The sequence below is a fragment of the Lichenibacterium dinghuense genome (genome assembly GCF_021730615.1).
Classification (GTDB): domain Bacteria; phylum Pseudomonadota; class Alphaproteobacteria; order Rhizobiales; family Beijerinckiaceae; genus Lichenihabitans; species Lichenihabitans dinghuensis.
Genome location: NZ_JAJLMN010000001.1, coordinates 3273263 through 3328672, shown reverse-complemented (window position 1 = coordinate 3328672; position 55410 = coordinate 3273263). Strand labels below are relative to the sequence as shown.

58 protein-coding genes, 2 tRNA genes, 2 pseudogenes and 1 other annotated feature (2 of these 63 only partly in view) are annotated in these 55410 nt (G+C 69.4%); of the genes and pseudogenes, 36 read left to right on the top strand and 26 right to left on the bottom strand.

Going from position 1 to position 55410, the window contains the following annotated elements:
• The 3 genes in view from L7N97_RS15900 to rbsK are tightly spaced (at most 28 nt apart) and all read left to right on the top strand, a layout consistent with a single transcriptional unit that may run on beyond the window.
• Positions 1–906, top strand: the 3' portion of a protein-coding gene (locus L7N97_RS15900; protein WP_237479290.1) for an ABC transporter permease. It extends 123 nt beyond the left edge of the window; 906 of the gene's 1029 nt are visible here — the last part of the coding sequence; its start codon lies off the left edge, out of view; the stop codon is at positions 904–906.
• On the top strand, positions 903–2018 hold the full coding sequence (locus tag L7N97_RS15895) for a DUF4432 family protein (protein ID WP_237479289.1): 1116 nt from the start codon (positions 903–905) through the stop codon (positions 2016–2018). Before L7N97_RS15900 ends, L7N97_RS15895 begins: the two co-directional genes overlap by 4 nt.
• A 28-nt stretch (positions 2019–2046) precedes the next feature.
• A complete protein-coding gene (gene rbsK, locus L7N97_RS15890) occupies positions 2047–2976 on the top strand; it encodes a ribokinase (RefSeq protein ID WP_237479288.1) in 930 nt (309 codons plus the stop codon).
• A 75-nt stretch (positions 2977–3051) separates the two neighbouring features.
• Here rbsK and L7N97_RS15885 read toward each other — a convergent pair whose 3' ends face one another.
• Both L7N97_RS15885 and L7N97_RS15880 read right to left on the bottom strand, forming a co-directional pair.
• Positions 3052–4173 (bottom strand): nickel/cobalt transporter, encoded by a 1122-nt coding sequence (locus L7N97_RS15885; RefSeq protein WP_237479287.1) that lies wholly within the window; start codon positions 4171–4173, stop codon positions 3052–3054.
• On the bottom strand, positions 4170–4844 hold the full coding sequence (locus L7N97_RS15880; RefSeq protein ID WP_237479286.1) for a DUF1007 family protein: 675 nt from the start codon (positions 4842–4844) through the stop codon (positions 4170–4172). Before L7N97_RS15880 ends, L7N97_RS15885 begins: the two co-directional genes overlap by 4 nt.
• A 299-nt stretch (positions 4845–5143) precedes the next feature.
• Between L7N97_RS15880 and L7N97_RS15875 the strand changes: the two genes are divergently transcribed.
• The 3 genes from L7N97_RS15875 to L7N97_RS15865 are packed head-to-tail and all read left to right on the top strand — an operon-like array spanning position 5144 to position 6623.
• Complete coding sequence (locus L7N97_RS15875; protein ID WP_237479285.1) at positions 5144–5728, top strand: RNA polymerase sigma factor; 585 nt, start codon at positions 5144–5146, stop codon at positions 5726–5728.
• A 5-nt stretch (positions 5729–5733) separates the two neighbouring features.
• Positions 5734–6399 (top strand): NrsF family protein, encoded by a 666-nt coding sequence (locus L7N97_RS15870; RefSeq protein WP_237479284.1) that lies wholly within the window; start codon positions 5734–5736, stop codon positions 6397–6399.
• A 32-nt stretch (positions 6400–6431) separates the two neighbouring features.
• Positions 6432–6623, top strand: a complete 192-nt coding sequence (locus tag L7N97_RS15865) for an alpha/beta fold hydrolase (protein ID WP_237479283.1) — start codon at positions 6432–6434, stop codon at positions 6621–6623.
• Positions 6624–6864: 241 nt separating this feature from the next.
• Here L7N97_RS15865 and L7N97_RS15860 read toward each other — a convergent pair whose 3' ends face one another.
• On the bottom strand, positions 6865–8058 hold the full coding sequence (locus tag L7N97_RS15860; RefSeq protein WP_237479282.1) for a pyridoxal phosphate-dependent aminotransferase: 1194 nt from the start codon (positions 8056–8058) through the stop codon (positions 6865–6867).
• Positions 8059–8197: 139 nt separating this feature from the next.
• Here L7N97_RS15860 and L7N97_RS15855 point away from each other — a divergent pair, with 139 nt between their 5' ends.
• The 12 genes from L7N97_RS15855 to L7N97_RS15800 all read left to right on the top strand — a co-directional run bounded on the left by L7N97_RS15855 (position 8198) and on the right by L7N97_RS15800 (position 22916).
• Positions 8198–8641, top strand: coding sequence for a DMT family transporter (locus L7N97_RS15855; RefSeq protein ID WP_237479281.1), 444 nt, complete (start codon positions 8198–8200; stop codon positions 8639–8641).
• Between the two features lie 115 nt (positions 8642–8756).
• Complete coding sequence (locus L7N97_RS15850; protein WP_237479280.1) at positions 8757–9791, top strand: NADP-dependent oxidoreductase; 1035 nt, start codon at positions 8757–8759, stop codon at positions 9789–9791.
• A gap of 139 nt (positions 9792–9930) precedes the next feature.
• Positions 9931–13281 carry an alpha-1,4-glucan--maltose-1-phosphate maltosyltransferase gene (locus L7N97_RS15845; RefSeq protein ID WP_237479279.1) on the top strand — a complete coding sequence of 1117 codons (3351 nt, stop codon included), beginning with the start codon at positions 9931–9933 and terminating at the stop codon, positions 13279–13281.
• A gap of 2 nt (positions 13282–13283) precedes the next feature.
• Complete coding sequence (gene treS, locus L7N97_RS15840; RefSeq protein ID WP_237479278.1) at positions 13284–16607, top strand: maltose alpha-D-glucosyltransferase; 3324 nt, start codon at positions 13284–13286, stop codon at positions 16605–16607.
• A 29-nt stretch (positions 16608–16636) separates the two neighbouring features.
• Positions 16637–18823: a 1,4-alpha-glucan branching protein GlgB gene (gene glgB / locus L7N97_RS15835; protein ID WP_237479277.1), complete on the top strand. Its 2187-nt coding sequence runs from the start codon at positions 16637–16639 to the stop codon at positions 18821–18823.
• 13 nt (positions 18824–18836) lie between these two features.
• Positions 18837–19049, top strand: coding sequence for a hypothetical protein (locus L7N97_RS15830; RefSeq protein WP_237479276.1), 213 nt, complete (start codon positions 18837–18839; stop codon positions 19047–19049).
• A 111-nt stretch (positions 19050–19160) separates the two neighbouring features.
• Positions 19161–20459, top strand: coding sequence for a histidinol dehydrogenase (gene hisD / locus L7N97_RS15825; protein ID WP_237479275.1), 1299 nt, complete (start codon positions 19161–19163; stop codon positions 20457–20459).
• A 5-nt stretch (positions 20460–20464) separates the two neighbouring features.
• Positions 20465–20941 (top strand): UPF0262 family protein, encoded by a 477-nt coding sequence (locus L7N97_RS15820; protein ID WP_237479274.1) that lies wholly within the window; start codon positions 20465–20467, stop codon positions 20939–20941.
• A complete protein-coding gene (locus tag L7N97_RS15815) occupies positions 20938–21420 on the top strand; it encodes an arsenate-mycothiol transferase ArsC (RefSeq protein ID WP_237479273.1) in 483 nt (160 codons plus the stop codon). Before L7N97_RS15820 ends, L7N97_RS15815 begins: the two co-directional genes overlap by 4 nt.
• 70 nt (positions 21421–21490) lie before the next feature.
• Positions 21491–22201, top strand: a complete 711-nt coding sequence (locus L7N97_RS15810; RefSeq protein WP_237479272.1) for an MgtC/SapB family protein — start codon at positions 21491–21493, stop codon at positions 22199–22201.
• Between the two features lie 67 nt (positions 22202–22268).
• Positions 22269–22345 (top strand) — tRNA-Arg (locus L7N97_RS15805).
• A 322-nt stretch (positions 22346–22667) separates the two neighbouring features.
• A complete protein-coding gene (locus L7N97_RS15800) occupies positions 22668–22916 on the top strand; it encodes a hypothetical protein (protein WP_237479271.1) in 249 nt (82 codons plus the stop codon).
• 35 nt (positions 22917–22951) lie between these two features.
• Here the strand turns inward: L7N97_RS15800 and L7N97_RS29800 are convergent, their stop codons facing one another.
• The 5 genes from L7N97_RS29800 to L7N97_RS15785 form a co-directional block, all read right to left on the bottom strand.
• Entirely contained in the window at positions 22952–23083 is a 132-nt protein-coding gene (locus L7N97_RS29800) for a hypothetical protein (RefSeq protein ID WP_255721678.1), read from the bottom strand.
• Positions 23080–23334 carry a hypothetical protein gene (locus tag L7N97_RS15795; protein ID WP_237479270.1) on the bottom strand — a complete coding sequence of 85 codons (255 nt, stop codon included), beginning with the start codon at positions 23332–23334 and terminating at the stop codon, positions 23080–23082. The genes L7N97_RS29800 and L7N97_RS15795 overlap by 4 nt, the downstream gene beginning before the upstream one ends.
• A complete protein-coding gene (locus L7N97_RS15790) occupies positions 23322–24329 on the bottom strand; it encodes a hypothetical protein (RefSeq protein WP_237479269.1) in 1008 nt (335 codons plus the stop codon). Before L7N97_RS15790 ends, L7N97_RS15795 begins: the two co-directional genes overlap by 13 nt.
• Positions 24326–24460: a hypothetical protein gene (locus tag L7N97_RS29795; protein ID WP_255721677.1), complete on the bottom strand. Its 135-nt coding sequence runs from the start codon at positions 24458–24460 to the stop codon at positions 24326–24328. The genes L7N97_RS15790 and L7N97_RS29795 overlap by 4 nt, the downstream gene beginning before the upstream one ends.
• Before the next feature lie 340 nt (positions 24461–24800).
• Positions 24801–25283 (bottom strand): hypothetical protein, encoded by a 483-nt coding sequence (locus L7N97_RS15785; protein WP_237479268.1) that lies wholly within the window; start codon positions 25281–25283, stop codon positions 24801–24803.
• A 237-nt stretch (positions 25284–25520) separates the two neighbouring features.
• On the opposite strand from L7N97_RS15785, the gene L7N97_RS15780 reads away from it, so the two are divergent.
• Complete coding sequence (locus L7N97_RS15780; RefSeq protein ID WP_237479267.1) at positions 25521–26081, top strand: hypothetical protein; 561 nt, start codon at positions 25521–25523, stop codon at positions 26079–26081.
• Between the two features lie 417 nt (positions 26082–26498).
• Entirely contained in the window at positions 26499–26750 is a 252-nt protein-coding gene (locus tag L7N97_RS15775; protein WP_237479266.1) for a hypothetical protein, read from the top strand.
• A 9-nt stretch (positions 26751–26759) separates the two neighbouring features.
• Here the strand turns inward: L7N97_RS15775 and L7N97_RS15770 are convergent, their stop codons facing one another.
• The 17 genes and pseudogenes from L7N97_RS15770 to L7N97_RS15690 form a co-directional block, all read right to left on the bottom strand.
• On the bottom strand, positions 26760–29483 hold the full coding sequence (locus tag L7N97_RS15770) for a hypothetical protein (RefSeq protein WP_237479265.1): 2724 nt from the start codon (positions 29481–29483) through the stop codon (positions 26760–26762).
• Between the two features lie 205 nt (positions 29484–29688).
• The gene (locus L7N97_RS15765) at positions 29689–30357 is read right to left on the bottom strand and encodes a DUF3102 domain-containing protein (protein ID WP_237479264.1); all 669 of its coding nucleotides are present in this window, start codon (positions 30355–30357) and stop codon (positions 29689–29691) included.
• A complete protein-coding gene (locus L7N97_RS15760) occupies positions 30354–30677 on the bottom strand; it encodes a hypothetical protein (RefSeq protein WP_237479263.1) in 324 nt (107 codons plus the stop codon). Before L7N97_RS15760 ends, L7N97_RS15765 begins: the two co-directional genes overlap by 4 nt.
• A gap of 59 nt (positions 30678–30736) precedes the next feature.
• Complete coding sequence (locus tag L7N97_RS15755) at positions 30737–32755, bottom strand: DUF927 domain-containing protein (RefSeq protein ID WP_237479262.1); 2019 nt, start codon at positions 32753–32755, stop codon at positions 30737–30739.
• Positions 32752–33015 carry a hypothetical protein gene (locus L7N97_RS15750; RefSeq protein WP_237479261.1) on the bottom strand — a complete coding sequence of 88 codons (264 nt, stop codon included), beginning with the start codon at positions 33013–33015 and terminating at the stop codon, positions 32752–32754. The genes L7N97_RS15755 and L7N97_RS15750 overlap by 4 nt, the downstream gene beginning before the upstream one ends.
• Before the next feature lie 216 nt (positions 33016–33231).
• Positions 33232–33426 carry a MerR family transcriptional regulator gene (locus L7N97_RS15745; RefSeq protein ID WP_237479260.1) on the bottom strand — a complete coding sequence of 65 codons (195 nt, stop codon included), beginning with the start codon at positions 33424–33426 and terminating at the stop codon, positions 33232–33234.
• A gap of 131 nt (positions 33427–33557) precedes the next feature.
• On the bottom strand, positions 33558–34079 hold the full coding sequence (locus L7N97_RS15740) for a hypothetical protein (RefSeq protein ID WP_237479259.1): 522 nt from the start codon (positions 34077–34079) through the stop codon (positions 33558–33560).
• 56 nt (positions 34080–34135) lie between these two features.
• A protein-coding gene (locus L7N97_RS15735) for an IS5 family transposase (protein WP_428980972.1) occupies positions 34136–34947 on the bottom strand; the annotation gives its coding sequence in 2 pieces (ribosomal slippage) (positions 34136–34515 and positions 34515–34947; 813 coding nt in all).
• A gap of 146 nt (positions 34948–35093) precedes the next feature.
• Positions 35094–35627, bottom strand: coding sequence for a tyrosine-type recombinase/integrase (locus tag L7N97_RS15730; RefSeq protein WP_428980998.1), 534 nt, complete (start codon positions 35625–35627; stop codon positions 35094–35096).
• A gap of 63 nt (positions 35628–35690) precedes the next feature.
• A pseudogene (locus L7N97_RS15725) lies at positions 35691–36912 on the bottom strand (IS3 family transposase).
• Positions 36515–36631, bottom strand: a sequence feature (AL1L pseudoknot). (Overlaps the previous pseudogene by 117 nt.)
• Positions 36913–36959: 47 nt before the next feature.
• Positions 36960–37589: an Arm DNA-binding domain-containing protein gene (locus L7N97_RS15720; protein WP_237479257.1), complete on the bottom strand. Its 630-nt coding sequence runs from the start codon at positions 37587–37589 to the stop codon at positions 36960–36962.
• A 293-nt stretch (positions 37590–37882) separates the two neighbouring features.
• Positions 37883–38914, bottom strand: coding sequence for a tyrosine-type recombinase/integrase (locus tag L7N97_RS15715; RefSeq protein WP_237479256.1), 1032 nt, complete (start codon positions 38912–38914; stop codon positions 37883–37885).
• Between the two features lie 11 nt (positions 38915–38925).
• Positions 38926–39210 (bottom strand): helix-turn-helix transcriptional regulator, encoded by a 285-nt coding sequence (locus L7N97_RS15710; protein WP_237479255.1) that lies wholly within the window; start codon positions 39208–39210, stop codon positions 38926–38928.
• Complete coding sequence (locus L7N97_RS15705; RefSeq protein WP_237479254.1) at positions 39203–39403, bottom strand: hypothetical protein; 201 nt, start codon at positions 39401–39403, stop codon at positions 39203–39205. The genes L7N97_RS15710 and L7N97_RS15705 overlap by 8 nt, the downstream gene beginning before the upstream one ends.
• A 535-nt stretch (positions 39404–39938) precedes the next feature.
• A pseudogene (locus L7N97_RS30435) lies at positions 39939–42362 on the bottom strand (DUF927 domain-containing protein).
• Between the two features lie 129 nt (positions 42363–42491).
• On the bottom strand, positions 42492–42734 hold the full coding sequence (locus L7N97_RS15695; RefSeq protein ID WP_237479253.1) for a helix-turn-helix transcriptional regulator: 243 nt from the start codon (positions 42732–42734) through the stop codon (positions 42492–42494).
• Positions 42735–43081: 347 nt separating this feature from the next.
• The gene (locus L7N97_RS15690) at positions 43082–43324 is read right to left on the bottom strand and encodes a helix-turn-helix domain-containing protein (protein ID WP_237479252.1); all 243 of its coding nucleotides are present in this window, start codon (positions 43322–43324) and stop codon (positions 43082–43084) included.
• A 108-nt stretch (positions 43325–43432) separates the two neighbouring features.
• Between L7N97_RS15690 and L7N97_RS15685 the strand changes: the two genes are divergently transcribed.
• The 11 genes from L7N97_RS15685 (at position 43433) to L7N97_RS30300 (ending at position 50890) form a co-directional block, all read left to right on the top strand.
• Entirely contained in the window at positions 43433–44020 is a 588-nt protein-coding gene (locus tag L7N97_RS15685) for a hypothetical protein (RefSeq protein WP_237479251.1), read from the top strand.
• On the top strand, positions 44013–44375 hold the full coding sequence (locus tag L7N97_RS15680; protein ID WP_237479250.1) for a hypothetical protein: 363 nt from the start codon (positions 44013–44015) through the stop codon (positions 44373–44375). Before L7N97_RS15685 ends, L7N97_RS15680 begins: the two co-directional genes overlap by 8 nt.
• On the top strand, positions 44368–44745 hold the full coding sequence (locus L7N97_RS15675) for a hypothetical protein (protein ID WP_237479249.1): 378 nt from the start codon (positions 44368–44370) through the stop codon (positions 44743–44745). The genes L7N97_RS15680 and L7N97_RS15675 overlap by 8 nt, the downstream gene beginning before the upstream one ends.
• Positions 44738–45067 carry a hypothetical protein gene (locus L7N97_RS15670; RefSeq protein ID WP_237479248.1) on the top strand — a complete coding sequence of 110 codons (330 nt, stop codon included), beginning with the start codon at positions 44738–44740 and terminating at the stop codon, positions 45065–45067. Before L7N97_RS15675 ends, L7N97_RS15670 begins: the two co-directional genes overlap by 8 nt.
• Positions 45068–45172: 105 nt before the next feature.
• Positions 45173–45616, top strand: coding sequence for a helix-turn-helix domain-containing protein (locus tag L7N97_RS15665; RefSeq protein WP_255721676.1), 444 nt, complete (start codon positions 45173–45175; stop codon positions 45614–45616).
• A 23-nt stretch (positions 45617–45639) separates the two neighbouring features.
• Positions 45640–46233 carry an IS630 family transposase gene (locus L7N97_RS15660; protein WP_237479247.1) on the top strand — a complete coding sequence of 198 codons (594 nt, stop codon included), beginning with the start codon at positions 45640–45642 and terminating at the stop codon, positions 46231–46233.
• A gap of 352 nt (positions 46234–46585) precedes the next feature.
• Positions 46586–46750 (top strand): hypothetical protein, encoded by a 165-nt coding sequence (locus L7N97_RS15655; RefSeq protein ID WP_237479246.1) that lies wholly within the window; start codon positions 46586–46588, stop codon positions 46748–46750.
• Positions 46751–46835: 85 nt separating this feature from the next.
• On the top strand, positions 46836–47846 hold the full coding sequence (locus L7N97_RS15650; protein ID WP_237479245.1) for a hypothetical protein: 1011 nt from the start codon (positions 46836–46838) through the stop codon (positions 47844–47846).
• An 80-nt stretch (positions 47847–47926) separates the two neighbouring features.
• Entirely contained in the window at positions 47927–49045 is a 1119-nt protein-coding gene (locus L7N97_RS15645; protein ID WP_237479244.1) for an ISAs1 family transposase, read from the top strand.
• Positions 49046–49137: 92 nt separating this feature from the next.
• A tRNA-Thr gene (locus tag L7N97_RS15640) sits at positions 49138–49212 on the top strand.
• 160 nt (positions 49213–49372) lie between these two features.
• Positions 49373–50890 (top strand): tyrosine-type recombinase/integrase, encoded by a 1518-nt coding sequence (locus tag L7N97_RS30300; RefSeq protein ID WP_237479243.1) that lies wholly within the window; start codon positions 49373–49375, stop codon positions 50888–50890.
• Positions 50891–50896: 6 nt separating this feature from the next.
• Here the strand turns inward: L7N97_RS30300 and L7N97_RS15630 are convergent, their stop codons facing one another.
• Positions 50897–51463 carry a hypothetical protein gene (locus L7N97_RS15630; RefSeq protein ID WP_237479242.1) on the bottom strand — a complete coding sequence of 189 codons (567 nt, stop codon included), beginning with the start codon at positions 51461–51463 and terminating at the stop codon, positions 50897–50899.
• A gap of 506 nt (positions 51464–51969) precedes the next feature.
• Between L7N97_RS15630 and L7N97_RS15625 the strand changes: the two genes are divergently transcribed.
• From L7N97_RS15625 to L7N97_RS15605, 5 genes are all read left to right on the top strand, one after another.
• Positions 51970–52707 carry a recombinase family protein gene (locus tag L7N97_RS15625; protein ID WP_237479241.1) on the top strand — a complete coding sequence of 246 codons (738 nt, stop codon included), beginning with the start codon at positions 51970–51972 and terminating at the stop codon, positions 52705–52707.
• Between the two features lie 327 nt (positions 52708–53034).
• The gene (locus L7N97_RS15620) at positions 53035–53469 is read left to right on the top strand and encodes a hypothetical protein (protein ID WP_237479240.1); all 435 of its coding nucleotides are present in this window, start codon (positions 53035–53037) and stop codon (positions 53467–53469) included.
• Between the two features lie 359 nt (positions 53470–53828).
• The gene (locus L7N97_RS15615) at positions 53829–54278 is read left to right on the top strand and encodes a hypothetical protein (protein ID WP_237479239.1); all 450 of its coding nucleotides are present in this window, start codon (positions 53829–53831) and stop codon (positions 54276–54278) included.
• Complete coding sequence (locus L7N97_RS15610) at positions 54275–55093, top strand: ParB/RepB/Spo0J family partition protein (protein ID WP_237479238.1); 819 nt, start codon at positions 54275–54277, stop codon at positions 55091–55093. The genes L7N97_RS15615 and L7N97_RS15610 overlap by 4 nt, the downstream gene beginning before the upstream one ends.
• A gap of 281 nt (positions 55094–55374) precedes the next feature.
• Positions 55375–55410 carry the 5' end (the start) of a hypothetical protein gene (locus L7N97_RS15605; RefSeq protein ID WP_237479237.1) on the top strand. 342 nt of this gene lie beyond the right edge of the window, so the window shows 36 of its 378 coding nt (coding positions 1–36); its start codon is at positions 55375–55377; its stop codon lies beyond the right edge, outside the window.

Here is a 55410-nt window from a genome sequence, read left to right as displayed (position 1 = left end):
GTGATGTCGGCGCTGAGCCCGGAGAAGTTCCTCCGCTACTACAACTTCGAATCGATCTCCTTCACCCTGCCCGAGCTCGGCCTGCTGTCGGTCGCGATCATGGTTGCGATGCTGACCGGGGGCATCGACCTGTCGGTCGTGGGGATCGCGAACCTCGCCGCCGTGCTGGCCGGCACGCTGTTCCACTGGCTCGCGCCCGGCGCCTCCTCCTCGCTCGGCCTCGGCTCCGTCGCGCTCGGCATCCTGCTCGCGATCGCGGTCGGCCTCGCCGCGGGGGCGCTGAACGGCGCCCTCATCGCCAAGCTGCGCATCACCCCGATCCTGGCGACGCTGGGCACGAGCCAGGTCTTCACCGGGCTCGCCCTGGTGCTGACCGGCGGCCCCGCCATCGTGGGCTTCCCCGCCGCCTGGGACTTCATCGGCAACGGCAAGGTGCTGGGGGTCGCCTTCCCGTTCGTGCTCTTCGTCGTGCTGGCCTCGGCGGTCGGCTTCGTCCTGTCGCGCACCGCCTTCGGCACGCGCCTGCTGCTGATCGGCACCAACCCCAGGGCGGCCGTCTTCGCGGGCCTCGACACCGAGCGCATCGTGTTCCGCAGCTACGTGCTCACCGGCCTCCTCGCCAGCATCGCGGGGCTGATCCTGTCGGGGCGCACCAACGCGGCGAAGTCGGACTACGGCACCTCCTACCTGCTCGAGGCCGTGCTGGTGGCGGTGCTGGGCGGCACCAACCCGGCCGGCGGGCGCGGCAGCGTGCTCGGCGTGTCCATCGCGGTGCTGGCGCTGATGCTGCTGTCGTCCGGCTTCCAGATGCTCCGGTTCAGCAACTTCCTCATCGACTTCATCTGGGGGGCGTTCCTGCTCCTCGTCATCGCCATCAACGTGACGCGCAACCGGAGGCGCCTGTGAGCGAGGCATCGGACCCGTCCGTCACGGTCGCGCTCCGGCGCGAGGACTTCACGGCCGAGGAGCGCACGGTGCTGCGCGCCGGCGCCCTGTCGGCGAGCCTGTTCCGCTACCCGACCGGCGTCGAGGCGCTCCGCCTCGCCAACCCGCGCGGCTCCGTGACGGTGCTGCCGTATCTCGGGCAGATGGTGTGGCGGGCCGCCTTCGACGGCGTGGAGCTGGCCATGCGCGGCATGTTCGACGCGCCGCGGCCGGGCCCGACCATCCTCGACACTTACGGCCCCCTCGCCTACCACGCGGGGCTCCTGCGCAACGGCACGCCCGGCCCGGGAGACGACCACCCGCTCCACGGCGAGATGCCCTGCCTGCCGATGGACGCGGCGGGGCTGGAGGTGGGCGGGGACGAGGGCGGCCCCTGGCTCGCCGTCACGGGCGCGCGCGACTACGCGCGGGGCTTCGGCGCCCGCTACCGCGCGGCGCCGCGCGTCACGCTCCGCGCCGCCGCGACGGACTTCGCGATGGAGATCGAGGTCGAGAACCGGGCCTCGGCGCCGATGGACCTCATGTACATCTGCCACGCCAACTTCGGCCTTCCGGAAGGGGCGCGCATCGTGCAGCCCGTGCCCTTCGACCCCGAGCACGTCGTCACCCGCACGGCGGTGCCGGGCCACGTCGTGCCGAGCGAGCGCTACCGCGCCCTGCTGCGGAGCCTCGCCGCCGACCCCTCGGGCGCCGAGGTGCTGGACGACCCGTCCCGCTTCTCGCCCGAGCAGGTGTTCTACGTGAAGGGACTGACGCCCGGGGCGGACGGCCTCGCCCGCTTCATGCTGCGGCGGCGCGAGGGCGACGGCTTCACGGTGGCCTACGACCCGGTGGCGATGCCGCACACGGTGCGCTGGCTCCTGGCGGACGGCGACCACGGCGTCGCGGCCTTCGCCATGCCGGGCACCTGCGAGCCGGAAGGCTACACCGCCGAGCGGCGCAAAGGCCACGTGCGGAGCCTCGCCCCCGGCGCGCGGGCCCGTTTCATCACCCGCCTCGGCTACGCCGACCGGGCCGCCGCGGAGACGCTCGCCCGCGTCATCGCGGACCATGCCAGCGGTCGAATGGTTTGACCGCTGAGGTTGGAGGGAGACTGACACCATGGCAGGGCGCATCGCCGTCATCGGCAGCAACATGGTCGACCTCGTCACCTACGTGACGCGGATGCCGGACCAGGGCGAGACCGTCGAGGCGCCCTCCTTCGAGATGGGCCACGGCGGCAAGGGCGCCAACCAGGCGGTCGCGGCCGCGAAGCTCGGCGCCGACGTCCTGATGGTGACCAAGGTCGGCGACGACATGTTCGGGGACGGCACGGTCGCGAACCTCCGGCGCTTCGGCATCGACACGCGGCACGTCGGGGCGGTCGCGGGCCGGTCCAGCGGCGTCGCCCCCATCATGGTGGAGCCGTCGGGCGAGAACTCGATCCTCATCGTCAAGGGCGCCAACGCCGACCTTTCGCCCGACGACGTCGAGCGCGCCGGCGACGACCTCAGGGACTGCGACCTCATCCTGCTGCAGCTCGAGGTGCCGGTCGAGACCGTCTACGCCGCGCTCGACTTCGGGCGGCGCCACGGCATCGCGACGCTGCTGAACCCCGCGCCGGCGCTGGCCACGCTCGACGTCGCGCGGATCGCCTCCGCGACCTTCCTGGTGCCGAACGAGACCGAGCTGCGCATCCTGTCCGGCCTGCCGGTGGACAGCCTGGAGGAGGTCGAGGCGGCGGCGCGCAGCCTCATGGCGCGCGGGATCGGCACCGTGATCGTGACGCTCGGCGGCCGGGGCGCGCTGCTGGTCGAGGCCGGCGGCAGCACGCCCATCCCGCCCTACCCCGTCGTGCCGGTCGACACGACGGGGGCAGGCGACGCCTTCATCGGCAGCTTCGCGCGCTACTACGTGGCGGAGCGCGACGTGGTCGGCGCCCTGCGCCGGGCGGTGCGCTACGCCGCCGATTCCATCACGCGCCGCGGCACGCAGAAGGCCTACGCCACCGAGGAGGAGTTCAGCGCCCTCGAGGCCGCCGGCGGGCCGTGACGGGTCGGCGGCCCTCGCCGTCCGCGGCGATCCCGTCCGGGCCCGGCGCGCGGTGGGGCGGGCCGGGGAGAGCCGTCACGCCAGCCCCTGGAGCGGTCCCACCCCGAGCAGCAGCGACAGGCCCACGGCCAACACCAGCAGCGCCGCGGCGAACTCCAGGCTTCGCGCCACCAGCGCGCCGCGGCCCGCGCCGGAGCCGGCGAGGCGCAGCGCCACGCCCTTGGCCAGCACGGCCGTCGCGGCCAGGGCCGCCGTGGTGATGGCCGTGCCGAGCGCCATGACCAGCGTCGACACGATGCCGGCCGCGAACACGCCCTGCGCCAGGGCGAAGACGAGCACCAGGATGGCGCCCGAGCAGGGGCGCGCACCGGCGGCCACCACGGTCGAGACCGCGTCGCGCCAGGAGAAGCCGTCGCCGAGCGTCGCGGGGTCGGGCGCGTGGAAGTGGCCGCAGTTTGGCCCGTGCAGGTGCGGGGCGGCGCCGGCCTCGGCCGTGCAGGCGAAGGCGGAGCGGCCGGCCGGCGCCTCGTGGGCCGCGCAGGACGGGGCGCCGAGCCGGTAGGCGCGCGCCGCGGGCGGGCTTTCCGCCCCCGCGAAGGCCAGCGTGGGGGACGCGGGCGCGAAGAGGTCCGGCGCGGCGCGGGGGCGCTCGCGCCAGGCGAGGGCGAGGGCCGCGCCCTTGCGCCAGGTGAGCCACAGGCCGAGCCCCGCCACGCCGACGTAGCTCACGGTCTCGATCAGGGCGGCGCCGTCGCGCATGCCGGTCGCGGTGGCGTGGAACAGCAGCGACAGCACGCCCACCAGCGCCACCGCCACGGCGGCCTGGAGCAGCGCCGCCAGGAACGACAGGGCGATACCGCGGCGCAGCGCCCGGCGGTTCGCCACCATGTAGGAGGCCAGCACGGCCTTGCCGTGGCCCGGCCCGGCCGCGTGGAGCACGCCGTAGACGAAGCTGAGGCCCGCGAGCCAGGGCAGCGCGGAAGCGTCCGTCCGCGTGGCCCGCACGGCGGACGACAGCGCGCGTTCGAACCAGCCCTGCTGGGCTAGGATCCAGCCCATGGCGCCGGTGGCGGGGCCGCCGCCCTCCGAGATGCCGACGCTGAACGGGTTCCTGGCCTGGGCGAGGGCCGGCTCGGCGAGCATCATGGCCGCCGCGGCGGCGAGGACCGCGGGGACGGCGAGGCGGCGCAGCGTCACGGGCAGGCCACCATCACCTTGGAGGCGAGCTTGATGCCGAAGTCGGTGCCCGGCGACATGTTGGCGAAGAAGGCCTCGGTCAGCTTCTGGTTGTCGGAAGCGTCGAGCGGCCGGGGCTTGATCACGCTGAACGAGCAGCCGGCGGGCGCCGACACCAGCGCCACCGGGTCTCGCTCGGCCATCTTGAAGTCCACGAAGTAGGTCGGGTCGTAGACCTGCACGTTGACGGCCGGCACGGCGCTGACGGGCACCTTCAGGGGCAGGGTATAGTGCAGCGTCACCAGCTTGTCGGGGCTCTCGTCGATCCAGTAGTCGACCGGCTCGCCGAAGGCGAGGGTCTGGCTACCCAGCTTCACGCGGGTGAAGTAGCCCCATTCCGCGAGGTTCTCGACGTTGGTCTTGGCGAGGGGAGCCAGTTCCTCCCGGGTCAGGAGCTGGCCGGGCGTGCCGAGCCCCTGGGTGACGAAGGACGAATACATGTCGTCGAAGGTCCAGTCGGCGCGCACGCCCGTGACCTTGCCGTCGGGGCCGAACAGGACCTGCTCCTTGGCCGTGACGAAGACGTGGGGGTGGGCCGCGGCGCCCCCCGCGGCCAGCGTGCAGGCCAGGGCGGCGAGCAGCCCCACCGAAGCCGGGCGACGGCCCCGGCGCGAGGGCGACGGTCGGTGCATGCAGATCCTCGTCGCCGTCCCGGCGACGGCAGGCCGGTGAGTGAGGGGGGAGTTCGGCGGATTCAGGGCGCGGCCGGGCGGGGCGCAGGGCCGGCGCAAGGCCCGGCGAAGCCGCGCGGAGCCGGAATCCGCGTGCCGCGGGAACCGAAGGCCCCGATCGACGTAACGCGCGGGTCCGCGGGGGCGAAGGCCCGACGAGGACGGCGCGGGCTGCGCCGCGACGGGGACGGACGGCTTTGACGGCAGGGACCGCAGGACTATACAGGACAGGGGCCCTCGGCGCGCCCGTCCGGATCGCCATGGAACGCGTCACCCCCGCCCGCAGCACATCGGCCGACGCTGCCTGGTCCGCCCTGATGGCGGCGGCGCAGAACGGCGACAGGGCCGCCTACGAGCGCCTGCTCGGCGACTGCATCCCCCACGTCAAGCGCGTCGTGCGCCGCACCGGCGTGCGGCCCGAGAGCGTCGACGACGTGGTGCAGGACGTGCTCGTCACCGTGCACCGCGCGCGCGCCACCTACGACCCGACGCGCTCCTTCGCCAACTGGCTCAGCGCCATCGCGCAGCGGCGCGCCATCGACCACCTGCGCCACCGCGGCCGGCAGGACCGGCGGGAGGTCTTCGACGAGCTGTCCTACGAGAGCTACCCCGACGCGGGCGCGACGCCCGAGGCGGCGCTCGACGGCGAGGACCGCGGGCGCGACATCCGCCTGGCCGTGGCGGCGCTGTCGCCCGGCCAGCGCGAGGCCGTGGAGCTCCTGGCCATCCGGCAGCGCTCCCTCGGGGAAGCCGCGGCCGAGACCGGCAAGACCAAGGTCGCCCTCAAGGTCAACCTGCACCGCGCGCTGAAGACGCTGCGTGCGCGCTTCGAGGGGTCGGAGTGAAGCGGATGGCGAACGAAGGCACCCTCGACGCCATGGTGGCCCGCCTGTCGGCCGACCTCCGCCCCGTGCGGCGCCTGCCGTCCCCGCCGCTGCGCGCCGCCGCCTGGATCGGCGCAGCCCTCGCCATGGCGGTGGGCCTGTGCTTTTTCTGCGACCTGCCCGCCCTGCGGGAGCGTCTCGCCGCGGCGCCCGACATGTGGATCGCCGTGGCGGGCTCGACCGCGACCGCCGTGCTGGCGGCGCTGGCGGCCTTCGAGCTCAGCGTGCCGGGCCGCAGCGCGCGCTGGGCCCTGCTGCCGATGCCGACGCTGCTGATGTGGATCTCCGCCAGCGGCCTCGGTTGCCTGCGCACCTGGGGGATGCCGAGCCCGTCGCCCATGGGGCCCGTCGGCGAGGCCGGCCACTGCCTCACCCACATCGTGATGCTGTCGCTGCCCCTGATGGCGCTGATGATGGTGATGGTGCGGCGCGCCTGCCCGCTCCGCCCCAACCTCACCGCGCTCGTGTCGGGGCTCGCCATCGCGGCGGCCTCCGCGACGCTGTTGAACTTCGACCACCCCTTCGACGCCTCGGCGACGGACCTGCTGGCCCACCTCGTCGCCGTGCTGCTGGTGATCGGCGCCAACCAGGTCATCGCCCGCCGCGCCATCGCGGACCCGCTGCGCCGCTGAACGCGAGGGCGGCCGCCGCGGCCCGCACCGCGATGGCACGCAGCGTCGGCGGGCCGACGATACCGGTGCTGCTGGTGTGGGACGCCGAGGGCGCGCCGGTGCTGCCCGCGGTCGGGGAACTGCTGCCGGACGGGCGCTTGCACGCCCTCCCCGGCTACGGCCACCTGCCGGCCCTGGAGAAGCCAGCGGAATGCGCAGCGCCCTTCGCGCCGCCGCTCCGCTGAAAATGCAATGCAGGCATGACCCAGGAGGGAAGCCCGGATCGAGAAAGCGCTTGCGTCTTTGTGCAGCGCACAATAAACCAGTGATGCAGCGTTCGCGCTGCATGCCCTTCTTGGGCGTTTCCTCCCTAGACTTGGGCCGTCCTTCGGGGCGGCCTTTTTTTCTGAGCGACAGCCTAAACCATGGAACCCGCGCCCGCACAAGCGGCATGTGACGGGTTTTTGTCGGCAGACTGACGATTTATCAACCGTTCCGATCGCCGGGCGCCCGCCCTGAGAGGAAACGGCTCATGCGGGCCAGCGCCCGCTCGATGTTCTCGACCGAATTGGCGTAGCTCAGGCGGATGTAGCCCTCGCCGTGCACCCCGAAGTCCGGGCCGCCGATCGTCGCGACGCCGGCCTCCTCCAGCAGGGCCGAGGCGAGCGGCTTGGCGCGCCAGCCCGTGCCGGCGATGTTGGGGAAGGCGTAGAAGGCGCCCTTCGGCGTCGCGGCGCGCACGCCCGGCAGCGCGTTGAGCCCCTCGACCACGACGCGGCGGCGGCGGTCGAACTCGGCCACCATGGCGTGGACGGCGTCCTGCGGGCCCGTCAGCGCTTCGAGCCCCGCCCATTGCGCCGGGGCGTTGACGCAGGACCAGCAGTTGACGGCGAGCTTGCGGACCTTGTCGACCAGCGCGTCGGGCCACACGGCGTAGCCCATGCGCCAGCCCGTCATGGCGTAGGTCTTGGACCAGCCGTCGAGCATGATCAGCCGGTCGCGGATCGACGGGTAGGACAGCAGGCTCGTGTGGGCGAGCCCGTCGTAGGTCATCTGGCCGTAGATCTCGTCGGACAGCACGGCGACGTCGGGGAAGCGCTCCAGCCCCGCCACGAAGGCGTCGATCTCGCCTTTCGGCGTCACGCCGCCCGTGGGGTTGGCGGGCGAGTTGAGGATGACGAGGCGCGTGCGCGCGTTCAGCAGCGACAAGGCCTCCTCGGCCGAGAAGGCGAAGCCGTTCCCCTCGCGCACCGGCAGCGGCACCGGGCGCGCGCCGGTGAACTCGATCATCGAGCGGTAGATGGGGAAGCCGGGGTCCGGGTAGACGATCTCGGCGCCGGGCTCGCCGAACATCAGGATGGCGGCGAACATCGTCACCTTGCCGCCCGGCACCACAACGACGTTGCCCGGCGACACGTCCACGCCGAAGCGGCGGTGGAGGTCGGCCGCCACGCCCTCGCGCAGCGGCAGGATGCCGGTCGCGGGCGTGTAGCCGTGGTGGCCGTCGCGCAGCGCCTTCACGGCGGCCTCGACGACGTTCGCGGGCGTCGCGAAGTCGGGCTGGCCGATGCCGAGGTTGATGACGTCGCGCCCGGCCCGCGCGAGGTCGGTGGCGCGGGCCAGCACCGCGAAGGCGTTCTCCTCGCCGATGCGGTCGAAGGCCGCGATGGTGCTCAGCATGGCGATGTCCCGTGTGTCCGTGGCGGCGCAATCTGGCGGGCGCGGCGCGGCGGCGCAAGGCGGTGGGGCTTTGTGCCGGTCTCGCGCGTATGGGACCGTGTGACGGAAACGGCGTCACGCTCCGCCGCGGGACGTGCCGATGATCTTCCTCTACGCCTTCGCGCTCGTGGCGGGCGTCGCCAACGCTTTCCAGGCCGGCACCAACTCCACCCTGTCCAAGGCGCTGGGGCAGCCGTTCCTGGCGGCGCTGCTGGTCGTCGGCGTCAGCGCCCTCGCGCTCGCCGCGGCGGGCCTCGCGTCCGGCCGCCTCGCCTGGCCGGCCGCCGGGAGCTTCGCCGCGGTCCCGTGGTGGGGGTGGGTCGGCGGGCTCCTGTCGGCGCTGCTGCTGCTGAGCCAGCTCTTCGTCGCCGACAGCATCGGGGCCGGCCCCTTTCTCGGCATCATCGTCGTGGCCGGCACCGTCACGTCGTTGATCATCGACAACTACGGCCTCGTCGGCTTCAAGGTGCACGAGTTGAACGCTTGGCGCGTCGCCGGCGGCGCGCTGATGAGTCTCGGCGTGCTGCTGGTGGCGCTGTTCTGATGCGAAACCCGGCTGGAAGAGCAGGATCCCGCACCTGCAGCCCGGGCGGCGCCCGAACGAAACCCATATCCGCATCGCGCAGCGACCGGACGGATGTCACATGACGGAGACCCGCATGGCCCCGCTCCCCTCCACCGCCGTCCTGCTCCGCCGCCGCCCCGAGGGCGAGCCGCGCCCCGGCGACTTCGAGGTCGTCCGCCGCCCCTGCCCCGAGCCGGAGCAGGGCCAACTGCGCCTGGAGGTGCTGTGGCTTTCGCTCGATCCCTACATGCGCGGGCGGATGAGCGCCGCGCGCTCCTACGCGGCGCCGGTGGAGCTCGGCGGGGTGATGACCGGGCAGGCCGTGGCCCGCGTGGAATCCTCGCGCCACCCCGGCTTCGCGCCGGGCGACCTCGTGCTGGCCGACGCGGGCTGGTGCACGGCGGCGCTGTCGGACGGGGCGGGCCTCGTCCGGCTCGTCCCCGCGCCGAAGCCCGTCACGGCGGCGCTGGGCGTGCTCGGCATGCCGGGGCTGACCGCCTACGCGGGCCTCGCCGAGATCGGCCGGCCGAAGGCGGGCGAGACCGTCGCGGTGGCGGCCGCCACCGGGCCGGTCGGCTCCGCCGTGGGGCAGATCGCGAAGAAGCGCGGCTGCCGCGCCGTCGGCATCGCGGGCGGGGCGGAGAAGTGCCGGCTGCTCGTTGAGCATTTCGGCTTCGACGCCGCCGTCGACCACCGCGCGCCCGATTTCCCCGCGCGGCTCGCGGCGGCCTGCCCGGACGGCATCGACGTGTATTTCGAGAACGTCGGCGGCGCCGTGTGGGAGGCGGTGCTGCCGCTGCTCAACGGCTTCGCGCGCGTGCCGGTCTGCGGGCTGGTGTCCCACTACAACGCCACCGCCCTGCCCGAGGGGCCGAACCGGGTGCCGGAGGTGATGCGCGCCGTGCTGAGCCGCCGCATCGAGATCCGCGGCTTCATCGTGTGGGACTTCCCCCACCGCGCGCCGGAGTTCCGCCGCGAGGTGGGCGGCTGGCTCGCCGACGGGTCCATGCGGGCGCTGGAGCACCGGGTCGAGGGGCTCGAGAACGCGCCCGCGGCGCTGGTCGACATGCTGGCCGGCCGCAACACCGGCAAGGTGGTGGTGCGGGTGGCGCCGGACGCGCCCGATTGAGAAGGCCCGCGCGCAAGCGCTTCGCCGGGCGGCTTCCCGGACCCCTCCTCCGCGGGAACAAACCCATCCGGGGGTGGTTCAGTCACGGCGCGGACGGAACGGGCCGCGGCCTTCGAGGAATCGCGTGAGGACGTCATCGATGATGCAAGCGACGCCGCCGGGACAGTTCGCGTCCCCCACGCCCGTCGAGCGCGACGACCCTCCCTCCGGTGCCGCCCGCCCCGCCCCGCCCCGCATCTACCACGTCCCCCTGTCCATGGTGTCCGGCCCCGCCGAATGGGCCACGCTGCTCGACGGCTGCGCCGGCATGGGCTTCGACACCGTGATGATCTCGCCGCCCGGCGCCCCCGGCCCGACCGGCGACGCCCTCCTGCCCGCCGACTGGTCCCGCCCGCATCCGGCGCTGCCGGAGGCCGACGCGATCGCGGAGGCCGTGGCGGCGCTGGCGAAGCTGTGCCGCGCCCGCGGCCTCGCGCTCGGCGTCGACCTCGCGGCCGACCGGGTCGCCGCCGGCTCGCCCCTGGCGCGTGAGCTCGGGCTCGACCTGCCGCCCGCCGACCCGCTCGACCCCCGCGTGGCGCCCGAGGACCGCGGGGCCGCCCCCGTGCCGTTCGGCGACGAGGCCGTCCGGTCCCGCTTCGCCGATCTCCTGACGGACTACGCCGCGGCCCTGGCCGGCGCCGGAGCGACGCTGTTCCGCTGCCTCGCGCCCGAGCGCGTTCCCGCCGCCCTGTGGGCCGCGGTCGGCGCCGCGGTGCGCCGCGCCGCGCCCGGCGCGCGCCTGCTCGCCTGGACGCCGGGCCTGCCGGCCGAGGCCGTGGCGGCCCTGGGCCCGGCCGGCTTCGACGGCAGCTTCTCGTCGCTGCGCTGGTGGGACTGCCGCGCGTCCTGGCCGGTCGACGAGCATCAGCGCCTGTCCGCCCTCGGCCCCGTCATCGCCTTCCCCGAGGCGCCCTTCGGCGAGCGCCTGTCCCGCGCCCTGATCACCGACGAGATCGCGACCCGCACGGTCGGGCGCGCCCTGTCGGTCGCGGCGACGCTGGGCGACGGCATCCTGGTGCCCATGGGCGTCGAGTTCGGCGCCCGCGAGCGCGTGGCCTCCACGGGCGGCGTGCGCGAAACCTACGCGGCCCTGCGCGCCGCGCCGCGCCTGCTGCTCGCGGAAACGGTGCGGGCCGCCAACGCCTTCTTGCGCCGCGAGGGCGGCCGCTTCGCCGGCGGCGCGCTGCGGCTCGTGCCCTCGGCGCCCGGCGCCCCCACGGGCGTGCTGCGCATGGACGCCGGCGACCTCCGGGCCGCCACGGCGGCCCGGCTCGTGCTCGTCAACCCGTCGCTCGACCGCGTGTCGACGCTGGCGGGCGGGGCGCTGTCGCCCGAGGTCGGGCGCTTCCTGCCGTTCCGCGACGCCGTGGGCTCGGGGCCGAACCTCGACGCCGACTCGGCCGTCGGCCTCGCCCCCGCGGCCGTGCGGGTGCTCGACGGGCGCGCGGGCCGCGCCGTCGTGGCGCCGCCGGAGTCGCTGCGCTTCACCGTCGAGACCGCCATGGAGGCGCCTCGCCTCGCCATCGAGGCGATCACGCCCTCGGTCGACGGCGGCCGCTACGCCGTCAAGCGCACGGTGGGCGAGGTGGTGCGCGTCGAGGCGGACGCCTTCGGCGAGGGCCACGACCGCATCGCGGTGGCGCTGCGCTGGCGCGCCGCCGACGAGGACGCGTGGCGCGAGCGCCGCATGGCGCCGCTCGGCAACGACCGCTGGGCCGCCGACATGCCGCTGGAGCGGCTCGGCCGCCACACCTTCGTGGTCGAAACTTGGCGCGACGACTTCGCCATGTTCCACCACGAGATCGAGGCCAAGCACGAGGCCGGCCTCGCCGTGCCTCTGGAGCTGGAGGAAGGCCGCCGCCTCGTCGCGCGCACGCTGAAGTCCGCCAAGGGCGAGGCCGCGGCGCGGCTGAAGCCCATCGCCGAGCGCCTGGAGGGGGCCGACGACGCCGCGCGGCTCGCGATCCTGCTCGCGCCCGAGACCGAGGCCGCGATGATGGCCGCCGACCCGCGGCCCTTCAGGCTGACGAGCGCCGAGATCCCGGTCGACGCCGAGCGCACGGGCGCCGGATTCGCGAGCTGGTACTCGATCTTCCCGCGCTCGCAGAGCGGCGACGTCCACCGCCACGGCACCTTCGACGACGTGATCGCGGCGCTGCCGCGCGTGCGCGCCATGGGCTTCGACGTGCTGTATTTCACGCCGATCCACCCCATCGGCCGCACCAACCGCAAGGGCCGCAACAACACGCTGACCGCCGGCCCGGACGACCCCGGCAGCCCCTACGCGATCGGCGCCGCCGAGGGCGGCCACTCGGCCATCCACCCCGAGCTCGGCGACTTCGCGAGCTTCCGCCGCCTCGTCGCGGCCGCGGCCGACCACGGGCTGGAGCTGGCGCTCGACATCGCCATCCAGGCCTCGCCCGACCATCCCTGGCTCAAGGACCACCCGGACTGGTTCAACTGGCGGCCGGACGGCACCATCCGCTACGCCGAGAACCCGCCGAAGAAATACGAGGACATCGTCAACGTCGACTTCTTCGCGCCCGGCGCCATGCCGTCGCTGTGGGTCGAACTGCGCGACATGATGATGCTGTGGGTCGAGCAGGGCGTGAAGCTGTTCCGCGTCGACAACCCGCACACCAAGCCCTTCCCCTTCTGGGAATGGGCCATCGCCGACATCCGCCGCACCCACCCGGACGTGGTCTTCCTGTCGGAAGCCTTCACCAAGCCCAAGGTGATGTACAAGCTCGCGAAGATCGGCTTCTCGCAGAGCTACACCTACTTCACCTGGCGCAACACGAAGTACGAGCTGACGGAATATCTCTCGGAGCTGGCCAACACGGCGCCGCGCGACTTCTTCCGGCCGCACTTCTTCGTCAACACGCACGACATCAACCCGGACTTCCTGCAGAACGCGCCGCGCTCCGCCTTCCTGATCCGCGCCGCGCTGGCGGCGACGCTGTCGGGCCTGTGGGGCGTCTACAACGGCTTCGAGCTCTGCGAGGGGCGGCCCGACGCCAAGCGGAAAGAATATGCCGACAGCGAGAAGTATCAGCTCACGGCCTGGGACTACGACCGGCCCGGCAACATCGTGGCCGAGATCGCGGCCCTGAACCGCATCCGCCGCGACAACCCGGCGCTGCACACCCACCTCGGGATCACCTTCCGGGGCGCTTACAACGACAACGTGCTCCTGTTCCAGAAGACCACGCCGTCGCGCGACAACTGCCTGCTCATCGCCGTCAGCCTCGATCCCTACAACGTGCAGGAGGCCGACATCGAGGTGCCGCTGTGGGAGTGGGGGCTCCCCGACGGCGGCACGCTGGCCGTGGAAGACCTGTTCCGGAAGGTGAGCTTCACCTGGACCGGCAAGATCCAGCGCATCCGCCTCGACCCCAACGAACTCCCCTTCTCCATCTGGCGGCTCAGCGCCGCGAGGGACCTCTGAACATGGCGCTTCAGCTCCAGTCCACGCCGCCCGACCTCACGCAATCCGAATCCGCGGCGCCCACGTCCACGCTGTCGAACGACCCGCTCTGGTACAAGGACGCGGTCATCTACCAGCTTCACGTGAAGTCCTTCTTCGACGCCAACAACGACGGCATCGGGGACTTCGCGGGGCTGAACGCCAAGCTCGACTACGTCGCGGACCTCGGCGTCACCTGCATCTGGCTGCTGCCCTTCTACCCCAGCCCCCGGCGCGACGACGGCTACGACATCTCGGGCTACGAGGACGTGTCCCCCGACTACGGCTCGCTCGACGAGTTCCGGCAGTTCGTGGCCGCGGCCCATGCGCGCGGCATCCGCGTCATCACCGAGCTCGTCATCAACCACACCTCGGACCAGCACCCCTGGTTCCAGGCGGCCCGCCACGCCCCCAAGGGCTCGCCGGAGCGCGACATGTACGTGTGGTCCGACACGGACGACAAGTTCACCGAGACGCGCATCATCTTCCTCGACACCGAGACGTCGAACTGGACCTGGGACCCGGTGGCGGGCCAGTACTTCTGGCACCGCTTCTATTCGCACCAGCCTGACCTCAACTTCGACAACCCGAAGGTGCTGGAGGAGGTGCTGCGCGTCATGCACTTCTGGCTCGACATGGGGGTCGACGGGCTCAGGCTCGACGCCATCCCCTACCTGATCGAGCGCGACGGCACCTCCAACGAGAACCTGCCCGAGACCCACGAGATCCTGAAGAAGATCCGCGCGGACCTCGACCGCTCCTACCCGGACCGCATGCTGCTCGCCGAGGCCAACATGTGGCCCGAGGACACGCAGATGTATTTCGGCGACGGCGACGAATGCCACATGGCGTTCCACTTCCCGCTGATGCCGCGCATGTACATGGCGATCGCGAAGGAGGACCGCTTCCCGATCACCGACATCATGCGCCAGACGCCGGAGATCCCGCCGAACGCGCAATGGGCGATCTTCCTGCGCAACCACGACGAGCTGACGCTCGAGATGGTGACGGACGAGGAGCGCGACTACCTGTGGAACACCTACGCGGCCGACAAGCGGGCGCGCATCAACCTCGGCATCCGCCGCCGCCTCGCCCCGCTGCTGCAGCGTGACCGGCGCCGCATCGAGCTGATGAACGGGCTGCTCCTGTCCATGCCCGGCACGCCCGTGATCTATTACGGCGACGAGATCGGGATGGGCGACAACATCCACCTCGGCGACCGCGACGGCGTCCGCACGCCGATGCAGTGGACCGAGGACCGCAACGGCGGCTTCTCGCGGGCCGACCCCGCCAGCGTCGTGCTGCCGCCCATCATGGACCCGCTCTACGGCTTCAACGCCGTCAACGTCGAGGCCCAGGCGCGCGACCCCCACTCGCTGCTGAACTGGATGCGGCGCATGCTGGCGCTGCGCGGCAAGCACCAGGCCTTCGGCCGCGGGGCCTTGCGCTTCATCTACCCCGGCAACCGCCACGTGCTCGCCTACCTGCGCGAGTTCGACGGCGACACGATCCTGTGCGTCGCCAACCTGTCGCGCACGCCGCAGGCGGTGGAGCTCGGCCTCGCCGAGTTCGAGGGCCGGGTGCCGGTGGAGCTTTCCGGCCCGACGCCCTTCCCCCCCGTCGGCAAGCTGAACTACCTCCTCACGCTGCCGCCCTACGGCTTCTACTGGCTGAGCCTCAGCGAGACCGAGAAGGCCCCGTCCTGGCACCACGCGGGCGGCGAGCAGCTGCCCGAGTTCAACACCTTCGTGGTGCGCGAAAGCCTGCGCGAGCTTTTGAGCGAGCGCTACACCGGCAAGATCCTGAACGAGCTGCTGCCGCAGTACCTGCCGCTCCGCCGCTGGTTCGCCTCCAAGGACCAGCGCATCACCGGCGCGCGCCTCGTCTACGCGGCGCCGCTGCCCGCCGATCAGGAGATCCTGCTGATCGAGGTCGAGGTGCAGACCGGGGGGCGCACCGACCGCTATCAGATGCCCGCCGGCATCGCCTGGGAGGGGCCGGCGCTGACCTCCTTCGCCCAGCAGACCGCCCTGGCGCGGGTGCGGCGCGGGCGGCGCGTCGGCTACATCACCGACGCCTTCTCGCTCGACGGCCTGCCGCGCGGCGTGCTGCGCGGCATCAAGAACCGCAGCACGATCCCGCTGCCGGACGGCCGCGAGATCCGCTGCCTCGGCTCCGAGGCCGCCGACGCCCTCGAGGGCATCGACGACGCCAAGGTGCGCCTGCTCACGGCCGAGCAGTCGAACTCCTCGGCCGTGGTCGGCAACCTCGGCATCGTCAAGCTGATCCGCCGCCTCGCGCCGGGCATCCACCCCGAGGCCGAGATGACCCGCCGCCTCACCGAGGTCGGCTTCGAGAACACGGCCGCGCTGATCGGCGAGATCGTGCGCTACGCCGCGGACGGCACGCCCTACACGCTGGCCATCGCGCAGGGCGTCATCGCCAACCAGGGCGACGCCTGGACCTGGGTGCTCGACAACCTGCGCCGCGCCGTCGAGGACGCGGCCCTGACGGACGGCGAGGCCGGCCCCGACTACCAGGTGATCGACGCCTTCGTGGGCACGATCGGCCGGCGCCTCGGCGAGCTCCACCGCGCCCTGGCGCTGCCGACCGACGATCCGGCCTTCCGCCCCGAGACCGCGGACCGCGCGGCCGTCGAGGCCTGGCGGCGCGACGTCGGCGGCGAGGTCGCCCACGCGCTCGACGCGCTGGAGGCCAAGCGCGACGCGCTGGACGACGGCGCCCGCGCCCTGGCCGAATCGGTGCTCGGGCGGCGCCAGGCGGTGCTGGAAACCGTCGACCGCCTGGCCGAGGCGGGCGCCGGCACGGCGCTGACCCGCGTGCACGGCGACTTCCACCTCGGGCAGGTGCTGGTCAGCCAGGACGACGCCTACATCATCGACTTCGAGGGCGAGCCGGCGAAGACGCTGGAGCAGCGGCGCGCCAAGGCGAGCCCGCTGCGCGACGTGGCAGGGCTGCTGCGATCGCTCGACTACGCCGCGGCCAGCGTGGCGGGCGTCGAGGAGGAGGCCGGGCCGCTGCCGGTGCGCGAGCGCCGCGCGGCGCTGCTCGCCACCTTCCGGCGCGAAAGCCGGGACAGCTTCCTGGCCGCCTACCGGGACGCGCTGGGCCAGGGGGCGGACGGAGGCGCGGAGCTGTGCGAACCCCTGCTCGACCTGATGCTGCTGGAGAAGGCCGCCTACGAGATCGGCTACGAGGTGGCCAACCGGCCGCGGTGGCTGCCGATCCCGCTCGGCGGGTTCAAGGCGATCGTGGATCGCCTGACGGGTGTGGAGGAGCGCGCGTGACGGTTTCGAGGGACGCCAGGAGGGATCCCATGGCGGGGATCGGCCCCGACGCCGTGTGGGCGCTGGTGGAGGGGCGGCACGGCGACCCCTTCGCGGTGCTGGGCGACCATCGGGTCGACGGCGAGCGCGTGATCCGCGCCTTCATGCCGGGCGCGCGCGGCGTCGACGTGCTGGCGCGCGAGGACGACAGCCGCATCGGCACGCTGGAGCAGGTCCACGGCGCCGGCCTCTTCGCCGGCCCCGTGCAGTCCTCGGGGCCCTACAGGCTCCGGGTGCGCTGGCCCGACGCCGTGCAGGAGGTCGACGACCCCTACAGCTTCGGCCCGCTGCTCGGCGACCTCGACCTCCACCTCATCGGCCAGGGCACCCACTACGAGCTGAGCCGCGCGCTCGGCGCCCAGGCGATGAGCTTCGAGGGCGTGGCCGGCGTGCGCTTCGCCGTGTGGGCGCCGAACGCCCGCCGCGTGTCCGTGGTGGGCGACTTCGACTCGTGGGACGGCCGCCGCCACCCGATGCGCCGGCGCGGCTCCTCCGGCGTGTGGGAGCTGTTCGTGCCCGGCATCGGCCCCGGCGCCCGCTACAAATACGAGATCGTGGCGCCGGACGGCGCCGTGCTGCCGCAGAAGGCCGACCCGGTGGCCCGCGCCTCCGAGGCCGCGCCCGCGACCGCCTCGATCGTGGCCCGCTCCGAGCCCTTCCCCTGGACGGACGGCGACTGGAAGGCCGAGCGCGCCAAGCGGCAGGCCCTCGACGCGCCCATCTCGGTCTACGAGGTCCACCCCGGCTCCTGGATCAAGAACGCCGAGGAAGGGCGCAGCCTCAACTGGCGCGAGATGGCGGACCGGCTCGTGCCCTATGTCGCGGGGCTCGGGTTCACCCACGTCGAGTTCATGCCCATCATGGAGCACCCGTTCGGCGGCTCCTGGGGCTACCAGACGCTGGGCCTCTTCGCGCCGACGGGCCGCTACGGCTCGCCGGAGGACTTCGCCTATTTCGTCGACCGCTGCCACGCGGCCGGCGTCGGCGTCATCCTCGACTGGGTGCCGGCCCACTTCCCCACCGACGTGTGGGGGCTCGCGCGCTTCGACGGCACGCCGCTCTACGAGCACGCCGACCCGCGCGAGGGCTTCCACCAGGACTGGAACACGCTGATCTTCAACCTCGGCCGCAACGAGGTGAAGGGCTTCGTCATCGCCAGCGCCATCGAGTGGCTGGAGCGCTACCACGTCGACGCGCTGCGCGTGGACGCGGTGGCCTCCATGCTCTACCGCGACTACAGCCGCAAGCACGGCGAATGGGTGCCCAACAAGTACGGCGGGCGCGAGAACCTCGAATCCGTCGAGTTCTTCCGCCACCTCAACAGCATCGTGCACGAGCGCGAGCCCGGCGCCCTCGTGATCGCCGAGGAATCGACGGCCTGGCCGGGCGTCACCGCGCCGGTCGAGCAGGGCGGGCTCGGCTTCGACATGAAGTGGAACATGGGGTGGATGCACGACACCCTGAAGTACATGGAGAAGGAGCCGGTCTACCGGCGCTACGACCACCACCTCATGACCTTCGGCATGGTCTACGCCTACACAGAGCACTTCATGCTGCCGCTCAGCCACGACGAGGTGGTGCACGGCAAGGGCTCGATGATCCGCAAGATGCCGGGCGACGACTGGCAGAAGTTCGCCAACCTGCGCGCCTATTACGGGTTCATGTGGACGCATCCGGGCAAGAAGCTGCTCTTCATGGGCGGCGAGATCGCCCAGTGGAGCGAGTGGAACCACGACACCTCGCTGCACTGGGATCTGCTCGACTTCCCGACCCACAAGGGCGTGCAGCTGCTGATCGCGGAGCTGAACCGGCTCTACAAGGCCGAGCCGGCGCTCCACGCCACCGACAGCGTGCCCGAGGGCTTCCGCTGGGCGGTGGGCGACGACGACGACCGCTCGGTCTACGGCTTCGTCCGCCAGACCGCGGACGGCGCCGACAGACTGCTGGTGCTGTCCAACATGACGCCGGTGCCGCGCGAGGGCTACCGGATCGGCGTGCCGGCGGCGGGCTACTGGCACGAGCTGCTGAACACGGACGCGGCCGTGTTCGGCGGCAGCAACCTCGGCAACGGCGGTGGGGCCTCGACGGAAGAGGTGGAGGCGCACGGGCAGGCGCACTCGCTGGTGCTGACGCTGCCGCCGCTCGCCACGCTGGTGCTGAAGGCGCCGGGACACTGACGGGAGACGCGCAATGGCGACGTGGACGGTGACGGTGCGGTCCGCCGACGGCTCGGCGGACCACGAAATCAGGGTCGATGCCGCCGACGCGGCCCACGCCTGCGACCTCGCGGCGCTCGACCTGCGCGGCTCCGGCGTGGGCGGCCCGACGCCCCACACGCCCGGCGGCGGCACCTTCGCGGCCGAGCGCGAGGAGCAGTTGAAGGACGAGCAGCCGTCATCCTGAGGGCGTGCTCCCCTTCTCCCGCAAGGCGACGAGGAGGCGCCCGCCGCCGCGCCCACCGCGCGTGGCCCTCGCCCGCTTGAGCGGCGCGCGGCGACGTTCTAAGCAGAGGTCATGCAGACCCATACTCGCCTCGACGCCCGATCGAGCGACTTCGAACAGCGATTCCGCGCCCTCCTGGCCGCCAAGCGCGAGGTGTCGCAGGACGTCGACGACGCGGCCGCGGCCATCATCGCCGACGTGCGCGCGCGCGGCGACGCGGCGCTGTTCGACCTCACCGAGCGCTTCGACCGCGTCGACCTGCGCGCCCGCGGGCTGCGCGTGGCGCCGGACGAGGTCGCGGCCGCCCGCGCCGCGGTGCCGGCCCGCACCGCCGACGCGCTGAAGCTCGCGCGCGACCGCATCCTCGCCTTCCACGAGCGGCAGAAGCCGGCCGACCAGTTCTGGACCGACGAAGCTGGCGTCGAGCTCGGCTGGCGCTGGACGGCGATCCGCGCGGTCGGCCTCTACGTGCCGGGCGGCACCGCCGCCTACCCCTCCTCCGTGCTGATGAACGCGGTGCCGGCCAAGGTGGCGGGCTGCGAGCGCGTCGTGGTGGTGGTGCCGACGCCGGACGGCCAGCTCAACCCGCTGGTGCTGCTCGCGGCCGAGCTCGCCGGCGTCGACGAGATCTACCGCGTCGGCGGCGCCCAGGCGGTCGCGGCCCTGGCCTACGGCACGGGCAGCATCGCGCCCGTGTTCAAGATCGTCGGCCCCGGCAACGCCTTCGTCGCCGCCGCCAAGCGCCGCGTCTTCGGCCAGGTCGGCATCGACATGATCGCCGGCCCCTCCGAGGTCGTCGTGGTGGCGGACAGCTCCGCCGACCCCGAGCACGTCGCCGCCGACCTGCTGGCCCAGGCCGAGCACGACGCCGTGGCCCAGTCGATCCTGGTCACCGACAGCGAGGACCTCGCGGATGCGACGGCGGCCGCGGTCGAGCGGCAGCTCGCCGCCCTGCCCCGCCGCGCCATCGCGGAGCCGTCCTGGCGCGACTACGGCGCGATCGTCCTCGTGCCGGACCTCGACGCCGCCGTGCCGCTGGTCGACCGCCTCGCGCCCGAGCACCTGGAGATCATGGCCCGGAACGGCGACGACCTCGCGCGACGCATCCGCGACGCCGGCGCGATCTTCCTCGGCCCCCACACGCCGGAAGCCATCGGCGACTACGTCGGCGGCTCCAACCACGTGCTGCCCACCGCGCGCTCGGCGCGCTTCGCGTCCGGCCTCGGCGTGCTCGACTTCATGAAGCGCACGTCGGTGCTGAAATGCGACGCGGCCGGGCTCGCCGCGCTCGGGCCGGCCGCGGTGGCGCTCGGCGAGGCGGAAGGGCTCGACGCCCACGCCCGCTCGGTCGCGATGCGCCTGAAAGGCTGAACCGCATGGCCGGGGACCGCGACCGCCTCATCGCCGTCACCCTCGACGAGGGCTCGATCGGCCGCGGCAACCCCGACCAGGAACACGAGCGGCGGATCGCCATCTACGACCTCGTCGAGGAGAACTCCTTCGGCCTGTCGGGGCACGACAACGGGCCCTACCGGCTCGCCATCGGCCTCCAGGAGGGCAAGCTGGTGCTCGCCGTGTCGGACGCGGCGGGCGCGCCGCTCATGTCGCACCTCCTGTCGCTGCAGCCCTTCCGCTCCGTGCTGCGCGACTATCTGATGCTCTGCGACACCTACTACCGCGCGATCCGAACCGCATCGCCGAGCCAGATCGAGGCGATCGACATGGGGCGGCGGGGGCTCCACAACGAGGGCGCGGCGCTGCTCGGCGAGCGGCTGCGCGGCAAGCTGGACGCCGACGCCGACACGCTGCGCCGGCTGTTCACCCTGATGACCGCGCTCCACTACAAGGGATGACGCTGCCGCCGGCCCCCGACAAGCCCCCCGGCAGCTCGCGCGCCAAGCCGCAATCGATCCTGTTCGCCTGTTCGGAGAACGCCGTGCGCTCCGTGATGGCGGAGAACATGGCCAAGCGCCTCGTCGGCCGCTCCGTCTACATCCAGTCCGCCGGCGTGCGGCCGGGCGAGCACGACCCCTTCGTCGACGCCATCATGGACGAGCTCGGCCTCGACACGACCCGCCACCGGCCCCGCCGCTTCGAGGACCTGGAGGACGACAGCTTCGACCTGATCGTGACGCTGTCGCCCGAGGCCCACCACCGCGCGCTCGACCTCACCCGGACCATGGCGGTGGACGTGGCCTACTGGCCGACGATCGACCCCACCGGCGTCGACGGCTCGCGCGACCAGCGCCTCGACGCCTACCGGGCGACGCGCGACGGCCTGCAGCGGCGCCTGAAAGACCTGCTGTCCTGGCGGCCGATCGGCACGGTGTAGCGCCGTCACGGTTCTGCAACACGCCTTCGGCTAAGGACGTCCTCAGGCGCGGCTCGGGGATGACACGCGGATGACGGACGGCCTGGACCTCGCCGACACGCTGCAGACCGCCTTCGTGCTGATCGTCGCCTTCGCGCTCGGCACGCTGATCGGCGCCGAGCGGCAGTACCGCCAGCGCAACGCGGGGCTCCGCACCAACGTGCTGGTGGCGCTCGGCGCGGCCTCCTTCGTCCACCTCGGCGTGGAGCTCAACGGCCATGCGGGCGCCACCACGGTGGTGGCCTACGTGGTGTCGGGCGTGGGCTTCCTCGGCGCGGGCGTGATCATGCGCGAGGGCGGCGAGGTGCGCGGGCTCAACACGGCGGCGACGCTGTGGGGCTCGGCCGCCGTGGGGGCGGCCTGCGGCGCGCATTACATCGGCCAGGCCCTTGTGGTGACGCTGCTGGTGCTGGCCGGCAACACCCTGCTCCGCCCCCTCGTCAACGCCATCAACCGCGCGCCCCTCGACGAGAGCACCACGGAAGCCAGCTACGAGGTGCGGGCCGTGGTGGACAACGGCGACGTGATGGAGGCGCGCGACCTCCTCGTCGAGACGCTGGAAGCCGCCCACTACCCCGTCCGCGACGTGTCCGTGGAGGAGCGCGGCCCCGACGAGTCCGAGCTCGTCGCCGAGCTCGTGCCCAACACGATCGACGCGAAGGAGATCGAGGCGGCGATCCGCACCCTCGAAGCCTCCGCGCTCATCAGCCAGGCCTCCTGGACCTCGGCGACCTCGGACTGACCGCGGCGAACGTCCCCACAAAAAAGGCGAGCGCCGCGCCGCGATCCGTGCCATCCTGGGCCCGTGGGCGTCCCTAGCTCAGCTGGATAGAGTATCGGGCTTCGAACCCGAGGGTCGCAGGTTCGAATCCTGCGGGGCGCGCCACCTCACTCTGATAAATCATTGTGTTTGCTCGCGTTTCAGCGTCCTGCAAAATTGAATTCCTAGTCTGATCCCTAGTTTCTGCGGCGAACGAGGGCGAACAAACCTCTGTTGTCCCATGACCTCGGGCGGCTACTTTTCTCCCGAGTCGTGCGTGCAAACGCTATGGCTCGGGGTGGCCGCGGCGCGTCACGGTGGAACACGCGATTCGCCGCGGCCGCTGCTTTCATGGAGCGCAAGCTTCGCGCATGGTTTAACGACGCGTTAACCATGTCGTCTCTACCCTTCGTCGTGCAGTTCGCGACATCGAAGGGATGACGCCCCCATGTCTTGGCAGACTGATGAGATCCGCTTTGATCTCAGAATGCGACCGGCTGTGGATGGCAGGTACGAGGTTCTGCTTCGCCTCTACCGCGACGGCCGGCTCGCCTCTGAAACATCCATCGCCACCATCAAGGAGGGCAAGGCGAGGTTGATCCTCCGAATGGCCGACCAGCAGCTCGCTCGCCTGGGCTATCGTGAGTTCCTGTCAGAACTCCCAGCCGCCCTGCAGTTCGACGCCAAGGCTGCCTGACAGCCCGCCCGCACGATCGCGGACGGGCCGTGGCGTCACGGGATGCGGTGCTCTCGGTCGAGCGCGTGGAGCACGCGCCGGGCCTCGGCGTGTCGGCCGCGCGCCAGTAGCCGCCGGGCGCGCCGGAGGCGGTAGGCGTAGGCCAGGAGGACGAGGGCGCGGGTCATCGGGACGCCCTCGCTGCGCGGAACATGCCGCCTGCGCGGTCGATCGCGTTGCGCGCCTCTCTAGCCGCGTCCACCATCATGCCGGCCACCGTCCGCACGGCTTCCTGGCCGTTGATGGTCAAGGCGCCAGCCTCGGTGGACAGGGCCAAGGCCACCACGAGCGCGACGTCGTGCGCGACCGTAGCGGCCTCGAGCGCACGATCTGCCGCGGCGCCAGCGTCCGTGAAGTCGGGCGCTGTCACGTCGCGCACCTCACGGGCATCTCGACCGGCACGACGTTGCAGATGCCTCGCGGCATCGGCCCGCGCCACGCCACCATGCCGGGTCCGATCGGCGTGACGGCGTCGGGGTCGCGCCGCATACCCTGTTCGCCGCGCATCGCCCGCGCTCGGCTCGCCAGTGCCCTCATCTCCGGCCGGCGGTCGCGGGCGGCTCGGTACTGCTCCGCCGTCAGGTACAGGCCGGACCCGTCGCACGGATCGGCCTCCCGGTCGTTCTCGTGGCCCTGCGCCCAATGCCGCTGATCGCCGTCTCCGGCCGGCGCGCCGAGGGAGTGTTCCTGCTCTTCCGGCTCGCACCCGTCGTGCTCGGAGCCGCACTTCTCGTCGTCGCCCTCGGGGAGGTCGTATCCCGGTTCCGGCTCGCCCTCGCCGTCGAGGTTGGCGCCGGCCGCCCACGCCGTCTGATTCCACACGCGGCCGACGAAGCACCGTTGCAGCCGCCGGCCGTTCGCGGGCTTGTAGAAGCTCGCGCCCATCGGCGGCGCGTAGGGGCTTCGCTCCGGCGCGCCGAGGGTGTGCTCGCCGTCGTCGCTGCCGTGCCCGAGGTCGAGTTGCCGGACGGCCTCGCGCCACCCGAGCGACAGCTCATCATCCCCGCCCGCTTCGTCGTCGGGCTCTTCTTCGAGGTCTGGGTCGGCGTCGAGGGCATCGAGCGCCGCGATCGCCGCGTCCAGGGCGTCGAGGGCCGCCACGGGATTAACGGGCACGAACCCCGGCCCCACGAGCCTCGGCAGGCCGAGCGCGGGCAGCATCGCCGCGGCGTGCTCCGCGGCCTCCTCCAGCGCGCGGCGCGTGAACAGCTCGCGGGACTTGCGGCACAAGGCCTCGACGGCGTCGGCGCCGAGCGTCGGGTCCGGCTCGGCCTCGACCCGAGCGACCCGCCCGAGCATGTCGTCGAGGTCGGCCCGGATCGCGTCGAGCGAGTCGGGCGCGGTTCTGTAGGGGAGGCGGAAGGGCGCGCTCATGCATCGACCCCGGCGTAGGTGCCGAAGACGACCCGGCGCTGCGACAGTGCCGCCGTGAGCGACGGCAGGGGCGCCGGGAGGAGTAATAAGGGCGGGGGTGCCCCGACGTGGTCGGGGTAGCTCGGCACCAAGTCGGATTTCCCGACCTGGTCGACAGACCGGATCTGATCGGGTCTGTGGGAGGCGCTGGCGGCAGCGACCGATTCCGATGCTAACGCGCTGGCATCGCTGGCCCGGGAGGCGCTGGCGGCGGCCTGTAATAACCCCAGGGCGGCCGCCCATGCGTGACGCATGCCGGCGGCGGCGTGGTCGAGGGCGGGGAGCGGTAATAAGGGACGAGCGGGCGCGGTTGTGCTAGCGCTGGCGACAGCCATCGTGATCTCCTGAGGATCGTGGTGGTCAGGGCCGGACGAGGGCTCCACCCCTTGTCCGGCTCGACGGTTTCTGACATTATATACCTCTGAGAGGTTGTCAATGGCAGAAACCGAAAAGAAACGCGGCGGACGTCCCAGGGTGGACGCCACTCCGATCACAGTTCGGCTGCATCCCGACCCGCTCGCGGCGCTCGACGCCTGGATCGCCGATCTTGGCGACCCCGCACCATCCCGCCCCGAAGCCGTCCGCCGCGCCCTCGCGGACCACCTTCGCGCCAAAGGGTATTTGCCTGTCGCGAGCGAGAATGCGAGTTGATCCGGTATGCTGTGGAAGAGATCCTCTCGCGTCAGAGGTTTCCGCGATCAGCGGCGTGACGCACAAACCGATCTGCAACGGTCCGAGGCGATTCTTGCAGCAGTAGCGGAAGCCATATCGAGCATCGATGCTGAGTTGGCGGGGCTGGGACGCCGCGTTGACGATCTGCGCTTCTGGGTCGGCGGGCTTATCGGCCCAGAAGACAGGTCCGATGGCGCTCGCGACAAGCGCATCGAGGCTGAGCTGGTCGATGCGGAACGTCAACTGATTCAGGGCGTGAAACGTCTAAGCGATCTTGCTGCGATCCGAAGCAGCTATTGCGTCTTTCAGGACAGCGTCGCGGCTGAGCGCGCGCGAGCATTACAGGCGAGTCGAGAAGATGGATCAGGTGAGGCAGTCTCGACCAACTCTTAGCTGATCACAGATCCCAGATAGCAATGCTGCCTACTCTGGACTCTGTCCGCACCCCGTGATAATCTTTTATCAGATTTGGAAGTCGACTTGCACAACCACGATTCGTCAGACATTCACTTGCGGCCGATGCTGGCCATGCTGCTGGCGGCTTCTCTTTTGAGCGGCTGTGCCGAAATGCACCGCGGTTTTCAGGCTATCGCTCGGGTGGGTTCGTCACCGTCTGCCTCGGTCGAAGAAGCGGAATTGGCACCCGAACCCCATCCCGACATCAAAACGGTTCGGCCACGCGACGTTCCGCGAGCGCCGGTTTCCGAGGTGAGTGCAGCGGACCCGGTCGAAAAATCGAGCATTGTAGCCTCAGCCGTGCCAGCGCCGCGGCAAATCTTCGATTTTCATCCGGCGGGCAGCGCACCGGGGAGCTTTCGCCAGCCTTTCATCATCGACCCGAACGACGGACCTTTAACGGCCGATGTGCGTAGGACGGCGGCCGAACTGAAGGCGTTCACTGCTGCGATGAAATCCGGCACGGCCGTTGCGGGCGGCGACCGGTGCGGCGAGATGGATGTCGCTGACGAAAAGCCGGGCTGCGCCCGGCCGAAGTCGAAGGTGGCATCGACACTCTCGCGCAATCCTTTGTCGCTCCATTGATGCTCAATATCCGGGCGGAGCGAGTGACTTTCGAAAATGGAGGGACATGGTACGTCTTTCACCACCTCGCGACGAATAATGCTTACGGCATCATGGAAACGGCGGAGCGCTATCTACGTCTCCTCGATCGAAACCGTGCATTAGACTGTTTCACGATGTCGGAGACTGACCACCATCCGTCGGTTCATTGGCGCCGAGGACGTGGAGCGTGACGAACGCGAGTGCCAATCTTAAGAGCAAGGCGGCGAGATCGCTCCTCCGCTTGCGTTAGCCCATGATGCTCTGCCGTTGCATCGCTACGTTCAGCCTCGCTTGGTAAGGTGAATCTTGCAACGGGGTATCGCTGCAACGCGTCCTGATGTGCAATCGAATGTACCGAGGCCTACGTGGGGCCGCGTTCGGGGCACGAGTTCACGAATGATTTACGAGCACACCACACAGAAAAAGCATTTCGTCATCGAGTGGGCGCGCCCGGATCTATGGGGCGAAAATCACCGGACCAAGTGGGTAGCGAGCTGCAACGGGGCGTTCCTCGCTCATGGTGCAGACCCTCAAGCAGTGCTCGACGCTTTGACCCTGGGGCTGTGCCTGCCGACGCTCGATGGCAGTAATCCAGCACTGATCGGTTTGCCAGCCCACCTCGACGGGTGGCGGACAAGCCGAGAGTGATTCTGCCGCTCACGTGGGCCGCATCGTCGGGAAGCTGCGGATGTTGAGCTTCACACCCTTCCCGGCCCGCGCCGTGACGATCGGGTGGCCGGTGTGCGGGTGGTGGCGGATGTTCACCTCCAACGGATCCATGGCCTGCGCCGGGGCTGCTCTATCGGCCACCACCTCGCGCTGAAGCCTCAGCACGTTCGGCATGCGGCGCCGCAGCTCTAGATCGTGCTGCGCGGGGTTCTCGAACTTGTCGATGCCCTCCTTCAGGGCAGCGCCGGTTGACCGCGCCGCGGCCATCCTGCGCCACGCGAAGTTCATGTCGCCGAGCGCCTCGCGCTTGCAGTTGGCGGCCTGGATCCAGGGATCACGCCAATCGGCATGCTGCATCATGCCAAGTCGCATCAGGTCGGACAAACGTCGGAGCGGATGTGCGGAGCGGCCGGTGGTGACGTCGTGGAGCTGGTCCACGCCGCCGCTCGGGCCGTTCACGTCCCACCCGTAGAGCTTTGAGTTTAGGCCACGCCCGCTCTCGCCCTGCATCATGGCCAGGGCCGCGATGGTGGTCCGCCAGCTCGCCCCCATGCCGCCGTCCGCTCGCGGCTTCCGCATGAAGTCGCGCCAGAACCGGCGATTGGCATGGCCCTCGGCGTCGGAGATGCCGGACTGCTCTTTCGGACCCGGGTAGAAGGCCTTGGCCACGCCAAACCCCACGGGCCCGCCCTCGGCGAAGCGCGCGAGCTGTCCCGAGTTGATCGCGTGCAGCAGTGGCAGCCAGGCGCCGGCCGCCTTCGCCTGCACCACATACTCGCCGTTCGACAGCATGGCGGGAATGGAGTCGGACGTGCCGGTGCCGCGGCCACGGAGCCAACCTCCCGCGCGATGGTGCTCCGGCTTCGCCTGCTGGGCTTTGTAGCGTTCGACGAGGGCGCGGTCGGCCGGGTCGTGCGAGCCGTTGATGAGGCGCTGCTGCGCCTTGAACCGCTCGGCGTCGGAGACAGCCGCGGCCGAGGGAGCCGGGGTGCCAGCGCCTGGGGTGGCCGGCGCGGGTGCATGAGCCGAGGGATAGGGCGCGTATGGGCCGTTCTTCGTCCAAGGCTCGTAGTCGAAGCGGTTACCACCCACGACCCGACCCGTCGCCGCGTGCTGCTGATACCACTTCCCGTGATACCAAGCCGCCCTGTAGGCATTTGACCCGTTCGTGTTGTCCGGCACGCCGCCTGAGGCGATGGCCCGGATGCGCGCCCTGATGCGCTCGGCGACTTGGGCGCTCGCGGGGCGATGGCCGGCGTACTGCCCCGGCGCACTGGCGACGTCCCGCAGGTTCGCGCTCGGCCCCCAACCCTTCGACCCGACGCGGTTCATCATGTTGTTGATGACGGCGTCGATGCTCTCCGCGCTGCTCGTCGCCTCGCCGTTGACGGTGTTGACGACATAGTCGCTGAGGTCGGCGTCCGAGAGCTTGTACTCGGGGCGATAGGTGCCGGGCTTCTCGGGCTGACGTGGGTTGAAGGCACCCTCGGGGCCGCCGCCGTCGACACCAGGGCCGCGCCGGTATCCACCACCAGCCTTCGGACGGCCGTACCGCAGGTTTGGCATGCCGGCGCTGCCGCCTCGGCCGGACGGCGTACCGCCGAAGCTATTCCCGCCCGGACCGCCGCCTAGCTCCTGCTGCTGCGCGAGTTCGCGCAAGCCCTGGACGATGCCAGCCTTGGCGCCTTCCTGGACGTCTTTCTTAAGGTCACCGCCACGCGCTCGGGCTTCGACGTCATAGCGCGACGGCGTCGCCCACCTGTCGGACGCGGACGGTAGGGACTCGCCCTTGAACCAGCCGCGCACCGTGTCACCCAGCTTGGCGGCGAACTCCATCTCGGGCGAGGCCGGGTCCTTGTCGGGGTTCTCCTGCAGCTTCCGCAGCTCATCCGGCGCGCCGCGGGCGAGATCGAATAGCTGGAGACCGGCCAGGGTGGCGGCGGGGAGCAGGTTGGCGAACCCCGGGGACGATCCGCCGGGGCCGGCGCCGCCGCTTGGGCCGCCCCTGCCGCCCTCCAGCGCCGCAGCGGCCTGCTTAAGCGCGCCGGCGGCGCCTGTCAGCTCGCCGGCCGCGCGGTCGAGCCCAGAAGCGCCGAAGGTGCTGCTGTTCCGCATCAGGCGGTGGCGCGCGTAGAGCGTTCCCGCCGCGACCGCGCCGACCCCGACGACGGCCGCCGCGTCCCCGGGATTCGCCGCCGCGAACTTCAGCGTCGCGTCTAGCTTGTCGATCATCTTCGACAGGGGATCGATGAACGACGGCCCCACGTCGTTCTTCAGGTTGGTCCACGACTGGTTCATCCGGTTCGTGGAGTCGTTCAGCTTTTCGGCGGCGTCGACGAGGGCCTGTGAGATCGGCTTCACCTCGCGCGCCGCGTCAGCGAATGCGTCCGCCAGCCCCTGGGGACCCTTGCCGAGCATGGGCATCAGATCACCCAAGCCGGCCATGTCGGCGACACGCTTCTGGATCTGCGGGTCCTTGATGCGCGACAGGTAGTCGAGCGAGTCCTTCAGTGCGTCGACGGGGTTGTCGGCCGAAATCTTGGCGGCGACGTCCGCGTTCTGCCGCATCAGGTAGCGGTAGAAATCGGACGTGTGCATCCGAAACTCGACCATCTTGCTCGACCACGAGCTGATGGCGCCGCCGACCGCAGCCGGGTCGACGTGCAGCTTGCCGGCCGCATACTGAAGGCGCGCGATCTCCGTCGCCGACATACGCGACTGACGTGGCGCATGCTCTTCGGGGTGTCGGACATAAACATAAAATCCGGTTTGAAAATTTGCGATCTACAGACGGATCGCGGTCGCGCGTACCCCTCGGGATGGGCCCTCTAGGGAAGGACCCGGGGTTTTCGGCTGGGGTCCGGCCGGGCGGACGGTCACCGTCGCCGGTGCCGCTCGACGTGGGAGTGCCTAGGCCCTACCCGTCCACCGCCGAGACGCGGCGGGTGAGATCCTTGGCAATGTCGAGCGTCGCCGCGGCATGAGCGGCCTTGCGCTCCATCTCGGCCTCGATCGCCAGGGCGATCTGGCGCGGGGTACAGCCTGCCTTCAAGGCCGCATCGAACGTCCTGATACCCTCTACGCCGCAATGCTCCCGGATCGACTTCACGACGCGCTGCGCAGCTTCCCCCTCTTCGACGGTGCGGATCAGCTTTTCATAGCCCTTGGCGTCGATGTCGCCGCGCTCGTGGATCTCGCGGGCGAAGGCGCGGCGAGTGTCAGAACGGCAGGCCTTCCAGGCCTCGACCAGCCGTTCCTGCTCCGGCCGATGCAGCGAAACCACGGTCGGCGCTGTCGTCTTCCGAGATGCTCGGGCAGCCTTTCGCAGGGGCAAATCCGCAACGCGTTGCGCTTTTGCCGGATCGTCGCCGGTGATGCGGACTAGCCGCATGTAGAGCTGCGCGGTGCGCGGGCTGAACGTGACGTTCGCCTTCAGCCAGTCGTCCCAGCCGCCGTGAGCGACGGTGGCCTTTGCCTCGACAAGCAGCCGTCCGGCCTCCATGGCGTACCTGGTGCCCTCGCGCTTGTGGGACTCGACCTTGTCGTGCGCGGCGTTGATGGCGGTGGCGATGTTCGACGTGGTCATAGGGTTTCTCCGATCAGGTCCCACACGAGCACCGACTCAGGCATCGCTCGGCGACGGTAGGTGAGCGGACCGAATGTGATGGTCTCGGCGGTGAGAGCAGTGACGTTCTTGAGCAGCGGCAGCATCAGAGCCCCGCAACTGTCGACCCGGGCGGCGCCGGCGAGGCCATGCACCCCGAACAGGTCGATGGCCGTCCAGCCGTGTGCGGCGGCTTCGGCGGCGTAGTCGTCCATGAAGTGCGCCACGGCCCGGTGCACGGCTTCCCACTCGCCGAACCGGAAGCCTTCACAGGGCGGCGTCCAGCGGTCGAGCCGGCCCAATCCATCGCACCAGCCCCGCGGCGTGTCAGGCAGAACGTCGGGCTGTGAGGCACTGACGGTCAATCGCGGAGCATGATTTTCACAGACATGCTGTTTTTCGCTGGGGCCACCACGCGGACCTTTTGCCCCGCAGTCTGCTTCCGGCCCCGGGTGTCCTCGGCGATCTTGTCGGCCAAGCTGATCTCGCCCGACGACAGGAACAGGAGCCGCCACTTCGCCGGCTTCCGGAGCATGGCCTCCCGGGTAGCCCGCGCCTTGCCGGACCCGTTCGCCAACATGTACGCCACCTCGCCGGCCTCGCGCCCCCCGAGCTGCGCCAGCTCGTCGAGGCAGAGCAGCGCATCGTTGTGCGCCGTCGCCACAGCCTCCAGGCCGTTCGAGGTGGCCCGCCACGCTCGGACGTACTTCTGATCTCCGCCGCCCCACACCGACCCGGCGAGCGACAGAGCGGTGGTCTTGCCGATCGACGAGGGGCCGCGGAGGTGGATGCCGCCGCTCTCTTCCCCGCACGGGCCGACCAGGGCTGCCGCGAAGGCGGTCGAGATCGCCAGCACAAGGCGGCTGTTGCCGACCGCGTAGCGGGCGACCTCCTCCTTCCACTGATCCAGGGTGCCGCGGACGTTGAAGGCGTGGTCGACGGCGCCGCTGGTCTGCAGGATGGCGCGCTCTCCGTTCGGCATGCCAATGGCGCCGTCGGGCAGCACGAAAGCGGCGCCGTACCAGCCCGTCGCTGACACCGCCCGGGCGCGCGCCTCGACGTGGACGCCGGTCAGGAAGTTGACGAGCAGGTTCCTTGCCTTCGTGCCGGCCCCGACGTAGAGGCCGCCGTCGAGCAGCACGCGCCGCACGTCGGCGCCGTCCGTCGCCAGGATTGAGCGCGGCATGGCCCACTCCCGCGCGCGGCCGTCCGGGTCGGACCAGCGCAGCAGGACGCCCCAGGACTGACCGCGGTCGTCGCGGCTCTCGGCCAGCACGTCGAAGCGGCCCGACACGACCACCTCGGGCTTCTCATCGTCGCTGGGGTCGGACCACACGAGGCCGCGGTCCGTCATGCGGAAGCCGGCGGGCCAGCTCGGAGCCTTGGCCTTGGCGGGCCGGGCCGCGTCGAGCAGGGCCGCGAGGTCGGCCTCGTCCGGCACGACATCGGCGAGGTCCCACTTCGGCGGGAAGTCGCTCGGCACCGGCACCACGGCCGCGCTGTCCGCACCGGCCTTCAGCGCCAGCTCGGCGATGGTCGCGGCCGCCTTGCGGCCCACGTCGTCGTTGTCGGGCCACACCACTACGGCCCGGCCGGCGAGCGGCGACCAGTCCACATGCTTGACCGCCTCGGCCCCGCCCGGCCACGCCACAACGACGTGGTCCGGGAAGAGCCGGGTAGCAGGCTCGACCTTCTTCGCGCCCTCGACTACCAACACGGGGGCGAGCGGCGCCTTGGCGAGGCGGTCGAGCCCGAAGATGGGCCGCGGCGCCGGAAGGTGCTTGAGCCGCCATTCCGTGCGGCCGTCCTCGTGGCGGCACCAGCATGCGAAACGGATGTCCTTGCCGTCGGACTTGAGCCATCGGCACTCGACGCCGAGGACGCGACCTTCCGCGTCCCGGAAAATCCATGTCGAGCGCGGCTCCCGGCCGCCGAGCTGAACGACCAAGGGGAACGCCTCGTCCGGCACCGGGACGATGCAGGTCCACGGATCGCGGTCGGCGTCGGGTTTGCGCTCGGCCTTGGCGTTGACGCGAGCGGCAGGAGCATCATCGGCCGCTCGCTCGGGCTGAGACAGGCCGAGCCGATCGGCGACGGCGCGCGCTGCATCCACCTGCGATGTCCTGTTCAGGAAGGCGTACAAGCTGACGGCATCGCCGCCCCTGTCGCCCGTGGCGAAGTCGGACCAGCGGCCCGACGCGGTGTTGATCGTGAAGGACCCGGGGCGACCGTCGGCGCGGGTCGGGTTGCGGACCACGTACTCGTGGCCCTCGCGCCGGCCGCCGGGGAGCCAGTCAGCCAGGAGGTCCGGCAGGCTGCGGAGCGCCGCGGTGGACACAGCCTTGATGTCGACGCGCGAGGTGGAAAGGCCGAGGCTCATTTCAGCGCCTCCATCGTATCGAACCGGCTGTAGTACATCAGGTGCCGCCAGCGCTCGGCCTCGGGCTCGATGACGATGCGGTGCGCGCCGTCGCGGCTGAGCACCGTGAGCAGGTCGCAGGCGTGGTGCGGGTTGTGGAAGGTGCGCTGCAGAAGCACCGCGCCGAGCCCGACCTCATAGGTGGTGACCTGCCACTCGTTCTCGGCCGGGCAGGTCAGGACCGCGACGCGCTCGCGGAGGCGGAAGGGAACGACGCTCACGCGCACCCCCAACCGTTGGCCTCGACCACGGCCGCGGCGGTTGCGACTGAGAGGCCGAAGCGTCGGGCGAGCCGGATGGCGCCGATCGGGGCTTGGCGAAAGTCGAGGGTGGAGCTATCTTCCATCGCGTAGCTGGGGAGCTGCATTTTTGTGAGGGGAAGGCCGATGGGCGCCTGGCAGGGCACCGTCGGTCTTTTCTTTTTTCGAGCCATCAGGTCACGCGGCCTCGTTCATGGTGGAGCCGGACAACAGCCGTTCGCGCTCGGAGCGCGGCACGAGCGTGCGGCGGCCCAGCTTCACGATGCGGATGCGGCCCTTTTTGACTTCGGAATAGAACAGCGTCCGACCGATTCCCATGGCGACCAGGAATTCGTCGACGGTCTCAGCGGCAAGTTTGGTGTTCTCAGGCATCTCTATGTCCGCGAACGTCGCCGCTGAATTGCGGCGGTAGGCGGACGATGCACGAACTCAGGCGATCTGTGTGTGTAGTCTTCGGGACAGATTTTTCAGCTCCAAAACCTGTCCCTGTTTCCTGACGATTATCAGTCGGCTTGTGTGCGGGCCTGAACTCGGATGCTCCCATCTCGGAAGACACGACGCCAGAAATTGGTGACGTTGACTGTCAGCCCTTCCACGGGCACCACGGCATGGCCGAGATTGAGAGGCGCATCGCCGACCGGGAACACCGTCCACCTCTGTCCGATGTCACCAGGGTCGGCGATAATCGGGGCAGGATGTCCCGCCGCGGCCCATGCGCGGTACTTTGTGGCCAGCCTGTCGACGATGGTGTCGAAGGACTGACCCGGAGCCTTGTACTGAGCGACAATGTGCTGTGTGCTCTCAGGCACGCTCCATCCGAACCGCTCAATGTCGAAACGAATGTGGTTGAGGTAGCCTTCATCAGGATCGCCCCACGACTGCTTGGATGCGTCCGTCCCTCCGCGTTTCAGACCTCGCCCCTTGAATCCGTAAGACTCGATAGCCGCGATGGTATCGCTGAATAGAGGATCACCCGTGCTGTCTCGGATATATTCGAGAGATCGCAGTAGCTCGGGGATTTTCATCGCCTCGGCAGTGTCCTGGCGCGGCTGCGGGCGCGGCTTAGAGTCCGTCCGGGAAGTCAGGCTGCGCAACCTATGCGACGTAGCAGCATCATGACGGACGCAGCGTAGAGGAAGGCCTTTGCGGATGCGATTGTGGCCTCCGGATCCTTCCAGAGGCGTCGATTGCGGCTGATCCAGGCGAAGAAGCGCTCAACCACCCATCGCCGGGGGTGAACCACGAAGCCGACCTGCCCGGGTGGTTTGCGGACGATCTCGACGGCGATGAGCGTGGCGCTGTCCGGCTTGTCGCCGGCGTAGCCCGCGTCGGCGAAGGCCTTGGCGATGAAAGGATATGAACGGCGTGACTGCTTGAGCACCGGCACGGCCCCGTCGCGGTCCTGCACGTCGGCCGGCTGCGGGTCGAGCACCAGGGCGCGGCCGTCCGTGTCGACCAGGGCCGGCGCTTGCGACCCTTCACCTTCTTGCCCGCGTCGTAGCCCCGCGGACCGCCGCTCTCCGTGGTCTTCACGCTCTGGCTGTCGAGCACGGCCGCGGTGGGCGAAGCCTCTCGCCCGGCCCGCTCGCGATCCAGCATGACGAGATGGTGGTTGATGCCGGCGAACAGGCCCTCATCGCGCCACGCGCTGAAGTAGCCGTACACCGTGCTCTTCGGGGGCAGGTCCTTCGGCAACAGGCGCCAGGGAACGCCGCCCCGCAGCACATAGAAAATGCCGTTCACAATCTCCCGCAACGACCACAGCCGGGGCCGTCCGAGCGGGTTGCCGGGCGGCAACAGCGGTTCGATGACGGCCCATTCGGCGTCGGTCAGATCGGTTGAGTAGCGGAGTTCGGAGCGGCTATGCTGCTCGCGGGTGGCCGGGGTCCACATGGCGGTTCCAGATCAGGTTTCAGCACCCTCCTGGAATCATCTCAGCCCCGGCCACTCAACCCCACGTGCCCTTATCGGACGGACACTTAGCCTCCCACTGTCGACGATAATCGTCTTTGGTCAGCGGCCTTCTTCGACCCGGAGTGTCATTCGGCATCAACATCGTCCTTCGTGGCCAAGCCGCAAAACACCGCCCATGCATCCATGAGCCCGCGCCGCTTCTCGAACAGGTCGCCGCGCCGATAGGCCCGCTCGACCGCGTCGGCGACGACATGGGCGAGCGCCATCTCGGCGACCTCGTTCGGGTAGTCCGTCGTTTCGGCCGCCCAATCTCGGAAGCTCGACCGGAAGCCGTGCACGGTCACGTCGAGTTCCATGCCGCGCAGCACCATGAGCATCGCCATGTTGCTGAGCGGCTTGCCTGCTTTGATGCCGGGAAAGACGAAGTCGCTCGACCGCTTCGCGTGCAGTTCGCGCAGGATGCCGAGAGCGGCGGCGGACAGCGGTACGCGATGCTGCCGGCTCGCCTTCATGCGCTCAGGCGGGATCGTCCAGAGCCGGGCGTCGAAGTCGACCTCGCTCCACATGGCGCCGAGCGCCTCGCTGGTCCGCACGGCCGTGAGGACGGTGAAGCGCAGCGCCATGAAGGACAGCGCTTCGCTGGCCGCGAGCGACCGCATGAACGCCGGCACCTCGGCATAGTGAACCGCCCCGGGTTTCTCGGAGGCTGATTGGCTTGGAATTTACGCCGCCATCGGGGGGGCCTCAAGCGCGGCGTAGAAGGCTGCTTCGGCTTCGGCCGGCGGAACGTTGCCGATCGGCTCGAGCAGCCTGCGGTGATTGTACCAGTCGACCCACTCAAGTGTGGCATATTCGACGGCCTCGAACGACCGCCATGGACCCCGCCGATGGATCACCTCGGCCTTGAACAGGCCGTTGATGGTTTCAGCGAGGGCGTTGTCGTAACTGTCTCCTATGCTGCCGACAGAGGGTTCGATGCCGGCTTCGGCAAGTCGTTCTGTGTATTTTATGCTGACGTATTGTACTCCACGGTCAGAGTGATGAATGAGAGCGCCGACAGGTCGGCGCTGGTGTAGGGCCTGCTCCAGGGCGTCCAGCACGAAGCTGGTCTGAGCGGAGCGCGAAGCTCGCCAGCCAACAATGCGGCGGGCGAACACGTCGATGACAAAAGCCACATAGACGAACCCGGACCAGGTCGCGACATAGGTGAAGTCCGACACCCACAGCGCGTTGGGACGAGGGCCTTGAACTGCCGGTTCACCCGGTCGAGCGGGCAAGCCGCCGAGGGATCCGGCACTGTGGTGCGGGCCTTTCTTCCCCTCACAACCCCTTGCAGCCCCAAGACACGCATCAGGCGCGCCACCGTGCAGCGGGCGACGCGGATGCCCTCGCGGTCGAGTTGCCGCCAGATCTTCCGCACCCCGTAGACGCCGAAGTTCTCGTCGAACACGCGGCGGATCTCGACCATCAGCGTCGCATCGCTCCTGGCCCGCGCCGATCGCTTGGTGGGGTCGGCCTGCCGGGCCGCGTGCGCGTGGTACGTCGACGGGGCGATCGGCAACACTTTGCAGATCGGCTCGACCCCATGAGCATCCCGATGCTCGTCGATGAAGGCTTTCATGTCCGTGAGCGGCGGTCGAGCTCCGCCATGGCAAAATACGCGCTCGCCTTGCGCAGGATCTCATTCGCCTGCCGCAGCTCGCGGACTTCGCGTTCCAGCGCCTTGATGCGCTCGCGCTCGTCCGATGCAGGGCCAAGCCTCGCGGCTTTGCTGCTCTCTGCTTCCTTGATCCAATTGCGCAGGGTTTCCCCCGAACAGCCGATCTTGGACGCGATCGAACGAATGGCCGCGTGCCGCGAGCTGTGCTCGCCTTGATGCTCCTGCACCATCCGGACCGCGCGCTCGCGGACCTCGGGAGAAAACGGGGGTGTGCGCTTCGTCATGGCTCCAGTCTCGCAAGATCAGGAGCCTCCGGGAAACCCGGGGCGGTTCAATAGGGCATCGCGGCGTGGTGGCCGCGCACGAGGCTGGGACGCTTGGGCAAGAGCTGATCGAGGTGGCCGCGCCATCGTGCCGGGTTCTCGCCCTGGCGAAGCCCCTTCGCCTTGGCCGCGTCCAGCACGGCCTCGATGCGCGAGCGGGCCTTCACCGCCATCTCGGGCGTCTTCGTCCACATGGGCCGGAGCACGCCCAGCACGCCCTCAGTGTCGACATCGGCGATCGGCCGAGACCGAAGCGGCGCCGCATTCGTGGTCAGCATCACGCGCCACTGATGCGCCGTCTTGAAGTTCGCCCACTGCCCCTTCATCGTCTCGACGTAGGCGTCGGCGAACTCGCCGAAGGTGGCGGTCTGCTTGTCGCGGTCGCGCTCGACGAGCGGGTCGCGGCCGGCGAGAAGGTGGCGCCTGGCCTCGCGGGCCTTGTCGCGCGCTTCGGCCAGCGTGACGTCCCCGACGGGGCCGAAGCCCATCTCGCGCTGCTTGCCGTTCCGCGACCACATGAAGACCCACGATCGATTGCCGGTCTTCGAGACATAGAGGTACAGGTTGCCCCCGTCGGAGTGCCGGCCGGGTTCCTTGATCGTCGCAACCGCGCGCGCGCTGAGGAGATCTTTCCTCAACCGCTGTCCGATCTGGAATCGAAAAGGGCCATCCCTGGTCTCGTCCCTAGTTTCGGCTCCGGCTTGTAGCGAACAGACGCGAACGGACGCAACCGGAAAGACGCGTCGGGGCACCTTCGGCACGAGGGAAAACGGGGTCGGGCGACTGCCGGCGAACGCCGCTGCAATTCCTGCGGGGCGCGCCACCTCCCATTTTACTGTCAACGATTACAATGATTTAGCCCCGAGTTTGGGGAAGTGTCGGCCGAGGTTTGGGGAAGTCTGTTCCCGTTCTGCCCCGTTCCGCATATGCGCTACCGCGCCGCCTTCCCTTCCCACACCGACATGCCACCCTCGGCCAATTGCTCCTGCTCCGCGTCGCGCGTGTAGAGCTCGGCCAACTCAATCGACTTGAGGCCGAGCACCGCCATGATCTGTTTGGTGCTGGCGCCGGCCTCGGCCAGCAGGCGACCCGCGGCCTTGCGCAGCCCGTGGGTGACGCAGTCCTCGGGCAGATCGGCCGCGCGGTGCGAGTCCCGCAGCCAGTTGCCGTAGCCGGCGACGCTGAACGGCCGGCCAGCCAACGTTTCGACCAAGTACATGCGGCCGAGCGGCGAGGCATCGAGGATCGGTTTCAGGTCGCGGTGGATCGGCACGACCACCTTCGTCCCCGTCTTGAACTGCACCACGCGGATCTTGCCGTCGACGACGTCGGCGCGGGTCATCTTCACGACATCGGACCGGCGCTGGCCGGTGAACAGGTGGAGCGCGAACGCGAGCCGCTGGCGCGTGCCGACCGGCCAGCGCGCTTCCATGGCGGCGATCTCCTCATCGGTCCAGGATCGCCAGTGCCCCGTCTTCCGGCCCTTGATGCGGTGCGTGGGATCGTCCTTCCGCATGCCGAGGTCGATCGCTCGGGTGAACAGCACCTTCAGCATCTTGCGGAGATTGTTCGCCGCGGCGGGCCGGTCCGCGTATCTGTCGAGGATCGCGACGACGTGGCGCCGCTCGATCGTGGCGACGGACTTGGTCCCGTGGTCCTCGAGAAAGCGGCCGAGCATGCCGCGCCGCACCTTCCGGGTCGACGGCTTGAGGTCCGCGAAGTCGGAGCTGGCGAGGTAGGAGGCGGCCAGCGCCGCCATGGTGCCGGGCTTGGCCGTGCGGATCTTGCTCTCGGCCGGCTTCGCCGCGTCGATCGCCGCATGGTAGGCCGCCATGAACTCGGCCGAGCCCGCCTCGCCGGGCAGGGCCAGGCGCTTGTGGGCCTTGGTGGGACGATAGTAGTGCCGCAGGCGGCCGTGGCGGTCGCGCCAGCTCTCCACGCCGGGCAGTTTGATCGTCGCCATGGCGGCCCCGCTCACAGGACGCTGTCCCACTCGTTTGTGCCTGGCGTCTCGCCGTCATGGGGCAGCGCATCGATCGCCGCGTCAAGCTCGTGTCGATCCCAGATGCGCCGGGCGTTGGCGACCCGTGGACGCGGCATGCGGCCGTCCTCGACCATGGCCGAGAACAGCGACGGCGACACGCCGACATAGCCAGCCGCGACCTCGCGCGAGAGCCCGCGCGGGTCCAGCGGGAGCCGGGCTCGAAAACGTGGTTGCTCGCTTTCGTTGTGCCGCTCCGCGGTGCGCTTTTCACCCATCGGCGCCCCCTCCGGATTTCGGAAGCTCCACGTCGCGGATGCGCTCGACCCGCCGGGCGAGGCCGTTGAGCCAGTGGCACAGCTCGGCCTTGTCGGCGAGGCAGTCGCGCGGAAGGTCGCGCAGTGCGTCTGCAAGCGCCGACAGGTCGGCCCGCACCGAGCGTGGGAGGGACGCGCTCCCGCGTGGTTTCATCTCTCGGCCACCTCTTCTCCCTCCATTTCGTGTGGGTACAGTGGATACAGTGGGTACACGTCCGCTAAGGTGCTGTTCTACAGCTGTTTTACTGAACCCACTTGCCGTACCCACATGCGAGGCGGCTGTGGTTACAGTGGTTACAGGTCGCGTTGATGTACCCACTGTACCCACTGCGGCGATCGTCGATGACAGGAAGTGGGTACAAGATAGGTCGCTGTTTCTGTTGATGATTTCGGCGCTGTACCCACTGTACCCACTCGCTTTGACGGAGGGCGGAGAGAGGTGAAGCTCAAACATCGTCGTCACCGAAGATGCTGGCCGCGATGTGGTATAGCCGGCGCTTTTCCTGCCCCGGAACGCGAACCTGTTTCGATAGGTGCGGGCCGTTGTCAGGCCGCTTCAACAGCCCCGAGCGGCGAGGGTCGCCGCCAACGCCTTCGCGTCGAAGCCGGCGCAGACCTCGCCCCAAGCCTCCGGAGTCACGTAGAAATCGAACGGCGCATCCCTGTCCGCGCCGTCTCCTCCACGCCGCTTATACCCGGCAAGGTTGTGCATGCGATGCCCGTCCGGCTTGGGCTCCCACGCGGCGAGGAAGCGGCTTTCGCCGTGCGCCGACAGGAAAGTGCGCACTTGCGCGATCCCCCTCCGTGACCTCCGACGATTCCAAGCCGCCGCGGCCCTCGATCCAGGCTGCGAGGCAGATGCGGGCCGCCCGGGTTGCTTCCCCCTCGGGCCAGGGCAGAACGCGCGCCGCGGCGGCCACCTCGCCCGCGGCGGCGATGAGGCCGAAACGACCGGCCACGCGCTGCACCTGGCCGTCCGCGTCGGCCGGGCAGTGCTTCGCCACGAAGGCGCGGACATGCGCCCTCACGCGGGCCCGCACGCCGTCGAGATCGGGCGCCACGGCCTCGATGAAGGCTCGGGCCGCGGTGCCGTACAGCCGGCGCGACGACGTGGTGAGGTGCTTGGCGAAGGCCGGCGCGTCGGCGAAGCTGTGCAGCTCCTCGAACAGCCCGTGCCGCTTCGTGTCGGCCGCGACGTCGACCACGCGCACGGCCTGGCCCGCGGTCTGGCGCCGGCCGCGCGCGTCCTCGGCGATCTTCTCCTGCAAGCTGATCTCGCCCGACGACAGGAACAGCAGCCGCCAGTGCGCCGCCTTCCGAAGCGTTGCCTCACGCGATGAACGCACCTTGCCGAAGCCGTTGGCGAGCATGTACGCGACCTCGCCCGCCTCCCGGCCACCGAGCTGCGCGAGCTCGTCGAGGCAGAGGAGCGCGTCGTTGTGGGAGGTGGCGACCGCCTCCAGGCCGTTCGCGGTGGCACGCCACGCCCGCACGTAGTGCGACCGCCCGCCGCTCCACACCGAGCCGGCGATCGTCAGCGCCGTGGTCTAGCCGATCGAGGACGGGCCGCTGAAGTGGATGCCGCCGCTCTCCTCCTCGCAGGGGCCGACGAGGGCCGCTGCGAAAGCGGTCGACAGCGCCAGCGCGAGCCGGCTGTTGCCGATAGCGTAGTGCGCCACCTCCTCCTGCCACTCGGCCAAGCTGCCGCGCACGTTGAAGGCGTGCTCGATCGTGCCGGCCGTCTGTAGGATGGCGCGGTCCTCGCCCGGCTGGCCGATCGAGCCCTCGGGCAGCACGAAGCCGGTGCCGTACCAGCCCGTCGTCGACACCACCCGGGCCCGGGCCTCGACATGGACGCCGGCCAGGAAGTCCATGAGGCGCCGCTTCGCGCCGTCGCCGTTGCCGAGGTAGAGGCCGCGCGACAGCATCTCGCCGCGGATCTCGGTGCCGTCGCCCGCCAGCATGCGCCGGGGCATAAGCCATTCCTGCGGGCGGCCGTCCGGGTCGTGCCAGCGCAGCAGCACGCCCCAGCTCTGGGACTGGTCGTCTCGGCTCTCGGCCAGCACCTCGAACTTCCCTGAGACGACGATCGGCGGCTTGTCGTCGTCGTGCGGGTCCGACCACAGCAACCCGCGATCCGTCATGCGGTAGCCGGCCGGCCACCGCGCGCCCGGCCGCTCCTCCGTAGGCGTCGTCTGTGCCGGCTGCGCCGGTTTCGCAGCGGCGAGCAGCGCGGCGAGGTCCGCGCCGTCCGGCGCCGGTTCGGCGAGGTCCCACTTTGGCGGGAAGGCGTCGGGCACGGCGACGACGTGCACGGCTGCGGCGCCGGCCTTCCCTGCACCCGCGACGATGGCCGCCGCCGCCTTGCGCCCTGGCTCATCATGGTCCGGCCAGATCGTCACCTCGCGGCCGGCGAGCGGACCCCAGTCGACGTGGCCCACGCCGGCGGCGCCCGCCGGCCAGGCGATCGCGACGTGGTCCGGAAACAGGCGCGCGGCCGCCTCGACCTTCTTCGCCCCTTCGACGACGAGGACGGGCGCGCCCGGTCGGGCGGCGAGGCGATCCAGGCCGTAGATGGGGCGCGGTGCGGGAAGGTGCTTGAGGCGCCATTCGAGGCGTCCGTCGCCATCGTGGCGGCATAGGCAGGCGAAGCGCACGTCCTTGCCGATCGTCTTGTTCCACCGAACCTCGAAGCCGAGCGGCGTGCCGCTCGCGTCTTTGAACAGCCACGCCTTGTCCGGGTCCCGCCCGCGCAGCTTCACGTCGAGTGCGATGAAGGCGCCGTCCGGTATAGGCAGGACCGGGGTCCACGGGTCCGGCTCGACAGCCGGCGCCGGCTTCTGCGCGGCCTTGCGGGGCTCCTTGGTGGGCCTCGCCGGCTCGGTCGGACGCCATTCCGGCAGGCCGAGACGTTTCCGGACGTGGTCGTTGCAGAGTTTCCAGTCGTCGCCCGCGAAGGAGTGAACGATGAAGTCGTCCAGGTCCGTGTCGCTGGGCTTCACTGACAGGGACCGGTCCTTCCTGTCGTGGTTCGGGCCTGGTGCGAGGACCTGGTGTCCTGACACCTCGCCGCCGAGGGCTTGGGCGAGGGAGCGGAGATCGTTGCGGCCCATGCGGCCCTCTCTTGGCGCGCGTCGGGGCTGTGAGGTGGGCCGATCCCGTGCTAGACCAGGAGTGCGAAGTCTTGGTCTGTATGGAACTGGCCCCGCCCCAGCCCGACGGCTTGGGTGGGGTCTGTCTTTTCAGGCGGCCTGATGCCGGCCCGTGCCGCGGAAGCGGCCCATCTTCGGCGTTGCTTGTGATCGGCGCCGCGTCTCGATCCACCGCGTGATGGCTTCCGGCTCGTACCAAACCTTCTTGCCGATCTTCAGGAACTCGGGGCCGTCACCATCCATGTGCATCTTGTTGAGCGTGGAAGGTCCGATGCCGATCGACTCCGCAGCCTGATCGGGCGTCAACCATCCCCTCTCGTCGGGTATCGCCATGACTACTTCCTCCGTGTCCGCTTTTGAGCTGGTGAGGCAGGAACGTAAGCGGAACGACGTAGACCTAGCGGTCATCCCGCGTTGCAGGCAAGTGGTGTAATTATATGTAAAGGAATTGAGCGGAACGTAACGAAGCCGCACTCCGCCTAATTGTCTCGAAAAGCACCACTTTCCGAGATCAATATTTTTTCTATGCTCGATCTGCGAATAACTATACTTGTATCTCAAGGCAAACCGGCAATTCTATCCGGGCCACCTTGGGAGAACGTAAACGTCTCTGTGGTCGCTCGATAATGCGCGACCACCTGTCGTGACCCAGCACCGTCGCGGGTGTCTGGATGGGGCGATCAGCCTTCCGTCTTGCGAAGCCGAACGCCAGGTGAGCCGTGATTCAGGAACTCGACGCCCTGGGCCTCAAGAGCCGTTTGCACGGCCTTGATTGTCTGGAGACTGCTTTTCAAGGTCTGCGATCCCTGTCCTTCCATGTTGCGGATCGTTCCGACGCTCACGCCGGACGCCTCGGCAAGCGCAATCTGCTCCACGCCTGCTAGCGCCCGCGCAGCCTTAAGCTGGTGTCCTGTCGTCAACATCGTGCATCTCGCATCCACCGATTTCGCTATCATAACCATTCTAGGCTTGACGGCAACTAGCGCTGGATAGATATGGTATCCATCGTGTTAACGATGGGAGCAAGCGAAATGGCTATCGAACGAAGCCGGAAGTCGATCCTCTGCGAGGCATGGCGGCTCGCGCGAGCGACGTCGACCACTTCAGGACGTCCCGCTCGGGAGCACCTCGCCGAAGCGCAGCGCGATGCCTGGCGTGCTGCGCGATGCAGCACGGCTGACGCTGTCCTCGCCGCCCTCTCGGCCGCGATCGACGCCGAGGTCGCCATCCATGCGGATGAGCAGGATGCTGCCGAGGCCCGCGCCCGCTATATGCACCGCCAACTCGGCGAAGCTCTCGAATACGGCTTCGCCCTGCTCGACGCGCTCGACCTCGGCCCCATGGCGCTCGACGTGGTCGACAATGCTATCGCGGCACTCGACGCCCTGGATGCACCACACGAGGACCTGAAGCCCTGGCTTACCGGACCTCCGCACCCCTGCTTCGCAATGGATGCCGAGGACGACTCGGAGAAGGATGAAGGCACAGCTCTGGAGCGCCACGGCTGCGGCTTTATCCGAGCTGGCGAAGACGATGCGGAGGACGACGATCCAGGAGAGGAAGACTTCCGCGCGCACCGACCTATTCTGACGCTCCGGCCGATGGTGGCCCATGGCTGATCGGCGCGCATTCCTCCGCGGGCTTGCCAGCCTGCCGCTGATCGGCGGCTCCGTCGCACTGATCGGCAATCCCTCGGCCGCTGCTGTCCCTGTGTCGCGCTACCTGCTCGACAGCTACATGGATTTCCTCGCGATCGAGCTGCGGGAGACCGTGATCCAGTCTCGCGAGACGCACGCCGCGAGAGAGGGCCATCCCGACTGTCCGTGGGTGCGGGAGGCGACCGAGCGCCACATGTGGGCTCCCGAGCGTCCCCACATGCGAGGGCTGCTCGACGCCAGCGGACGCCCATCGGCGCGCGCCGCCGTGATCCTGTCGGCGGCTGGCGTGCCTTGGATGGGAGGTCACCTTGACTGACCGTCGCTCCTTCCTCACCGGCCTCGTCTCGCTGCCCCTCATCGGCCGGCCGGCTGCGGCCGTGCCGCTCATCCAGGCCGCGGCACTCCCCACGCTCGATGACCCGCGCCAGCGGGCCCGCTACGTCTGGGAAGCGTTCTCCGCAGCGATGCGCGACCTGACAGCCGACGCCCACGGCTGGCGCATTCGCGGCGCCGGCGAGGCCCATGCGTTCCGCACCCTCGCGCCCGTGTCCTTCCTCAACGTGGCATCCATCCACTACGAGGTCGGCCTTCCCGGTCTTCGCCCGGCCGACCTCATCGTCGAGCGGCACCGGGACCTCGACCTCGGCGACGTCGGCGGGGCCATGATCGCAGGGCGCCGTGGTTGACCGCCGCACCTTCCTCGCGGGCGCAGGGGCGTCAGCCCTCGCCCTCGCCGCCGGCGCACCGATCGGCGCCGCCACCGACTTCGACCCGGCCGTCATCATCGACGAACTCCGGGCGGTCGGGCTCCGGATATGGCTCTGCAAGCCTGTCGGGCGCGATGCCGGCCAGCCCTACTACAGCATCCATCCGGAGCGCGGCGGCTTCACTCCCAGCCACCTCGCCGTGATGGCGCGATGGGCCGAAGCGCTCGAAGCCGAACCGCACCGCGCCGGGCGGCTTGAAGATTGCCTCGCCGAGCTCGAGCGGGAGATGGGAGTCGGATGAGAGTCCGCTCCCCTCGCCTCGCCAAGGCGCTCGCCGTCCTAAGCAGGATTCCGCTGACTGTCACACGGATGGTATGTCGAGCGCTCAAGTGCTCGGGTGAGTATCATGGCTGGTCGGTCCCGTTTGGCAGCGACGCCGGCGCAGCGCGCCGACCTCGAGACGTTGGCGCGATCTGACGTTCGGGGCGAGTCCGATCGTGCGCGGGCGATGCTGCTCACCTTGTCGGGTTGGACGAGCGTCGAGGTGGCAGAAGCGTTCGGGGTGACGGCCGATGCGGTCCGCCACTGGCGGCAGTGGTTTTGCGAAGGCGGGGTCGAGGCCCTGCGCTCGACGCTGGCCTCGGGTCGCCCGGCGGCCAAGGGCGAACAGGCGCTCGCGGTGGCGGCGGCCCTTTTGCGCGAGCCCGTGGAGAACCGGCCCAATTGGACGCTGCCGCGCCTGCAGGCCGAGATCGAGCGGCGGACGGGCCTGAGTATTTCCAAGTCTCGGCTGAGCATCCTGCTCCGGGAAAAGGGGGGTTCTGCTGGCGCCGCCCCCGGCACACGCTGAAGGGTCGGCAGGATACGCAGGAGGTGGAGCGCGTGGGCCTGCGCCTCAGGATCCGCCGAGCGCAGGCCGAGGCGGGCGATGTGGTGCTGTTGTACGGCGACGAGAGCGAAGCCCTGACCCATCCCTATCTGGCCCATGCCTGGGCGCCACGGGGCGCGGACCTGCGCGTCGCCGCCCCAGGCCAGGCCCGCAAGGTCGCCATCATGGGCGTGCTCGCCGCCGCAACCCGCGACCTCATCGTCCACACGTCGACAACAAAGCGCAGCACCGACTTCATCGCCCTGCTGACCGTGTTGGACGGCCGCGACGGCCCGCAACCGGGACGCCCCGCCAAGCCCGTCGTGCTGGTGCTCGACAACGGCCCCATCCACACCAGCAAGGCCACCACCGCCGCCATCGCGGCGCGGCCCTGGCTCACCGTGGAGTGGCTGCCGCGCTACGCGCCCGAGTTGAACGACATCGAGTTGAAATGGCGTGATCTCAAGCGCCATCACCTCGCTCATCGCACCTTCGCGGATGCCGCTCACCTCGATGCCGCCATCCACCAAGCCGTAAACAGCCTCAATGCCGAGCGACGGATCAGTCATCCGTGTGACAAATTACGAATCGCTGCTTAGACCGAAGGCATCGAAGGCCTGCACGGCGGCCACGATGCCGAGTTGCTCGTCGCGCGACAGGGCCGCGACCCCGGCCGTCATCACCATGCGCCCGCCCGCGCCGGTCCGACGCCTCGGTCGATGGAACTCGGTGCGGCGCTGAGACGGGTTTCCCGCCCCTTTCCGCTTGATCCGAAGCCGGTGTTACTGTCGCCACATGCCCTGTCCACTATGGACGGCCGACAGCGTCGGCCGGCGCCTGCCCGACCACCCCGTGATGACGCGCGGCCGTGCCTTCACGGAGGAGGACGGCGCGGCCGTCGAGCCGTTCGGCTAGCCCGAGCGCTTCGTCGCCGAGCTGCGCGACCGCCGCATGCTGATGACCTGGGCGAGCTGCATGGCGAGCGGCGAGTCGGCGACGGAGCGCTATCGCTACCTCGGCTGGGAGCGCTCGACGGTCGAGCGCCGGCGCCGCGCGGCGCTCGCCATGATCGCGGCCGGGCTCGCCCGCGACACCGGACCCGAGGCGCGATCTTGACAGTGCCATCGTTCGGCCCGGAGCCTCGAACGTAGGCAGAACATCCGTGCCCGGAGCTTCCACGTCCTCGGCGAGCGTCGACCCCGTGAACAACTTCGAAACCAACGCCGGGACGTTCCGGGGCGCCAGTCGGCCCACCGGCGCGCCGCCGCGGCCCGAGATGGCGCGCCGCGTGATGGACATCGAGGACGTGCTGCGCTGGGCGTTCCGTGACGAGCTGCCGAAGGACCGCCAGGAGGGCGGAGAGCACGGGCCGGGCGGTTACAAGTGCCCGCTCGGCGCCATGGGCTTGCTGGGCACCGTGGTCGACAACTGGAGCCGCGAGCCGGGCTTCCCGGCCGCGCTCGGCGGCCCGCATCCGGACGCGCTGCGCGTCGAGGCGGCGGTCGCGCGCCTCGCCGAGCTGGCGGACCAGCCGATCGGCGCTGCGCCGGACCTCGTGCCCGACTTCGGCGCGATCGGTTCGCTCGATGAGGTCGCCGCGGTGCGCCGGGCGCTCGGCATGATGCCGGGCCTCGTCGCACGCTGCGCCAGGATGGGCCGGCGCCTGCCGTGGCGCGCCACGACCTATCCGGAGCGCATCGAGACGGCGAACGGCCGGACGATGGTGGCGCAGTGGAAGACGGTCGCCTCCGGGACGTGCGACGGCCGCGAGGTCGACCAACAGGAGTTGGTGCCGGTGTCCGCGAGCGGCGGGAAGGACACCTATCCGCTCGACAGCTTCTGTCCGCTCGTGTTCGAGCCCAGCCTGCAATCCATCGCCGAGGAACGGGCGGAATACCTCGTCTGGTGGGGCGCGCTGGATCACCTCGCGCTCGACCTGATGGGCGAGCTGGACACCATCGCCGTGCTGCCGCCGATGGCGCCGCAACGCCCATGGGTCGAGAATACCGAGCTCGGCGCCGCGCCGCGCGTCTTCGCCGACCTGAGACGCACCTACCGCGTGGAGACACGGGAGGCAGACGAGGCGCGCGCGACCGCCGCGGCGCATCGCATGCTCGGCCAGCGCCGCCTCAACGGCGGCCGGGCCGCTGTCGCGCGCAGCATGATCCCGCGCCGCACCGTGCCGGCCGTGGCCCGCCGCGCGCGGGCGTGACCCAGGGGAATCGCATTTGAAGTTCTGGGGTAGCGTGGTGGTGCCTTGAGTGGTTTGGAGATGGCCGATGGAGGCCGTCGATGAACTTTGTGATCTCGATGCTTCGGGACGTTCCCGACCCGCGCACCGGCAACGCGACGCGTCACAGCCTTCTCGACATGCTGACGATCGCGCTCGTGGCGTCGATCTGCGGCTGCGAAAGCTGCGTCGATTTCGCTGACTTTGCCGAGGACCGAGAAGATCTTTTCCGCGAGTTTCTGGAGCTGAGCAACGGTCTGCCGAGCCACGACACGTTCTCGCGGCTATTCCGTCTGCTCGACCCTGAAGCTTTGTCGCGCTGTTTTGGACGTTTTCTGGACCATGTCGGCACAGACGGGTCAGGCGTGCTGGCCGTGGACGGCAAAACGCTGCGACGTTCCTTTGACCGGGCGGCCGGCGCCTCTCCGCTGCACGTCGTCACGGCCTTTGCGGCCGACGCGCGGCTCGTGCTGGGTCATCGCGCGATGGCGGCGGGCGAGAACGAGATCGTGGCGGCCCGCGCCCTTCTGGGCTGCCTGGATCTCGGCGGCACGCTGGTGACAGCCGACGCGATCCACTGCCAGCGCGACACGGCCGCGGCCGTGCTGGAGCGGGGCGGCGACTGTCTGTTCTCGCTCAAGGCCAACCGCCCCGCCATGTTGGCCGATGTCGAAGCCTTCTTTGCCGCGCCCGACACGCGGAACGCGCTGAACTGGCACGAGACGGTGGATGCCGACCACGGACGCATCGAGCGGCGGCGTCACGCGACCACGCAGGATGTGTCCTGGCTGTTTTCCGACCGGCGCTATGCGGGCGAACCCGCCATGCCGGGCCTGACCACCGTCGCCGTGGTGGACAGCACTGTGGAACGCGACGGACAGACGAGCCGCTCGCGACGCTACCATCTGTCCTCGGCGTGCCTTGCGCCCGAGCGTTTCGCCGCTGCCGTACGGGCGCATTGGAGCATCGAGAACAGGCAGCACTGGGTGCTGGACACGACCTTCGACGAGGACCGCGCACGCAACCGCAAGGACAACGGCCCGGAAAATCTCGCCGTGCTGCGTCGCTTGGCCCTCAACGTCCTGCGCACGGCGAGGCCGGACATCTCGATCAAGCGTAAACGCAAAAGGGCCGGGTGGTCCGACGCCTTCGCACGATCCATCCTCGCCCAAATGCGATAGCCCTGGCAGCGACACGGACGGGGCTTGCGCCTTCGCGCCGGCTGTGGCACATCACGCCCACGACGACGAGACAACGTCTCGCATCGTCCGAGGCTGCCGTAGCTCAGTGGTAGAGCACTCCATTGGTAATGGAGAGGTCGAGAGTTCAATCCTCTCTGGCAGCACCATCAAACCCCCTTGACGACCAATGTGTTAGGCCTTTTCAGAGGCTTACAGCGTTCCCGCTCTCACACAGCGGGCTCACACATGGCGTTAAAGATGGCCCAGCCCTGGCGAGACCCGAAGTCCCACGTTTGGAGCCTGCGGCAGCGCACCCCGACCGATCTCGTGGGCAAGCTCAAGGGCAAGACGGTGATGCTCCCCGTGGGCGAGGGCTTCGCTACGGTGAAGGTTGGGGCGATGGTGCAGGCCAGCCTACGAACCTCCGACCCCAGGACGGCGAAGGAGCGCCATGCCAAGGCTGATGCGGCCCTTCGGCAGTTCTGGGATGGGCATCGGACCGGGCCCGCCCGGCTCACGGTGAAGCAAGCGGCAGCACTCGCTGGTACGCTGTATGAGGCATGGTCCAAGGCGGAGGGCGAGGGAACCGCTGCCATGTGGGATCACGTCGCGGCGGAAGACAAAGCCGCGCGGGATGGCCTGCTAGCCTTGCGGATCGGGGAGGAGGCGCAACGGGATGCCTCGCGAGAGGTGCGCTTCGGAAAGTTCGCTGATGCGCTCTTAGCCCGTGAAGGGCTGGTGGTCGATAGCGATAGCCGGACGCTGTTGCTCAAGGCTGTTCAAGGCGCCATGGAAGACGTGACGAAGCGGCTTCGGAAGGCCGTGGACTTCGACTTCACGCCTGACCCTGCCGCCCAGCGCTTCCCTGAATGGCAGCGCCCCGAGGCAGCCCCGAAGGCGCCAGCGGGCAAGCTCACGGTGGATGACGTGTTCGCCGCCTGGACAGCATTCAAGGCCGACAAGCTGGCCCCGAACACGGTGAAGCGCTACGGCGCAAGCTTCCGCTCCCTGGCGGCTTTCGTGAAGGGTCGGGAGGTGAACGCGCTTGCCCCCGAGGACATCCACGGATGGGCCGAGCACCGGCGGGACAGCGAGGCCGTCAGCGCCGGAACGATCAATCGCGTGGACCTCGTGGCCGTCAGCGCGGTCTTCAAATGGGCCACGGGCATGGAGGGCAAGAAGCTAATGCGGGCCAACCCGGCCGCAGGCCTCCGCCTATCGGAAGGCCGAGCGGTTCAGAAGCGGGAGAAGGTGTTCCGCGCGGAGGAGATCAAGGCCGTCCTGCGGGCTGCGCTTGCCGCTCCTCCCGAGCCTCGCAATCCTACGGCGGGCTTCGCCAAGCGGTGGTGCCCATGGCTTGCCGCTTATTCCGGGGCGCGCATCTCGGAACTGACCGGCTTGCAAGGTTCGGATGTGAGGCTTGAAGGCAACGTGCCCGTAATGGACTTTCGGAAGACGAAGACAGGCATTGCCAGGACGGTCCCCCTGCACGAGCACATTATCGCGATGGGCTTCCTGGATTTCGCCAGATCGCGTGGAAGCGGGCCGCTGTTCTACGATCCCGCACGCGCCACCGGGAAGGCCGTAACCGATCCCGCGGAGATCCGCTCCGGGCATTTGGTCAAGTGGCTGCGGGAAACTGTGACGTTGGACGAAGAGCTACAGCCGAACCACGGATGGCGCCACACATGGAAAACGAGGGCTTTGGAGGCCGACATTCAGGAACGGATCAGCGATGCCATTACGGGTCATGCCGCCACTCGTGTATCTCAGAAGTACCAGACGCCCACAGTCAAGATGATGGCGGATGCCATGGCCAAGTTCCCGCGTTACGATCTTTCCTGAATTCTTTCATGCGTTGCGAAGATGGTCCGGAACGGGAGCACCTCTTAGATCCATCTCAAAGACGAGAACATGCGTGTAGAGTCTCTTGTTACGAAGAAACTCTTCACGAAGGTCCTGCGATGTCCATTTTGCATCACCATTCTTCATCTTCTTCCAAATCTCCACCCTAGGATTACCACCGCCCCATGCTTTTCCTGGCTTTTCTGGATCATTGCTGACCTCTACAAATATCGGATCTGATGTGGATACAGGCCTAGAATGCGCTATCTGATTGCGAGATGCTGCCGCTTGCGTCACTCGGCGTTTCAACTCTTGCCAGCGAGTCCGGTAGGCAGCATCAGCGTTGAGCAGGGATGCATCAATCAGTGATAACTTCGCTTCCAGACCACGGGCAATTGCGAAAATCGCGTCGGCCCTATTCTTTGGCCCACTCAATGCCGCTGCAAAGACGTTTTCGAGATGGTCCTCGACGCCTTGATACTCAATGATGCACTGCCCAGCTTGTGAGAAGAACATCATCCTCTGTTGAAGGAGCGCTACCATCTCTGGTGACTTGGGGGAATTGGACGACATGATTGGCGGCTTCCTATGTCTCACGCTGGTATGTCAGGTGAATAGGAAATTTTCTGGAACATTTTTTCGAGGTCTCTTCGAGCATAAGCGAGCGGGCGCGCTCCCCCCTGGCCGGGGGCGGACCGTGGGCGATACAGGCGCATGGGATGGCGCGCGCGCGCGCGGGAGATGGAACCCGCAATGACGTACAGCCGGGCGCGGGTTGTTGCCACCATCGGGACTTACCACTCGCTACCCGCCTCAAGCCGCTCTCTCCGCCAGCGCTCAGGTTAACTGGTTCGCGGGACGCTCTGCTAGCGCCTTGCTCGAAATGCCAACGCTCAGCCCCACCCGCGTCTCGTGCTCACGCTCATCCGGTACACGACCGATGTACGACGATATCCGAGCGGATGGGTGCGGGGGGGACAGCTAGGACGGCCGACTAGGCCCAGCTTGACAGGCCCATTCGGAGACGCTTACATTTGCTGAAACGAACGTAGTGGCAGACGTAAGCAGGGCTTGGCACCATGGCGCAAGGCAAGTTTGTCTCGTATCTGCGGGTCTCCACGGCCCGCCAGGGTGCATCGGGCCTTGGCCTTGATGCGCAGCGCAGCGCCGTCACAGGCTTCCTGAACGGCGGTTCGTGGGACCTCGTGGCGGAGGTGGTCGAGGTTGAGAGCGGCGCCAACGATGAGCGGCCGAAGCTGGCGGAGGCCATGGCGATGTGCCGGGTCCACGGGGCCACGCTCCTCATTGCGAAGTTGGACCGCCTGTCCCGTGACGCGCACTTCCTGCTTGGCTTGCAGAAGGCGGGCGTGCGGTTCGTGGCGGCCGACATGCCGCAGGCGAACGAACTGACCATAGGGCTTCTCGCCGTGGTGGCGCAGCACGAGCGGCAGATGATTTCGGCGCGGACGAAGGCGGCCCTTGCTGCCAAGCGGGCGAAGCTCGCCAGCCTCACGGATGCCGAACGGGACGCGCTCCGGGCCGCGGGGAAGGCCACCACGCTCGGCGGGAACCGGGGCAACCTCACCGCCACCATCCGCCAGCGGGGCACAGAGACCAGCGCCAAGGTTCGCGGGGAGGCCGCCAAGGGCCGGGCCAGTGATCTCGCTCCGGTGCTGGCCCAGCTTCGGGCGGAGGGCGTCACGTCGCTCCGGGCGGTGTCGGCGGCGCTGAACACGAGGGGCATCCCTACGGCGAGGGGCGGGCAGTGGACTCCTACCCAGGTGTCCCGCTTGCTGGCCCAGGTCGGAGATGCGTGATGCCATAGGTGCAGTTCGCTGCACCGGAGCTGGCTAGTGGGACTAGCCGGAAAATGATGGAAGGCTGGCTAGAGCCACAGCTTGCGGGATCGAAGCTGGCTAGTGGACTAGCCGAAAGGGATGCGGTTTCATCCACATGCGGATGTATCCTCTCCGGGGTAGGAGAGGTTATGGAAAATCTATCCTACCTAGGATGGATTAGATCGGCCTCATTATCTGGACTGCTCGCATTTTGTGCTTGCGAATAGCAACGGTGCTAAGCTAGCAAGCGCGAGCAACGGCGAACCATGGTGGTCTAAAGCCGGGCTTTTCCCGAGATGATCGAACATGAGGCAGGCTATCAGCGCCATCGCATGGCCGCGTGTGGGAGGCCGCATTCGTATCGGCAGTTTCTTCATTGGTTGGCATGACTGGCAGAACTTCCGTTTCGGTCTGCTGTTGCCGGGTGCCGGGGACGCCGAAGAGGAGGAAGACTCGGGAGTGTGGGTGTTCCACTACTCGCCAGCGACCCTCAAGGGCTGGGAGGTGCCGGGAGAGTTTCCGCTCAAGGCCCGGAGATGGGGGGCCGTTCGGCGGGGGTTCTTCGCCTTCGATCACGAGGTCTGGACGCGGAAGCTGTCCCCGAGGCTGACGGCGGAGATCGGGGAACACGAGGCCCGGATCGGGGCACGGCAGGCAGAGTGGGCAGAGCGCGAAGCTGAATGGCCGGAGCGTGCAGCCAGCGCCGAAGCTGCCGAGCAGGATGCGCCGCAGACCGCCTAGGAAGACCGTGGGCGGGCATTCAGTAGCGCCGCCCATCATTCTACGTCCGCGCCTGTCTGGCCGGGGACGGGCGCAAATATAGGCCCCATGATCCTCGCCAGCGCCGCAGCGGTTCACCTTCACGACACAACAGGATCAACATGGCGCGACACTGCCGGTCTCCCGGCTGCACTGCGGAAGCCACGAGGTACGGGGCCTACTGCACTTCCCACAAGGCCACCCTCCGCAGGCATGGCGATGCGGACCAACGCGGGATCACGAAGGCCGACCTCAAGGCCCCGCTACGGGCAATCCGGGCGCGCATCGAGCGCAACGGCGGGAACCCCGTATGGGCTCAAAGCGAGGACCGATGGCGGGAGATGGTCGGTCATGCTCGCGTTGTGCTGGCCCGCCAGGGCGCAGGGAGCGCCTACGTCAGGCAGGCCGCCAGCGAGACGGTGAAGCTGGCGGAAGCCGTCGAGGCGGGGACGGTGATGGAGACTGCCTTCGCCGTGTACCTCATGGCGGATCAGCAGCCGCGCCGGTTCCAGTCCGACAGGGCCTTTCGGGTTCAGCTTGTGCGCCGCCTCCGCGGGCTCACGGAAGCCAACGCTGGCACTTGGTTCGATCACGAGACGGGGAAGACGAAGCGGGTCTATCGGGAGCTTCCCCCGCAGGCCGCCGAGGTCATGGGCGAGTGGATCGCCAAGGCCTTCGGGGCCGTCGGGCTGTTCCTCGCCAGGATGGATCGGGAGCAGCGGGAGGCCGCAGCGCGGAAGACCGATGCGGACCGGGTGAAGATGGCGGAAGCGTTGGAGGCGTTGACGTGAGCGGGATCGAGATCACCGGGGCGGAGCAGTCCCAGCCGGACGAGATGGAAGCGGCGCTGCGGACGTTGGAGGCGAAGGCCAGCGAACCCCGGCCGGCGGTGCTGCCGGACGCGCTCACCATCGCGGCTATCGAGAGGCTTGAGGTGCTGTTCCAGCCCCGAGGCGAGACGGAGCAGCACATCATGGAACTGCGGCGGGGGCTCAAGCGAGACGGCGCGCTGGCACCGCTCACGGTGTTTCAGGCGGGCAGCACGGCGTTCCTCGTGGACGGCCACCACCGATGGACAGCCTACAAACGGGAGCGGTTCGCGGCCCCCGTGCCGGTGGTCTACTTCGAGGGGTCGGCAGAGGAGGCCGTGACGTTCGCCGGCGAGGCCAACAGCCAAGACAAGCAGCCTATGACGACAGGCGAGAAGTCCGACTACGCTTGGCGCCTTGTGAGGTGCGGCCGGTTCAGCAAGTCGCAAACGGCGCGGGCATCCGGCACCAGCAAGGCGACAGTCGCCACGATGCGACGAGTGAAGGAAGCCCTTGGGCCGGATGCGGGCGGGTACGCTACATGGTGGCAGGCGAAGGCAGCGAAACGGGAGCAGGCTTCGCCAAAGAGTGAAGATGAATGGGAAGCGGAGCAACAGCGTAAAGCCGATGTCATAGCGGGCAAGCTCTACGCCATGTTCTATAACAAGCTCGTGAAGAACACGGACGTTGCGGCGATGGCTCTTGCTAGTCACTTTGGGAACCAGCTTGGGCGACTTGCAAAGGACTTGAGGCAGTACGTCGAGGAGCCCGAGGAAGACGAAGACTCCGATTTTTAGAAGAGCACCTGTCCAGCCTCAATGGTCCAATCTGGACAGGGGACCCGGCAGAGAGGCCTCACGACAGCGCCAGCGAGCCCAGGGCGGACATCGGCATGGCCTCCGGGGACCTCAGGTGTACACCTCTCAATGGTCCAAATTGGACAGGGCACATGCCCGAGCGGCCACCATCACGGCCCAGCCGGGACGCCCCACGCCACCGTCATGCGGCCTGCCCGGAGCGCTGGCGGCTGTCAGCCCCGTCCCCCGTCACCCTGCCCACAAAGCCCAAGGAACCCACGATGATCCCCAATCGGCCCCTGCCTGTCGCCAAGCCC

Bases quoted from the DNA above. Each gene is read 5' to 3' on its own strand.
- rbsK (WP_237479288.1), top strand. From the start codon at position 2,047: ATGGCAGGGCGCATCGCCGTCATCGGCAGCAACATGGTCGACCTCGTC.
- L7N97_RS15880 (WP_237479286.1), bottom strand. From the start codon at position 4,844: ATGCACCGACCGTCGCCCTCGCGCCGGGGCCGTCGCCCGGCTTCGGTG.
- L7N97_RS15875 (WP_237479285.1), top strand. From the start codon at position 5,144: ATGGAACGCGTCACCCCCGCCCGCAGCACATCGGCCGACGCTGCCTGG.
- L7N97_RS15870 (WP_237479284.1), top strand. From the start codon at position 5,734: ATGGCGAACGAAGGCACCCTCGACGCCATGGTGGCCCGCCTGTCGGCC.
- L7N97_RS15865 (WP_237479283.1), top strand. From the start codon at position 6,432: ATGGCACGCAGCGTCGGCGGGCCGACGATACCGGTGCTGCTGGTGTGG.
- L7N97_RS15860 (WP_237479282.1), bottom strand. From the start codon at position 8,058: ATGCTGAGCACCATCGCGGCCTTCGACCGCATCGGCGAGGAGAACGCC.
- L7N97_RS15855 (WP_237479281.1), top strand. From the start codon at position 8,198: ATGATCTTCCTCTACGCCTTCGCGCTCGTGGCGGGCGTCGCCAACGCT.
- L7N97_RS15850 (WP_237479280.1), top strand. From the start codon at position 8,757: ATGGCCCCGCTCCCCTCCACCGCCGTCCTGCTCCGCCGCCGCCCCGAG.
- L7N97_RS15845 (WP_237479279.1), top strand. From the start codon at position 9,931: ATGATGCAAGCGACGCCGCCGGGACAGTTCGCGTCCCCCACGCCCGTC.
- treS (WP_237479278.1), top strand. From the start codon at position 13,284: ATGGCGCTTCAGCTCCAGTCCACGCCGCCCGACCTCACGCAATCCGAA.
- glgB (WP_237479277.1), top strand. From the start codon at position 16,637: ATGGCGGGGATCGGCCCCGACGCCGTGTGGGCGCTGGTGGAGGGGCGG.
- L7N97_RS15830 (WP_237479276.1), top strand. From the start codon at position 18,837: ATGGCGACGTGGACGGTGACGGTGCGGTCCGCCGACGGCTCGGCGGAC.
- hisD (WP_237479275.1), top strand. From the start codon at position 19,161: ATGCAGACCCATACTCGCCTCGACGCCCGATCGAGCGACTTCGAACAG.
- L7N97_RS15820 (WP_237479274.1), top strand. From the start codon at position 20,465: ATGGCCGGGGACCGCGACCGCCTCATCGCCGTCACCCTCGACGAGGGC.
- L7N97_RS15815 (WP_237479273.1), top strand. From the start codon at position 20,938: ATGACGCTGCCGCCGGCCCCCGACAAGCCCCCCGGCAGCTCGCGCGCC.
- L7N97_RS15810 (WP_237479272.1), top strand. From the start codon at position 21,491: ATGACGGACGGCCTGGACCTCGCCGACACGCTGCAGACCGCCTTCGTG.
- L7N97_RS15800 (WP_237479271.1), top strand. From the start codon at position 22,668: ATGTCTTGGCAGACTGATGAGATCCGCTTTGATCTCAGAATGCGACCG.
- L7N97_RS29800 (WP_255721678.1), bottom strand. From the start codon at position 23,083: ATGACCCGCGCCCTCGTCCTCCTGGCCTACGCCTACCGCCTCCGGCGC.
- L7N97_RS15790 (WP_237479269.1), bottom strand. From the start codon at position 24,329: ATGAGCGCGCCCTTCCGCCTCCCCTACAGAACCGCGCCCGACTCGCTC.
- L7N97_RS15775 (WP_237479266.1), top strand. From the start codon at position 26,499: ATGATTTACGAGCACACCACACAGAAAAAGCATTTCGTCATCGAGTGG.
- L7N97_RS15770 (WP_237479265.1), bottom strand. From the start codon at position 29,483: ATGTCGGCGACGGAGATCGCGCGCCTTCAGTATGCGGCCGGCAAGCTG.
- L7N97_RS15765 (WP_237479264.1), bottom strand. From the start codon at position 30,357: ATGACCACGTCGAACATCGCCACCGCCATCAACGCCGCGCACGACAAG.
- L7N97_RS15755 (WP_237479262.1), bottom strand. From the start codon at position 32,755: ATGAGCCTCGGCCTTTCCACCTCGCGCGTCGACATCAAGGCTGTGTCC.
- L7N97_RS15745 (WP_237479260.1), bottom strand. From the start codon at position 33,426: ATGCCTGAGAACACCAAACTTGCCGCTGAGACCGTCGACGAATTCCTG.
- L7N97_RS15740 (WP_237479259.1), bottom strand. From the start codon at position 34,079: ATGAAAATCCCCGAGCTACTGCGATCTCTCGAATATATCCGAGACAGC.
- L7N97_RS15730 (WP_428980998.1), bottom strand. From the start codon at position 35,627: ATGCGGTCGCTCGCGGCCAGCGAAGCGCTGTCCTTCATGGCGCTGCGC.
- L7N97_RS15715 (WP_237479256.1), bottom strand. From the start codon at position 38,914: ATGGCGACGATCAAACTGCCCGGCGTGGAGAGCTGGCGCGACCGCCAC.
- L7N97_RS15710 (WP_237479255.1), bottom strand. From the start codon at position 39,210: ATGGGTGAAAAGCGCACCGCGGAGCGGCACAACGAAAGCGAGCAACCA.
- L7N97_RS15705 (WP_237479254.1), bottom strand. From the start codon at position 39,403: ATGAAACCACGCGGGAGCGCGTCCCTCCCACGCTCGGTGCGGGCCGAC.
- L7N97_RS15695 (WP_237479253.1), bottom strand. From the start codon at position 42,734: ATGGCGATACCCGACGAGAGGGGATGGTTGACGCCCGATCAGGCTGCG.
- L7N97_RS15690 (WP_237479252.1), bottom strand. From the start codon at position 43,324: ATGTTGACGACAGGACACCAGCTTAAGGCTGCGCGGGCGCTAGCAGGC.
- L7N97_RS15685 (WP_237479251.1), top strand. From the start codon at position 43,433: ATGGCTATCGAACGAAGCCGGAAGTCGATCCTCTGCGAGGCATGGCGG.
- L7N97_RS15680 (WP_237479250.1), top strand. From the start codon at position 44,013: ATGGCTGATCGGCGCGCATTCCTCCGCGGGCTTGCCAGCCTGCCGCTG.
- L7N97_RS15665 (WP_255721676.1), top strand. From the start codon at position 45,173: ATGGCTGGTCGGTCCCGTTTGGCAGCGACGCCGGCGCAGCGCGCCGAC.
- L7N97_RS15655 (WP_237479246.1), top strand. From the start codon at position 46,586: ATGCTGATGACCTGGGCGAGCTGCATGGCGAGCGGCGAGTCGGCGACG.
- L7N97_RS15645 (WP_237479244.1), top strand. From the start codon at position 47,927: ATGAACTTTGTGATCTCGATGCTTCGGGACGTTCCCGACCCGCGCACC.
- L7N97_RS15630 (WP_237479242.1), bottom strand. From the start codon at position 51,463: ATGTCGTCCAATTCCCCCAAGTCACCAGAGATGGTAGCGCTCCTTCAA.
- L7N97_RS15625 (WP_237479241.1), top strand. From the start codon at position 51,970: ATGGCGCAAGGCAAGTTTGTCTCGTATCTGCGGGTCTCCACGGCCCGC.
- L7N97_RS15620 (WP_237479240.1), top strand. From the start codon at position 53,035: ATGAGGCAGGCTATCAGCGCCATCGCATGGCCGCGTGTGGGAGGCCGC.
- L7N97_RS15615 (WP_237479239.1), top strand. From the start codon at position 53,829: ATGGTCGGTCATGCTCGCGTTGTGCTGGCCCGCCAGGGCGCAGGGAGC.